General features: G+C 71.1%; 48 protein-coding genes and 1 tRNA gene (1 of these 49 cut by a window edge). 32 read left to right on the top strand and 17 right to left on the bottom strand.

Going from position 1 to position 57382, the window contains the following annotated elements; translation table 11 throughout:
* The 4 genes from ACZ5PB_RS31355 to ACZ5PB_RS31340 all read left to right on the top strand — a co-directional run.
* On the top strand, nt 1-602 hold the 3' portion of the coding sequence (locus ACZ5PB_RS31355; protein ID WP_468695799.1) for an anti-sigma factor family protein. 187 nt of this gene lie to the left of the window's left edge; the window shows 602 of its 789 coding nt (coding positions 188-789); its start codon lies beyond the left edge, outside the window; it ends in the stop codon at nt 600-602.
* Nucleotides 603-663: 61 nt separating this feature from the next.
* A complete protein-coding gene (locus ACZ5PB_RS31350; RefSeq protein WP_468695798.1) occupies nt 664-3051 on the top strand; it encodes a HelD family protein in 2388 nt (795 codons plus the stop codon).
* Between the two features lie 399 nt (nt 3052-3450).
* Nucleotides 3451-4878 carry an NAD-dependent malic enzyme gene (locus ACZ5PB_RS31345; protein WP_468695797.1) on the top strand — a complete coding sequence of 476 codons (1428 nt, stop codon included), beginning with the start codon at nt 3451-3453 and terminating at the stop codon, nt 4876-4878.
* Between the two features lie 560 nt (nt 4879-5438).
* On the top strand, nt 5439-5720 hold the full coding sequence (locus tag ACZ5PB_RS31340) for an HU family DNA-binding protein (protein WP_003954777.1): 282 nt from the start codon (nt 5439-5441) through the stop codon (nt 5718-5720).
* Nucleotides 5721-5839: 119 nt separating this feature from the next.
* On the opposite strand, the gene ACZ5PB_RS31335 is transcribed toward ACZ5PB_RS31340, so the two are convergent.
* Nucleotides 5840-6472 carry an HAD family hydrolase gene (locus ACZ5PB_RS31335; protein WP_468695796.1) on the bottom strand — a complete coding sequence of 211 codons (633 nt, stop codon included), beginning with the start codon at nt 6470-6472 and terminating at the stop codon, nt 5840-5842.
* A 432-nt stretch (nt 6473-6904) separates the two neighbouring features.
* Here ACZ5PB_RS31335 and ACZ5PB_RS31330 point away from each other — a divergent pair, with 432 nt between their 5' ends.
* A complete protein-coding gene (locus ACZ5PB_RS31330) occupies nt 6905-8566 on the top strand; it encodes a hypothetical protein (protein WP_468695795.1) in 1662 nt (553 codons plus the stop codon).
* A gap of 98 nt (nt 8567-8664) precedes the next feature.
* Here the strand turns inward: ACZ5PB_RS31330 and murA are convergent, their stop codons facing one another.
* Complete coding sequence (gene murA, locus ACZ5PB_RS31325; protein WP_468695794.1) at nt 8665-10005, bottom strand: UDP-N-acetylglucosamine 1-carboxyvinyltransferase; 1341 nt, start codon at nt 10003-10005, stop codon at nt 8665-8667.
* Nucleotides 10006-10270: 265 nt separating this feature from the next.
* Here murA and ACZ5PB_RS31320 point away from each other — a divergent pair, with 265 nt between their 5' ends.
* The 11 genes from ACZ5PB_RS31320 to ACZ5PB_RS31270 all read left to right on the top strand — a co-directional run bounded on the left by ACZ5PB_RS31320 (nt 10271) and on the right by ACZ5PB_RS31270 (nt 24337).
* Entirely contained in the window at nt 10271-10897 is a 627-nt protein-coding gene (locus tag ACZ5PB_RS31320) for a YqgE/AlgH family protein (RefSeq protein ID WP_468695792.1), read from the top strand.
* Nucleotides 10898-10937: 40 nt separating this feature from the next.
* Complete coding sequence (locus ACZ5PB_RS31315; RefSeq protein ID WP_185031735.1) at nt 10938-11237, top strand: DUF3039 domain-containing protein; 300 nt, start codon at nt 10938-10940, stop codon at nt 11235-11237.
* A 383-nt stretch (nt 11238-11620) separates the two neighbouring features.
* Nucleotides 11621-12931, top strand: a complete 1311-nt coding sequence (locus ACZ5PB_RS31310) for an extracellular solute-binding protein (RefSeq protein ID WP_468695789.1) — start codon at nt 11621-11623, stop codon at nt 12929-12931.
* Nucleotides 12928-13893, top strand: a complete 966-nt coding sequence (locus ACZ5PB_RS31305; RefSeq protein ID WP_468695788.1) for a carbohydrate ABC transporter permease — start codon at nt 12928-12930, stop codon at nt 13891-13893. Before ACZ5PB_RS31310 ends, ACZ5PB_RS31305 begins: the two co-directional genes overlap by 4 nt.
* Nucleotides 13894-13964: 71 nt before the next feature.
* A complete protein-coding gene (locus ACZ5PB_RS31300; RefSeq protein ID WP_468695885.1) occupies nt 13965-14750 on the top strand; it encodes a carbohydrate ABC transporter permease in 786 nt (261 codons plus the stop codon).
* 65 nt (nt 14751-14815) lie between these two features.
* A complete protein-coding gene (locus ACZ5PB_RS31295; RefSeq protein ID WP_468695787.1) occupies nt 14816-16474 on the top strand; it encodes a beta-N-acetylhexosaminidase in 1659 nt (552 codons plus the stop codon).
* A 385-nt stretch (nt 16475-16859) separates the two neighbouring features.
* Nucleotides 16860-17753, top strand: a complete 894-nt coding sequence (locus tag ACZ5PB_RS31290; protein WP_468695785.1) for an FAD binding domain-containing protein — start codon at nt 16860-16862, stop codon at nt 17751-17753.
* Nucleotides 17750-19774, top strand: a complete 2025-nt coding sequence (locus ACZ5PB_RS31285; RefSeq protein ID WP_468695783.1) for a (2Fe-2S)-binding protein — start codon at nt 17750-17752, stop codon at nt 19772-19774. The genes ACZ5PB_RS31290 and ACZ5PB_RS31285 overlap by 4 nt, the downstream gene beginning before the upstream one ends.
* Nucleotides 19771-22074: a xanthine dehydrogenase family protein molybdopterin-binding subunit gene (locus ACZ5PB_RS31280; RefSeq protein ID WP_468695781.1), complete on the top strand. Its 2304-nt coding sequence runs from the start codon at nt 19771-19773 to the stop codon at nt 22072-22074. The genes ACZ5PB_RS31285 and ACZ5PB_RS31280 overlap by 4 nt, the downstream gene beginning before the upstream one ends.
* A 152-nt stretch (nt 22075-22226) precedes the next feature.
* Nucleotides 22227-22781: an AAA family ATPase gene (locus ACZ5PB_RS31275; protein ID WP_468695780.1), complete on the top strand. Its 555-nt coding sequence runs from the start codon at nt 22227-22229 to the stop codon at nt 22779-22781.
* Nucleotides 22782-23146: 365 nt separating this feature from the next.
* The gene (locus tag ACZ5PB_RS31270; RefSeq protein WP_468695778.1) at nt 23147-24337 is read left to right on the top strand and encodes a lactonase family protein; all 1191 of its coding nucleotides are present in this window, start codon (nt 23147-23149) and stop codon (nt 24335-24337) included.
* A 140-nt stretch (nt 24338-24477) separates the two neighbouring features.
* Here ACZ5PB_RS31270 and ACZ5PB_RS31265 read toward each other — a convergent pair.
* Both ACZ5PB_RS31265 and ACZ5PB_RS31260 read right to left on the bottom strand, forming a co-directional pair.
* Nucleotides 24478-24549, bottom strand: a tRNA-Cys gene (locus tag ACZ5PB_RS31265).
* Nucleotides 24550-24747: 198 nt separating this feature from the next.
* The gene (locus tag ACZ5PB_RS31260) at nt 24748-25611 is read right to left on the bottom strand and encodes an alpha/beta fold hydrolase (RefSeq protein WP_468695776.1); all 864 of its coding nucleotides are present in this window, start codon (nt 25609-25611) and stop codon (nt 24748-24750) included.
* Nucleotides 25612-25762: 151 nt separating this feature from the next.
* On the opposite strand from ACZ5PB_RS31260, the gene ACZ5PB_RS31255 reads away from it, so the two are divergent.
* The 4 genes from ACZ5PB_RS31255 to ACZ5PB_RS31240 all read left to right on the top strand — a co-directional run bounded on the left by ACZ5PB_RS31255 (nt 25763) and on the right by ACZ5PB_RS31240 (nt 31572).
* Nucleotides 25763-27346, top strand: a complete 1584-nt coding sequence (locus ACZ5PB_RS31255) for an MFS transporter (RefSeq protein WP_468695774.1) — start codon at nt 25763-25765, stop codon at nt 27344-27346.
* Between the two features lie 335 nt (nt 27347-27681).
* Nucleotides 27682-29463 carry a DEAD/DEAH box helicase gene (locus ACZ5PB_RS31250; RefSeq protein WP_468695773.1) on the top strand — a complete coding sequence of 594 codons (1782 nt, stop codon included), beginning with the start codon at nt 27682-27684 and terminating at the stop codon, nt 29461-29463.
* A 600-nt stretch (nt 29464-30063) separates the two neighbouring features.
* A complete protein-coding gene (locus ACZ5PB_RS31245) occupies nt 30064-30705 on the top strand; it encodes an IclR family transcriptional regulator (RefSeq protein ID WP_468695771.1) in 642 nt (213 codons plus the stop codon).
* Between the two features lie 57 nt (nt 30706-30762).
* Nucleotides 30763-31572: a hypothetical protein gene (locus tag ACZ5PB_RS31240; protein WP_468695769.1), complete on the top strand. Its 810-nt coding sequence runs from the start codon at nt 30763-30765 to the stop codon at nt 31570-31572.
* Nucleotides 31573-31599: 27 nt separating this feature from the next.
* Here the strand turns inward: ACZ5PB_RS31240 and ACZ5PB_RS31235 are convergent, their stop codons facing one another.
* The 7 genes from ACZ5PB_RS31235 to ACZ5PB_RS31205 all read right to left on the bottom strand — a co-directional run bounded on the left by ACZ5PB_RS31235 (nt 31600) and on the right by ACZ5PB_RS31205 (nt 37134).
* Nucleotides 31600-31839: a hypothetical protein gene (locus ACZ5PB_RS31235; RefSeq protein WP_468695768.1), complete on the bottom strand. Its 240-nt coding sequence runs from the start codon at nt 31837-31839 to the stop codon at nt 31600-31602.
* Between the two features lie 165 nt (nt 31840-32004).
* A complete protein-coding gene (locus ACZ5PB_RS31230) occupies nt 32005-32619 on the bottom strand; it encodes a helix-turn-helix domain-containing protein (RefSeq protein WP_468695767.1) in 615 nt (204 codons plus the stop codon).
* 100 nt (nt 32620-32719) lie between these two features.
* The gene (locus ACZ5PB_RS31225) at nt 32720-33703 is read right to left on the bottom strand and encodes a glycine betaine ABC transporter substrate-binding protein (protein ID WP_468695766.1); all 984 of its coding nucleotides are present in this window, start codon (nt 33701-33703) and stop codon (nt 32720-32722) included.
* On the bottom strand, nt 33700-34641 hold the full coding sequence (locus tag ACZ5PB_RS31220; RefSeq protein ID WP_468695765.1) for an ABC transporter permease: 942 nt from the start codon (nt 34639-34641) through the stop codon (nt 33700-33702). The genes ACZ5PB_RS31225 and ACZ5PB_RS31220 overlap by 4 nt, the downstream gene beginning before the upstream one ends.
* Entirely contained in the window at nt 34638-35921 is a 1284-nt protein-coding gene (locus ACZ5PB_RS31215; protein ID WP_468695764.1) for a betaine/proline/choline family ABC transporter ATP-binding protein, read from the bottom strand. The genes ACZ5PB_RS31220 and ACZ5PB_RS31215 overlap by 4 nt, the downstream gene beginning before the upstream one ends.
* A complete protein-coding gene (locus ACZ5PB_RS31210) occupies nt 35914-36561 on the bottom strand; it encodes an ABC transporter permease (protein WP_468695763.1) in 648 nt (215 codons plus the stop codon). Before ACZ5PB_RS31210 ends, ACZ5PB_RS31215 begins: the two co-directional genes overlap by 8 nt.
* A gap of 102 nt (nt 36562-36663) precedes the next feature.
* Nucleotides 36664-37134, bottom strand: a complete 471-nt coding sequence (locus tag ACZ5PB_RS31205) for an Lrp/AsnC family transcriptional regulator (protein ID WP_468695762.1) — start codon at nt 37132-37134, stop codon at nt 36664-36666.
* A gap of 125 nt (nt 37135-37259) precedes the next feature.
* On the opposite strand from ACZ5PB_RS31205, the gene hppD reads away from it, so the two are divergent.
* Nucleotides 37260-38408, top strand: a complete 1149-nt coding sequence (gene hppD / locus ACZ5PB_RS31200) for a 4-hydroxyphenylpyruvate dioxygenase (protein ID WP_468695760.1) — start codon at nt 37260-37262, stop codon at nt 38406-38408.
* Between the two features lie 151 nt (nt 38409-38559).
* Here hppD and ACZ5PB_RS31195 read toward each other — a convergent pair whose 3' ends face one another.
* Nucleotides 38560-39099, bottom strand: a complete 540-nt coding sequence (locus ACZ5PB_RS31195) for a helix-turn-helix domain-containing protein (RefSeq protein WP_468695759.1) — start codon at nt 39097-39099, stop codon at nt 38560-38562.
* Nucleotides 39100-39201: 102 nt separating this feature from the next.
* Between ACZ5PB_RS31195 and ACZ5PB_RS31190 the strand changes: the two genes are divergently transcribed.
* Nucleotides 39202-40524: a benzoate/H(+) symporter BenE family transporter gene (locus tag ACZ5PB_RS31190; RefSeq protein WP_468695758.1), complete on the top strand. Its 1323-nt coding sequence runs from the start codon at nt 39202-39204 to the stop codon at nt 40522-40524.
* Here the strand turns inward: ACZ5PB_RS31190 and ACZ5PB_RS31185 are convergent.
* Nucleotides 40487-41923, bottom strand: a complete 1437-nt coding sequence (locus ACZ5PB_RS31185; protein ID WP_468695757.1) for a tetratricopeptide repeat protein — start codon at nt 41921-41923, stop codon at nt 40487-40489. The two genes, ACZ5PB_RS31190 and ACZ5PB_RS31185, sit on opposite strands and share 38 nt — an antisense overlap.
* A gap of 276 nt (nt 41924-42199) precedes the next feature.
* Between ACZ5PB_RS31185 and ACZ5PB_RS31180 the strand changes: the two genes are divergently transcribed.
* Both ACZ5PB_RS31180 and ACZ5PB_RS31175 read left to right on the top strand, forming a co-directional pair.
* Nucleotides 42200-43600, top strand: a complete 1401-nt coding sequence (locus tag ACZ5PB_RS31180; protein ID WP_468695756.1) for an FAD-binding oxidoreductase — start codon at nt 42200-42202, stop codon at nt 43598-43600.
* A 319-nt stretch (nt 43601-43919) separates the two neighbouring features.
* Nucleotides 43920-44327 carry a VOC family protein gene (locus ACZ5PB_RS31175; protein ID WP_468695754.1) on the top strand — a complete coding sequence of 136 codons (408 nt, stop codon included), beginning with the start codon at nt 43920-43922 and terminating at the stop codon, nt 44325-44327.
* Here the strand turns inward: ACZ5PB_RS31175 and ACZ5PB_RS31170 are convergent.
* Complete coding sequence (locus tag ACZ5PB_RS31170) at nt 44324-44755, bottom strand: SsgA family sporulation/cell division regulator (RefSeq protein ID WP_468695752.1); 432 nt, start codon at nt 44753-44755, stop codon at nt 44324-44326. The two genes, ACZ5PB_RS31175 and ACZ5PB_RS31170, sit on opposite strands and share 4 nt — an antisense overlap.
* A gap of 248 nt (nt 44756-45003) precedes the next feature.
* Here ACZ5PB_RS31170 and ACZ5PB_RS31165 point away from each other — a divergent pair, with 248 nt between their 5' ends.
* The gene (locus tag ACZ5PB_RS31165; RefSeq protein ID WP_468695750.1) at nt 45004-46617 is read left to right on the top strand and encodes an RDD family protein; all 1614 of its coding nucleotides are present in this window, start codon (nt 45004-45006) and stop codon (nt 46615-46617) included.
* A 115-nt stretch (nt 46618-46732) separates the two neighbouring features.
* Complete coding sequence (locus ACZ5PB_RS31160) at nt 46733-47440, top strand: RDD family protein (RefSeq protein ID WP_468695748.1); 708 nt, start codon at nt 46733-46735, stop codon at nt 47438-47440.
* A gap of 73 nt (nt 47441-47513) precedes the next feature.
* Here ACZ5PB_RS31160 and ACZ5PB_RS31155 read toward each other — a convergent pair whose 3' ends face one another.
* On the bottom strand, nt 47514-47840 hold the full coding sequence (locus tag ACZ5PB_RS31155) for a hypothetical protein (protein WP_468695747.1): 327 nt from the start codon (nt 47838-47840) through the stop codon (nt 47514-47516).
* A 546-nt stretch (nt 47841-48386) separates the two neighbouring features.
* On the opposite strand from ACZ5PB_RS31155, the gene ACZ5PB_RS31150 reads away from it, so the two are divergent.
* Both ACZ5PB_RS31150 and ACZ5PB_RS31145 read left to right on the top strand, forming a co-directional pair.
* The gene (locus tag ACZ5PB_RS31150; protein WP_468695884.1) at nt 48387-50678 is read left to right on the top strand and encodes an immune inhibitor A domain-containing protein; all 2292 of its coding nucleotides are present in this window, start codon (nt 48387-48389) and stop codon (nt 50676-50678) included.
* A 157-nt stretch (nt 50679-50835) separates the two neighbouring features.
* Nucleotides 50836-51156, top strand: coding sequence for a hypothetical protein (locus ACZ5PB_RS31145; protein ID WP_468695746.1), 321 nt, complete (start codon nt 50836-50838; stop codon nt 51154-51156).
* 539 nt (nt 51157-51695) lie between these two features.
* Here the strand turns inward: ACZ5PB_RS31145 and ACZ5PB_RS31140 are convergent.
* Nucleotides 51696-52280 carry an isochorismatase family protein gene (locus ACZ5PB_RS31140; RefSeq protein ID WP_468695744.1) on the bottom strand — a complete coding sequence of 195 codons (585 nt, stop codon included), beginning with the start codon at nt 52278-52280 and terminating at the stop codon, nt 51696-51698.
* Nucleotides 52281-52378: 98 nt separating this feature from the next.
* Nucleotides 52379-53707, bottom strand: a complete 1329-nt coding sequence (locus ACZ5PB_RS31135; RefSeq protein ID WP_468695743.1) for a nicotinate phosphoribosyltransferase — start codon at nt 53705-53707, stop codon at nt 52379-52381.
* A gap of 82 nt (nt 53708-53789) precedes the next feature.
* Here ACZ5PB_RS31135 and clpS point away from each other — a divergent pair, with 82 nt between their 5' ends.
* The 4 genes from clpS (at nt 53790) to ACZ5PB_RS31115 (ending at nt 57177) form a co-directional block, all read left to right on the top strand.
* A complete protein-coding gene (gene clpS / locus ACZ5PB_RS31130; RefSeq protein WP_468695742.1) occupies nt 53790-54104 on the top strand; it encodes an ATP-dependent Clp protease adapter ClpS in 315 nt (104 codons plus the stop codon).
* Entirely contained in the window at nt 54104-54721 is a 618-nt protein-coding gene (locus ACZ5PB_RS31125) for a DUF2017 domain-containing protein (RefSeq protein ID WP_468695741.1), read from the top strand. Before clpS ends, ACZ5PB_RS31125 begins: the two co-directional genes overlap by 1 nt.
* Before the next feature lie 398 nt (nt 54722-55119).
* A complete protein-coding gene (locus ACZ5PB_RS31120; RefSeq protein ID WP_468695740.1) occupies nt 55120-56676 on the top strand; it encodes an amino acid permease in 1557 nt (518 codons plus the stop codon).
* An 81-nt stretch (nt 56677-56757) separates the two neighbouring features.
* On the top strand, nt 56758-57177 hold the full coding sequence (locus tag ACZ5PB_RS31115; RefSeq protein WP_468695739.1) for a M67 family metallopeptidase: 420 nt from the start codon (nt 56758-56760) through the stop codon (nt 57175-57177).
* The last annotated feature ends 205 nt before the right edge of the window (nt 57178-57382 follow it).

Below are 57382 nucleotides of genomic sequence, written 5' to 3'. Positions count from 1 at the left end.
CCGCCCTGGCCGAACCCCCGGGCCCGCCAAGGGAGTTGACCCCGCCAAGCCCCGCCCTGCTCACCGGTCTGGTCGACGAGGTGTCGGCCCAGCGGGCCCGCCGCAGGAGGCGCGGACTGTATCTGGTCGCGGCGGCGGCAGCGGTGGTGATCGGGGGATCGGGTGCGGTCGTCCTCGCCGCCGCCGACAACAGCGAACCGGGCCCCGGCATCGCCCTGCCCGACCCCCACCCCACCAGCCCCGCCGAGGACGCCTTCTTCCACCACATGACGAAGAAGGTCGAGGCCACCGACCCCCTCACCAAGGTCAGCGCGGTCGTCGGCACCGAGTCCAAGGGCTGGGGCACCCACACCGTCATGGAGCTCAAGAACGTCAAGGGCCCGCTCAAGTGCAGCCTGGTCGCCGTCGGCAAGAACGGCGACGAGGAGGTCGTCTCCAGCTGGTCCGTCCCCAAGTGGGGGTACGGGATCCCCGCCAGCACCCACCCGAGCGCCAGGAACCCGCTCTACATCCACGGCGGCGCCGCCATGGCGGCCAAGGACATCGACCGGTTCGAGGTCCGGACATTCGACGGCAAAGCCCTGGTGAAAGTCGAGGCCTGACATAACGGTCCCCTTCGCGTACGGTTGACGGCTGCCCAATGCACGTCAGAAGGGGGCCTCGGTGGCCGCGCAGGATGCCGCTGTCGATTCGGTCCGCGACCGTGAAATCGGCGCGGAACAGGATCATCTGGATCGGGTGTACCGCCGTCTTGAGGAGAAGATCCACGAGGCCGAGTTCCTGATGAACGACGCCGCCAAGCGGGGTCAGGTCGGCACGCCCGGCGCGCTCGCCGAGCGCGACGCGCAGGTCTTCCGGGCGGGGGTGCACCTCAACCGTCTCAACAACGAGTTCGAGGACTTCCTCTTCGGACGGATCGACCTGCTCCACGGCAAGGACGGCAAGAAGGGCGAGGACGGCGCCTTCACGTCGGTCGAGCCGGCCGACGACGCCGTACGGGAGGACGCGGAGGGGGCCGTCACCGCCGACATCGGCGAGACCCTGCACATCGGGCGCATCGGAGTGCTGGACTCCGACTACGCCCCGCTGGTGATCGACTGGCGGGCGCCCGCCGCCGCGCCGTTCTACCGCTCCACGCCCAAGGACCCGGGCCGGGTGGTGCGCCGCCGGGTGATCCGCTCCAAGGGCCGCCGGGTGCTGGGCGTCGAGGACGACCTGATGCGGCCGGAGCTGACCGCGTTCCTGGCCGGCGAGAAGCTGGCCGTGCTCGGCGACGGCGCGCTGATGGCCGCGCTCGGCCAGGCCCGCAGCCACACCATGCGCGACATCGTCTCCTCCATCCAGGCCGAGCAGGACCTGGTCATCCGGGCCCCCGCCGCCTCCGTCACGGAGGTCGCGGGCGGCCCCGGCACCGGCAAGACGGCCGTCGCCCTGCACCGCGCCGCCTACCTCCTCTACCAGGACCGGCGCCGCTACGCGGGCGGCATCCTGATCGTCTCGCCGACCCCGCTGCTGGTCTCGTACACCGAGGGCGTGCTGCCCTCGCTGGGCGAGGAGGGGCAGGTGGCGATCCGGGCGCTGGGCTCGCTGGTCGACGGAGCCGAGGCGACCACGTACGACGAACCGAACATCGCCCGCATCAAGGGCTCCTCTCGCATGCTGAAGGTGCTGCGGAAGGCGGCCAGGGGGGCGCTGGAGACCCCTGGGACGCCCGTACCGCAGGACGAGGAGGACCAGGAGGGCCAGCTCTCGTTCGGGGACTTCGGGGACTTCGGAGAGGAGGCCGAGGATTCACGGCCCGCCGTGCGGACCGACCTCCTGCGGGTCGTCGCCTTCGGCGCGCGGCTGGAACTGGAGGCTTCCGACCTCCAGCGCATCCGCAACAACGTCCTCGGCGGCAGTGCCCCGGTCAACCTGCTGCGCCCGCGCGCCCGCAAGCTGCTCCTGGACGCCCTCTGGTCGAAGTCGGGCGGCCGGGGCCGGCACACCGACCCCGAGCTGGCCGCCGAACTGCGGTCCTCCTTCGACGACGACGTCTCCTCCGAGGACTCCTTCCTGGACTTCCTGAACGCCTGGTGGCCCGAGCTGACCCCGCGCGGGGTGCTCGCCGCGATGGCCGACGAGAAGCGGCTCGGCCGGTGGGCCCGGCGGATCCTCAATCCGCGCGAGGTACGGCAGCTGGCCCGCTCGCTGGGCCGCGAGGAGCTGTCCGTCCACGACGTGGCGCTCCTCGACGAGCTCCAGCTCCTGCTCGGCACCCCGGCCAAGCCCAAGCGCAAGCGCGAGTACGACCCGCTGGACGCGCTCACCGGCCTGGAGGAGCTGATGCCGCAGCGCGAGGAGACCCAGTGGGAGCGCGCCGAGCGCCTGGCCGCCGAGCGCACCGAGTACGCGCACGTCATCGTCGACGAGGCGCAGGACCTCACGCCCATGCAGTGGCGGATGGTCGGCAGACGCGGCCGCACCGCCACCTGGACGGTGGTCGGGGACGCCGCCCAGTCCTCCTGGACCGACCCGGCCGAGGCCGCCGAGGCCCGCGACGAGGCGCTGGGCGCGCGCCCGCGCCGCAAGTTCGAGCTGACCGTCAACTACCGCAACCCGGCCGAGATCGCGGAGCTCGCGGCGAAGGTGCTCGCCCTGGCCGCCCCGGACATGAAGTCCCCGAGGGCGGTGCGCTCCACCGGGGTGGTGCCGCGCTTCGCCGTCGTACAGGGCGATCTGGAGACTTCCGTACGGGAGGAGGCGCGGCGGCTGCTTGAGCAGGTGGACGGCACCGTCGGCGTGGTCGTCGCCATGAACCGGCGGGCGCAGGCGCGGCGTTGGCTCGCCGAGCTCGGGGAGCGGGTTGTCGCGCTGGGCAGCCTGGAGGCCAAGGGGCTGGAGTACGACGCGACGGTCGTGGTCTCCCCTGCGGAGATCGCGGACGAGTCCCCAGCCGGGCTGCGGGTGCTGTACGTGGCGCTGACGCGTGCGACGCAGCAGCTCACGGTGGTGTCGGGGAAGCGGGACGCCCCTGGTGCGGACGGGGTCCCGGAGCTGCTGCGGGACTGATTTCGAGTCAACTGGCCACACGGGAATGACTTCCGTGGAGGGTTTGTTAGTCTCGAATGTGACACCGGCTCGATCCAAGCCCCCGGGCCCAACCTTAGTCGCTCAGAGCGACCACTTGCCGCGAGGCGAGCATGGCGGGCCGGTGTCGCTCAACTTCACAGCGGGCTCGTGATGAGCCTGCGGCAGGCAGGCCCGGACCGTCGGAAGCGACGGTCCGGGCCTGTTTCTTTTGGGGCTTTCGCTGAGGCGAGTGTTTCTCGTATGGTGGAAAACAGTTTCCGAAAGTGGAGTACTCATTACCCGCTACTCGCGGGTAGGTGCGACGATCGGACTGCGCCGCCCGGCCTCCCTGCCGCGGTGACGCAGCAATGAAGCTAGGGAAAGCAGAGGAAGTCGGCCATGGCAACGGCGCCCAGCGTCTCGTACTCGATGACGGTCCGACTGGAGGTCCCCGCGAGCGGGACCTCGGTCAGCCAGCTCACCTCGGCCGTCGAAGCCTCCGGCGGCTCCGTGACCGGCCTCGACGTCACCGCATCCGGTCACGAGAAGCTGCGGATCGACGTCACGATCGCCGCGACCTCGACCTCGCACGCGGACGAGATCGTCGAAAAGCTCCGCGGCGTCGAGGGCGTCGTGCTCGGGAAGGTTTCCGACCGTACGTTCCTGATGCACCTCGGCGGCAAGATCGAGATGGCGTCCAAGCACCCCATCCGCAACCGTGACGACCTCTCGATGATCTACACGCCGGGCGTCGCCCGCGTCTGCATGGCCATCGCCGAGAACCCCGAGGACGCACGCCGCCTCACCATCAAGCGCAACACCGTCGCGGTCGTCACCGACGGCTCCGCGGTGCTGGGCCTGGGCAACATCGGCCCGATGGCCGCCATGCCGGTCATGGAGGGCAAGGCGGCCCTCTTCAAGCGCTTCGCCGACATCGACGCCTGGCCGATCTGCCTGGACACCCAGGACACCGACGCCATCGTCGAGATCGTCAAGGCGATCGCCCCCGGCTTCGCGGGCATCAACCTGGAGGACATCTCCGCGCCGCGCTGCTTCGAGATCGAGGCCCGGCTGCGCGAGGCCCTGGACATCCCCGTCTTCCACGACGACCAGCACGGCACCGCCATCGTCGTCCTCGCCTCGCTGACCAACGCCCTGCGCGTGGTCGGCAAGTCGATCGGTGACGTACGGGTCGTCATGTCGGGCGCGGGCGCCGCCGGTACGGCGATCCTCAAGCTGCTCATCGCGGCCGGCGTCAAGCACGCGGTCGTCGCCGACATCCACGGCGTGGTGCACGCGGCCCGCGAGGACCTGGTCGCCGCCGACCCCGAGTCGCCGCTGCGCTGGATCGCCGACAACACCAACCCCGAAGGGGAGACGGGCACCCTCAAGGAGGCCGTCGTCGGCGCCGACGTCTTCATCGGCGTCTCGGCCCCCAACGTGGTCAACGGCGACGACGTGGCCGCCATGGCCGAGGGCTCCATCGTGTTCGCGCTCGCGAACCCGGACCCCGAGGTCGAGCCCGCGGTCGCCCGCCGGACGGCGGCGGTCGTGGCCACCGGACGCTCCGACTTCCCGAACCAGATCAACAACGTGCTGGTCTTCCCGGGCGTCTTCCGCGGCCTGCTCGACGCGCAGTCCCGCACCGTCAACACGGAGATGATGCTGGCCGCCGCCACGGCGCTCGCCGACGTGGTCTCCGAGGACGAGCTGAACCCGAACTACATCATCCCGTCGGTCTTCAACGACAAGGTCGCGGGCGCCGTCGCGGGTGCCGTTCGTACTGCCGCCAAGGCATTGACGGCGGACCAGGCCGCACAGGGGTGACCTGGCGCACTCGCCACGGCTGAGCGGGGCATGGTGCGTGCAGCTGCAAGGCGGAGGATTGAGACATGGCGGAGCCATGGCGATTGACGACAACGCGGCAGCTGTGCGTGCCAGGTCACGCGACCGCGGCAGGGGCCGCCGTCAATGCCTCGGGGTGGCCGGGGCGACTGTGACGGGTCCCACGTCCGCCTGACGCGCGGCGCGTCGCGGGTCCCCGGGCCTCCGGCACCCCTCTAGGGTGGCGGGCAATGAGCCAGGCAGCGCACCGTTGGCGGTGCGCTGCGGCCCGTAGACAGTCCGCAGCAGCGGGGTCGACGGAGCGTTACGACAAGAGGCAGTGACGCTCCCTGAGTGGCCTTCGGGTGACTCTGCCGGGTGCCGGATTGGCTTTCCCGCCGCTGGTGGGGGCAGGATGCGTAATCGGGCGCGAGGGTCTGGAAGTCAGACCCGGGTCCGGGGACCGTCCTAGGGCCCTGGCAGCATCGGCTTCGCTGTGCCCCACACGCGGCCACGCCGCGTGGCACACGCCTCACAGGCAAGAAGAACACGGGAGTAACAACATGAACCGCAGTGAGCTGGTGGCCGCCCTGGCCGACCGCGCCGAGGTGACCCGCAAGGACGCCGACGCCGTGCTGGCCGCGCTCGCCGAGACCGTCGGCGAGATCGTCGCCAAGGGCGACGAGAAGGTCACCATCCCCGGCTTCCTGACCTTCGAGCGCACCCACCGTGCCGCTCGTACCGCTCGTAACCCGCAGACCGGCGACCCGATCCAGATCCCGGCCGGCTACAGCGTGAAGGTCTCCGCGGGCTCCAAGCTCAAGGAAGCCGCCAAGGGCAAGTAACACCCCGAGGCAACTCGCAGTACCAGGCTCGACCGAGAGGGGCGGCCGTCCGGAACACGCCGGGCGGGCGCCCCTCTCGGCATGTCCGGGGGCGTACGGGGCGGCCCGTGGGGCGGTTCTCACGGCTTTGCCAGGTGTACGTCCTCCAGTGACGTCACCACGACCGTCCTGGCCCCCGCCTCGATGCCCGGCACGGACGGGACCGCCAGGAGGCGGCAGCCCGCCGCCAGCGCCGCCGCCGCGCCGGTCGGGGTGTCCTCCACCGCCAGACAGTCGGCGGGGTCCACGCCCAGCGCCTGCGCGGCGGCCAGGTAGGGGTCCGGGTGGGGCTTGCCGCGCTCGGTCTCGCCCTGGGCGACGGAGGCGGCGAAACGTTCCGTGCCGAGGCCCTTCAGCACCAGGTCGGCGACCTTGCGCTCGGACGCCGTGACCAGCGCCACCGGTATGCCGAGCTCGCGGGCCAGGTCCAGCAGGCGCAGGGCGCCGGGCTGGACGGTGACCCCGGCGGCCACCAGTGCGGTGAACTCCCGGTCCAGCCGCGCGGCCGTGCCGGTGATGCCGTGCCGCTCCGCGAGAAGGTGCGCGGCGGTGTCGATGGCGGCCCCGGCGAAGGGGGCCAGCGCCTCCGGGCCCGCGTCTGCCCCGTGCTCCTGGAGCAGGCCGGCGACGACCTCCAGCCACTGGTGCTCGGTGTCGACGAGGGTGCCGTCCATGTCGCAGAGGAGGGCGGCGGGGGCGGGGAGCGTGGGCATGGGGGCCTTTCGGGTCGTGCGTACCTGTCCTGCGTACCTGTCGTACGTACTTGATCACTGGACGGGTGTACGGGCCAAGAGTGCGGCGCGAGGAAAGTGGTCGGTGGGGCGGGAGGGGCGCTCGGGGAGCGCGGGAACAGTGGTGTGACCGGCGGGAATAACGCTGTGGTGTACGGGCGTCACGGACGTTGACGCCCCTTGCGGGGTGCCGGATCGTGGGCGGGGCTGGGTAGCACCTGGGGGTGCTGGACGACGGGGGTCGGCATGGGGGCAGAGGACCGGCGTGACGGGGCGCGGGACCCGAGGGAGCCGCAGGACGTGCGCAGGCCACCGGATCCGCGGGAACCGCGGGATGCGCGGCCGGAGGCGGTGGTTTCGGCTCAGGCTCCGGCTCAGGAGCCGCCGCCTCCTGCTTCGGCTCCGGCTCCGACCGTGCCCTCGCAGGCCTCCGAGCTGCCCGGCGGGGAGCCGCACTCCCCGGGGCCGCCGCCCGCAGGGCCGTACGGGGGATTCCCGGGATACGGCCCGCCGCCTCCGCCCCCGCCTCCCGCGCGGCCGCCCACCGTCGGGCCGCCGCCCGAGGCCGATGCGGCGCGGGCGGTCGGGGCCGGGCTGCTCAATCTGTCCGGGCTGGGGCTCGGATACGTGCTGCTGCGGCAGTGGGCCGGGGCCGCCGTGTGCCTCGCCGCGACCGCCGCGCTGTTGGTCTACGCGCTGCCCGCCGACGTGGACGGGGTGTCGGGCTGGGCGGTGCTCGGATACGTCGCGGTGCTGGTGCTGGCGGCGCTGGACGGGGCGCGCCGTGGATTGCGTACGCGAAAGGCACTGCCGGTGCGGCCGTACGTGGCCGTCGCCCTGGGCGTCGTACTGCTGGCGGTTCCGGCCGGCGGGGCCGTCCTCTACCGGGGGGCGCAGGACGAGGCCGTCGAGAAGATGCTGCTCGCGCGGCTCGCGGAGACCGACAAGGTGGTGGCGCGGGCCAAGTCCGTCAACTTCAGCGCGGCGGAGCCCGATTACCGGGCCGCGCTCACCCAGTACGGCCGGCTGGTGCGTGAGCACGGGGACTCGCGGGCCGCGAAGCAGGTGCCGGCCCGGCTGGACGCGTACTACAAGGCGGTCGCCGCGCCCTACGCGCAGGGCCAGTACTGCGAGGCCGTCGGGCCGTTGACGTACCTGCGCACCGTGCCCGGCACGATCGGCGAGGAGACGGCGGGCAAGCTGGCGCCCTGGCCGGACGGGCGGCTCGCGACGTCGCTGTACGAGTGCGGGATGAAGGGACTCGGCGCCGCCAGTGGCGGGGGCAGTGAACTGGCCGAGCTGCTGCGGACGTTCCCCGGCACCGACCAGGCGGGCAAGGTCGAGCCCGGGGTGCGGGCCAGGATCGCCGAGCGCACGAAGGCCCTCGACGGCGGCGACCCCTGCCCGGTCACCGAGGAGCTGCGACGCATCGGAACAACCGCCTCCGGGCTGCCGGGCGCCGCCGCCACCACCTTGCGCGCGGACGCCGACGGGGCGGTGGAGAGCGGGGTCTGGTCCTGCGGCCTCGACCAGTACCGGGACAAGAAGTTCTCCGACGCCCGCGCGACCCTTGCCGGATTCGCGGACACGTACGCGAACAACCCCAACGCGGGCCGGGCGCGCACCATCGCCATCGCGGCGGAGATCGCCGTCAACCGGCCCGCGGCCGGAGCGGGGCTGCCGCCCGCCTCGGCGCCCGGCGGGGACCGGATGAGCTACGTGATCAGCAACGACTCCCCGAGCCCGACCGTCATCCTCTACACCGGGCCGATCACCGGGAGCTTCAGCATGCCGGGGTGCGCGGGCTGCCGGTCGTACGGGAGCGAGGCGTCGGCGCGGGGCACGGCCTGCAAGGACACCAGCAAGAGCTACCCCAAGCACCGGCTGTCGCTGCCTGCCGGGAAGTACTACTTCCTGTCGAAGCCGTCGGGCACCGGTGCGCGGCCGGGGCAGGGCAACATCGAGGGGACCGTCCGGCCCGGTTACACGTACACCCAGTGCACGTACAGCGTGAACCCGTTCGGGATCGACCTGCCGCAGCCGCCGGGGACGCGGGCGGGTTACTACGGACGGTAGGAACGCCTGCGCCGAGGGGCGGCCACCTCTGTGACGAGGTGGCCGCCCCTCGGCGGCGTACGGACGGGCTGTGCGACCCGGAGGGTCTGCAGGCCGGTCTAGACGAGTGCGCCGCCCGGCAGTTCGACCTTGGCGCCGAGCTTTTCGAGTTTCTCCATGAAGTTCTCGTAGCCGCGGTTGATCAGGTCGATGCCGTGCACGCGGCTGGTGCCCTGGGCGGCGAGGGCCGCGATCAGGTACGAGAAGCCGCCGCGCAGGTCGGGGATGACCAGGTCGGCGCCCTGCAGCTTGGTCGGTCCGGAGACGACCGCCGAGTGCAGGAAGTTGCGCTGGCCGAAGCGGCAGTGGGAGCCGCCCAGGCACTCGCGGTAGAGCTGGATCTGCGCGCCCATCTGGTTGAGCGCGGAGGTGAAGCCGAGCCGGGACTCGTAGACCGTCTCGTGGACGATCGACAGGCCGGTGGCCTGCGTGAGCGCCACGACCAGCGGCTGCTGCCAGTCGGTCTGGAAGCCGGGGTGGACGTCGGTCTCCAGCGCGATGGACTTCAGCGCACCGCCCGGGTGCCAGAAGCGGATGCCCTCGTCGTCGATCTCGAAGGCGCCGCCGACCTTGCGGTAGGTGTTGAGGAAGGTCATCATCGAGCGCTGCTGGGCGCCGCGCACGTAGATGTTGCCCTCGGTGGCCAGCGCCGCCGACGCCCAGGAGGCCGCCTCCAGGCGGTCCGGGAGCGCGCGGTGGGTGTAGCCGTCCAGCCGGTCCACGCCGGTGACGCGGATGGTGCGGTCGGTGTCCATCGAGATGATCGCGCCCATTTTCTGCAGTACGCAGATCAGGTCCTCGATCTCGGGCTCGACGGCCGCGTTCGACAGCTCGGTGACGCCCTCGGCGAGGACGGCGGTGAGCAGGACCTGCTCGGTCGAGCCGACGGACGGGTACGGCAGGCGGATCTTGCAGCCGCGGAGGCGCTGGGGGGCCTCCAGGTACTGGCCGTCCGCCCGCTTCTCGATGGTCGCGCCGAACTGGCGGAGCACCTCGAAGTGGAAGTCGATCGGCCGGCCGCCGATGTCGCAGCCGCCCAGGCCGGGGATGAACGCGTGGCCGAGGCGGTGCAGCAGCGGGCCGCAGAACAGGATCGGGATGCGGGAGGAGCCCGCGTGCGCGTCGATGTCGGCGACGTTCGCGGACTCGACGTGCGAGGGGTCCATGATCAGTTCGCCGGGCTCGTCGCCGGGGCGGACGGTCACGCCGTGCAGCTGCAGGAGCCCGCGTACGACGCGTACGTCGCGGATGTCGGGCACGTTGCGCAGTCTGCTCGGACCGCTGCCGAGGAGGGCCGCCACCATCGCCTTGGGGACGAGGTTCTTGGCGCCGCGGACGCGGATCTCGCCCTCCAGCGGGGTGCCGCCGTGGACAAGCAGTACATCGTCAGTGCCGGTCATGTATCTCGCGTTCCGGAATCGTCGGACAGGGGGCCAAGAGGAAAGGGTAATGGGCCGGTACCCCGGTTCCGTAAGGGTGAAGGGGGTGGACGTACGTCGTGATTTCGACACAACACGCTCTGTTTTGTGTCCATCAGCGGAGGGTTACGGTCCGTTTGTGGCTGTGGGCGCGCCCTCCCGTTGCTGCTGTGCGCCCTGAGCTGCGGACCATTTCCGGCTGTCACGGACTCCCCGCAGAGAGCGAAATTGCGGGATCATGTGGCCCATGACGGAGGTGTCCTCGCTCACAGGCCGACTGCTGGTGGCAACCCCGGCACTGGCGGACCCGAACTTCGACAGGGCGGTGGTGCTGGTCATCGACCACGACGGGGCGGGCACGCTCGGCGTGGTCCTGAACCGGCCGACCGCAGTGGGTGTCGACCAGATCCTGGCGCCCTGGGCGGAACTGGCGGGCGCGCCCGGGGTGGTCTTCCGGGGCGGTCCGGTGGGACAGGACTCGGCGCTCGGCGTGGCGGTGGTGCCGGGGGCGGACACGTTCTCCTCGGGCGTGCCGGGTGCGGGTGCGGGTGCGGGCGCGGGGTCGCGGCCGGGCGGGAGCTGCCCCGTGGGGTGGCGGCGGGTGCACGGGGCGATCGGCCTGGTGGACCTGGACACGCCGCCGGAACTGCTCGGTGCCGCCCTCGGGTCGCTGCGGATCTTCGCCGGGTACGCGGGGTGGGGGCCCGGCCAGCTGGAGGACGAGCTGACCGAGGGTGCCTGGTACGTCGTCGACTCCGAGCCGGGGGACGTGTCGTCGCCGCAGCCCGAGGGGCTGTGGCGGGCGGTGCTCAGGCGGCAGCGCAGCGGGCTCGCGATGATCGCGACGTATCCGGACGATCCGTCGCTCAACTAGGGCGAGTCATGAGGAGAGGGGCCTTGTACCCTTGGCCCGTATGAGCACTCTTGAGCCCGAGCCCGAGCGCGGGGCAGGTACGGGGACACTTGTAGAGCCGGTTCCTCAGACGTCGCGCGGCGACGGGGACCACGAGCGGTACGCCCACTACGTCCAGAAGGACAAGATCATGGCGAGTGCCCTGGAGGGCACTCCCGTCGTGGCGCTCTGCGGCAAGGTGTGGGTGCCGGGGCGTGATCCCAAGAAGTACCCGGTCTGCCCGATGTGCAAGGAGATCTTCGAGTCTCTCGGCGACAAGGGTGGCAAGGGCGGTAAGGACGGCAAGGGCGACAAGAAGTAGGCCCTCGCCGCCTGTTGGCGGCTTTTTACCGGTGGTGCCGGTGGATCCGGCGGTGCAGGTGATCCGGTGGTGCCGGTGATCCGGTGAAGCCGGTGGTTTTCAGTGGTGGGGACGGCCCCCGCGGTGCGCTTCGGCGCGCTGCGGGGGCCGTTTTCGTGTTTCCGGGGCCGGTTCCGGGGTGCTGCGGGGGCGTCGTGGGGGCGTGGCGCGGTCGTCGTGGGGCCGTGGCGGGGCGCGTGTCCGACCGGAACCGGGCTGGTTTCGATTGCCTGTCAACCCTTGTCCACGGCGAGGGCGCCCTTTAGTCTCCTGCCTGTTGTGTTGTGCAGAACGAAACGCCCGTTGCGTATGTTGCAACGCTCATCCGACAGGGGTTCCCTTCCATGAGGCTCAGCGTCCGAACATCCCTGCCCGTGGCGGCACTTGTCCTCGCCGGGCTCACCGCCACCGCCTGCGCCCCCCAGACCTCCGACGGCGCGGGTCCGAAGAAGGACGAGAAGAGCGGCACGCTGCGGGTGTGGCTGTTCCAGGAGGTCGGCAACAAGCCCAAGGAGCAGGTCGTCGACAAGGCGGTGGCCGCCTTCGAGAAGGCGCACGCCGGGACCAAGGTGCAGGTCGACTACATACCCGTCGACACCCGCGCCCAGAAGATCAAGGCGGCCTTCAACGACCCGAAGAGCGCCCCCGACCTCATCGAGTACGGCAACACCGACACCGCCGGATACGTCAAGGACGGCGGACTCGCCGACGTCACCGCCGAGTTCGGCGCCTGGGCGGACGCCAAGGACGCGGACGCCACCGCCAAGCAGTCCGTCACCGTCGACGGCAAGGTGTACGGCTCGCCGCTCTTCGTCGGCGTACGCGCCCTGTACTACCGCACCGACGTGCTGAAGGAAGCCGGCGTCGCGGTACCCACCAGCCAGGCCGAACTGATCGCCGCCGCCAAGAAGCTGCACAAGGCGAAGCCCGACATGTACGGGCTGGCGGTCGGCGGCGCGTACACCTACGGCGCGATGCCCTTCGTCTGGGCGAACGGCGGCGAACTCGCCACCGGCGGCGGGACCTCGTACAAGGCGGCCATCAACAGCCCGGCCGCGCGCAAGGGCATCACCGCGTACACCTCGCTCTTCGGCGATGACAACTGTCCGGCCGCCAAGTGCGCCGAGATGGGCGGCAACGCCACCATCACCGCCTTCGCCTCCGGCAAGGCCGCCATGGCCATCGGCGGCGACTTCAGCCACGCCGCCGTCGAGGCCGGCCAGGTCAAGGGCAAGTACGCGGTCGTGCCGCTGCCGGGCGTCGAAAAGGGCTCGGTGGCCCCGGCGTTCGCGGGCGGCAACAACATCGGCGTCCTCAAGAGCACCCCGCGCAAGACCCTCGCCGTGGAGCTGATGAAGTCCCTGACCGGCAAGCAGACCCAGGGCGAACTCTTCGACGCGATGGGCCTGATGCCGACCTACACCGACGTACGGGCCGAGGCCGCGAAGCGGGAGCCGTTCGTGGCGCCCTTCGTCAAGACCCTCGACTCCGGGCCGAAGTTCGTGCCCGCCTCGCCGGGCTGGGCGCAGATCGACGCCTCGCTGGTGCTGCCGACCATGTTCCAGGAGATCGTCAGCGGCCGTAAGGACGTCACCAAGGCGTCGGACGACGCGGCGAAGAAGATGGACGCGGCGTTCGGGACGTACAACAAGTGACCACCCTGATGACGGCGCGGGAGCCCAAGTCCGGGCAGCGCGGCCCGCGCCGGCCCTCCGCCACCCGGGGCGGCAGCCCGGCGACGCGCGGGCGCGGCTGGACGCCGTGGCTCTACCTGGCCCCGGCACTCGTCGTGCTGGCGGGGCTGCTGATCTACCCGATCTACCAGCTCGGCCTGATCTCCTTCCTCGAATACACGCAGGCCCAGGTCAGCGGCGGGGAACCGACCAGCTTCCAGGGCCTGGGCAACTACTCCACGCTCTTCTCCGACCCGCAGTTCTGGCAGGTGCTGCTGGCCACCGTCGGCTTCGCGGCGGCGTGCGTCGTCGCGACGCTCGGGGTGGGCTGCGCGCTCGCCGTGCTGCTCACCCGGGTGCGGGCGCTGCCCCGGCTGGTGCTGATGATGGCCTCGCTCGGCGCGTGGGCGACGCCCGCGATCACCGGGTCCACGGTCTGGGTGTTCCTCTTCGACGCGGACTACGGCCCGGTCAACCGGATCCTGGGGCTCGGCGACTTCTCCTGGACGTACGAGAAGTACAGCGCCTTCGCACTCGTGCTGCTCGAAGTGGTCTGGTGCTCCTTCCCGTTCGTGATGGTCACGGTGTACGCCGGGATCCGCGCGATCCCCGGGGAGGTGCTGGAGGCGGCGGCGCTGGACGGGGCGTCGCAGTGGAAGATCTGGCGCTCGGTCATGGCGCCGATGCTGCGGCCGATCCTGGTGGTCGTGACGATCCAGTCGATCATCTGGGACTTCAAGGTCTTCACCCAGATCTTCGTGATGACCAACGGCGGCGGCATCGCCGGCCAGAACCTCGTCCTCAATGTGTACGCGTACCAGAAGGCGTTCGCGTCCTCGCAGTACAGCCTCGGCTCCGCGATCGGGATCGTGATGCTGCTGATCCTGCTGGCGGTCACGCTCGTGTACCTGAGGCTGATGCGACGTCAGGGAGAAGAGCTGTGAGTGCACTGGGTTCCGTCGCCTCCGCGCTGCGGATCAAACGTCCGGGTCGGCTCGTCGCGGAGGCGTCCGCGATGGTCATCGCGGTGCTGGTGGCCTTCCCCCTCTACTGGATGGTCCTCTCGGCGCTGAAGCCGGCCGGGGAGATCCAGTCGACGGACGCCAAGCCCTGGACGCTGGCGCCCTCGCTGGACTCCTTCCGGCGGGTCTTCGAACAGCAGGACTTCGGGCGGTACTTCCTCAACAGCCTGCTGGTCGCGGGAACGGTGGTGCTCGCCTCCGCGCTGATCGCGTTCCTCGCGGCCACCGCGGTGACCCGCTTCCGGTTCAAGTTCCGCACCACGCTGCTGATCATGTTCCTGGTGGCGCAGATGGTGCCGGTCGAGGCGCTGACCATTCCGCTGTTCTTCCAGATGCGCGACTTCGGGCAGCTCAACACGCTGGGCTCGCTGATCCTGCCGCACATCGCCTTCTCGCTGCCGTTCGCGATCTGGATGCTGCGCGGCTTCGTGAAGGCGGTGCCGGAGGCGCTGGAGGAGGCGGCGTACATCGACGGGGCGAGCCGCACCCGCTTCCTGTGGCAGATCCTCTTCCCGCTGGTCTTCCCGGGCCTGGTCGCCACGAGCGTCTTCTCCTTCATCTCCACCTGGAACGACTTCCTGTTCGCGAAGACCTTCCTGATCAGCGACACCTCGCAGTCGACCCTGCCGATGGCGCTGCTGGTCTTCTTCAAGCCGGACGAGAACGACTGGGGAGGGATCATGGCCGCGTCGACGGTGATGACCATCCCGGTGCTGGTCTTCTTCGTCCTCGTACAGCGGCGCCTGGTCTCCGGACTGGGCGGCGCGGTGAAGGACTGACGAGACCGCGGACCCGGAGCACGCGCATGACCGTACGACCGAAGAATCGAAGGGAACCGAGGGACATGACCGATCTGATTCCGGCCCCGGCAGCAGTCGACGGCCCGCACAGCGGCGGAGCGGTGCGGCTGGACGCGCAGTCCACCCTGTACGCGGGCCCGGGTACGGAGACCACCGCGAACTGGCTGCGCGGCACCGTCGGTCCGGCTCTAGGGCTGCCGCTCGCGCCGGGCGGTGCGGACTCGGGCAGCGCGCTGCGGCTGGTGCTCGACGACACCCTGGCGGCGGAGGCGTACAGGCTGACCGTGAGCGAGGAGCGGGGCATCGAGCTGCGCGGCGGCAGTGGTGCGGGCGTCTTCTGGGCCGCCCAGACCCTGCGTCAGCTGCTCGGGGCCCAGGCGTTCCGCAGTGCCCCGGTGGGCGGGGACGGTGGCGGCGCCAGTGGGGGTGGCGGCGGCGCGCGGGGGTGGAGCGTTCCGGAGCAGGTGATCGAGGACGCGCCCCGGTTCGGCTGGCGGGGGCTGATGCTGGACGTGGCCCGGCACTTCATGCCCAAGAACGACGTCCTGCGCTACCTCGACCTGCTGGCCGCGCACAAGCTGAACGTCTTCCACTTCCACCTCACCGACGACCAGGGCTGGCGCGTCGAGATCAAGCGCTACCCCCGGCTCACCGAGGTCGGCTCCTGGCGGCCCCGCACCAAGTGGGGTCACCGGGCGTCGGAGTTGTGGAGCGAGACCCCGCACGGCGGCCACTACACCCAGGACGACATCCGGGAGATCGTCGCGTACGCCGCCGCCCGGCACATCACCGTCGTCCCCGAGATCGACATCCCCGGCCACTCCCAGGCCGCCATCGCCGCGTACCCGGAACTCGGCAACACCGACGTCGTGGACACCGCGTCGCTGGGCGTCTGGGACACCTGGGGCGTCAACCCGAACATCCTCGCCCCGACCGACGGCGTACTGCGCTTCTACGAAGGGGTCTTCGAGGAGATCCTCGAACTCTTCCCGTCCCGCTTCGTGCACATCGGCGGGGACGAGGCCCCCAAGGACCAGTGGAAGAAGTCCCCGACCGCCCAGGCCCGCATCGCCGAACTCGGCCTGTCCGGCGAGGACGAGCTCCAGTCCTGGTTCATCCGGCACTTCGACACCTGGCTCACCGAACGGGGCCGCCGCCTGATCGGCTGGGACGAGATCCTGGAGGGCGGACTCGCCCCCGGTGCCGCTGTCTCCTCCTGGCGCGGCTACGCGGGCGGCATCGCGGCCGCCAGGGCCGGCCACGACGTCGTCATGTGCCCCGAGCAGCAGGTGTACTTGGACCACCGCCAGCACGGCGGCCCCGACGAGCCGGTCCCCATCGGCTACGTCCGCACCCTGGAGGACGTCTACCGCTTCGAACCCGTTCCCCCGGAGCTGACCGAGGAACAGGCCCGGCACGTCCTGGGCACCCAGGCCAACGTCTGGACCGAGGTCATGGAGAACCGGAGCCGGGTCGACTACCAGGTCTTCCCCCGCCTCGCCGCGTTCGCGGAGGTCGCCTGGTCCACCCTGCCCGCCCCGGCCGAACGGGACTTCGCCGCCTTCGAGTCCCGGATGGGCGCCCACTACGACCGGCTTGACGCCCTCGGCGTGGACTACCGGCCGCCCGGCGGCCCGCTGCCGTGGCAGCGGCGACCCGGCGTGATCGGACGCCCGATCGAGGGGGCGCCCCCAAACGTGTGAGCCGCACGTGGAGATGCGTGTGCCGCCGCCCCGGCCCTGGGACCGTTCCCTGGGCCGGGGCGCACCCGTGTGCGGTCCGCCGTACGACGCCCTCGCACTCCGCCCCGCACAACGCTGCCGATTTCCGTGCAGAGTTGAACGAAGTGCGCAGACTCCCTGAACTCCCTGAACTCCCCGAACAGGCCAAAAGTGCCAAATGTGATCATTAAGGCCCCTATCGGGGGTGAGGGGTGAAAGCGGAACAGTGCCCCGACCCCGGGTGAGAAGTCCCATGGCGGACCCTCGCGTCGGGCGGATCCGAAGATGTGCCAGAGTTGCCACGTCCGGGCCGGGAGCACGTACCGTACGGCGCAACAAGGCGGGACACCGGGAAGGGGCAGCTGGGTTGACCACGCACGCACCGCAGGCGGCGCAGTCCGTGACGCTGCCTGCCTCGCTCGACGAAGCCGTGGCGGCACTGACCGCCATGCCCGCCGCCGTGCCCGTCGCGGGCGGCACCGACCTGATGGCCGCCGTGAACTCCGGGCACCTCAGGCCCTCGGGACTGGTCGGCCTCGGCCGGATCAGCGAGATCCGGGGCTGGCAGTACCAGGACGGCCACGCCCTCCTCGGCGCCGGCCTCACCCACGCCCGGATGGGCCGCCCCGACTTCGCGGCACTCATCCCCGCCCTGGCCGCCGCCGCCCGCGCCGCCGGCCCGCCGCAGATCCGCAACGCCGGAACCCTCGGCGGCAACATCGTCACCGCCGCCCCCACCGGGGACTCGCTGCCCGTCCTCGCGGCCCTGGAGGCGACCCTCGTCGTCGCGGGCCCGGCCGGCCGCCGCGACATCCCCGTCTCCCACCTGCTGGCCGGGCGCGCGATGCTGGAGCCCGGCGAGCTCATCGCCTTCGTGCGCGCACCGCTGCTGCACGCCCCCCAGGTCTTCCTCAAGGCCACCGGCCGCACCGGCCCCGGCCGCGCCACCGCCTCCGTCGCCCTCGTCCTGGACCCGGCCCGGCGCGGGGTGCGCTGCGCGGTGGGAGCCATCGCGCAGATGCCGCTGCGCCCGCTGGAGGCCGAGGCCTGGATCGCGTCGCTGATCGACTGGGACGGCGAGCGCCGCCTCGCCCCGGAAGCCTGCGAGGCCTTCGGCGAGTACGTCGCCGCCGCCTGCATCCCGGACCCGCCACAGCCCGCCGACGGGGGAGAGGCCCCACAGCTGTCCCCCGCCGTACTGCACCTGCGGCGCACGGTCGCCGCGCTGGCCCGACGAGCACTGGGGAGGGCGCTGTCATGACCGACCACAACCGCAGCACCGCCGCCGACAACCAGAACCCCGGATACCCGGGGAACGCCGACGACACCGGCCACCAGGACCCCTCCGCGCCCCCTGCCCAGCAGGGCGACGCGGGCAGCGCGAGCCCCGGTGACCCCGGGCACGCACCGGCACCGGTCTACGTCCCGGCACCCGGACTCGGCCCGAGCGGCTGGCAACCGACGCCGCAGGGCGGCGAGTACGACGCCGACGCCACGGCGTTCGTCCAGCTGCCGGAGGGCTTCGACTTCTCCGGCACCGGCGACCCGCTCGCCGCGCCAGGCCACGACTACGTGCCGCCGCACATCACGGCTCCGCTGGAGACCGGCACCTGGAACGTCCACCTCCACCAGGACCCCCAGGCCTACCCGCCGCAGCCCTACCAGCCCCACGACGCGCACCAGCCGCCGCAGCACCAGCCGGCGCCGTCCCACGACCCGCAGTCGCACCAGCCGTCCGCGGGCTGGCCCACGGCGGGCCACGACGCGGGCGCCACGAGCCAGTGGAACTTCTCCGAGGCCCTGGACGCGGCCCCGGCCCCCGCCGCCCCCGCGCCCGCGCCTGCTCAGGAACCCCCGTCGGGCCTGCCCACCGGGCAGTGGACGATCCCCGTCGTCGAGGACGAAGCCCCGGAGGACTCCGGAGAGTTCTCCGCCGCCCAGGCGGCACCCTGGCACTCCCCGGGCGCCCCGGCCACCCTGCCGGGCGGCGCCCCCGCCCCCTGGGCGGTGCACCACACGCGCCCCACCGACGCCCCGGAGGACGGAACCGGGACCCCGGCCGAGCCCGACGCGGCGGTAGGTACCGACGCGACGGCAGAGCCCGACCCGACCGCCGAGCCCGGTGCACTCGCTGGGGCCGACGCGGCTGTGGCGGCCGCAGCGGCCGACCCGGCAGCCGACGGTGATCAAGCCGCCCCCGCCGGTGATCAGGCATCCGCCGGTGACCAGGAGCCCGGGACGGAACCCGTTCCGGCCCAGGACCAGGTGCAGGACCCGGCACAGGACACCGACTCGGCTTCTCACCCGGACGAGACTGCGGACCCGGCCACGGCTTCGGCAGCCGCCGACGAGGCCTCCGACGACCCCGCGCTCACGCCCGATGGCACCCCGGAAGCAGCCGCGACCGAGACCGACGGCAACGATGGCGGCGACGGCGACGGCGACGGCGACGTCGACGGCGACAGCGACGGCAGCACCGAGCACGCGGGTGTCGACGGGAACGCCGGTCACGCCGAGGCAGCCCCGGACTCCGCCCTCGGTACCGCCGGTGCCCCGGACTCCGCCCCCGGCACGGCCGGAACCCCGGGCACCGACGCCGAGTACGCCCTCGGCGGCGCCTCCGGTGTCGAACCGTCCTACGCCCTCCCGCACGAGCCCGCCCCCTTCCGCAACGAGCCCAGCGAACACCCGCACGCCTCCTACGTGTTGCGGGTCAACGGCGCCGACCGCCCCGTCACCGACGCCTGGATCGGCGAGTCGCTCCTGTACGTACTGCGCGAGCGCCTCGGCCTCGCCGGTGCCAAGGACGGCTGCTCCCAGGGTGAGTGCGGAGCCTGTGCCGTCCAGGTCGACGGCCGGCTCGTCGCCTCCTGCCTGGTGCCCGCCGCGACCACCGCCGGCTCCGAGGTCCGTACCGTCGAGGGCCTGGCCACCGACGGCGAACCCTCCGACGTGCAGCGCGCCCTGTCCAACTGCGGGGCCGTGCAGTGCGGCTTCTGCATCCCCGGCATGGCGATGACCGTCCACGACCTGCTTGAGGGCAACCACGCGCCGACCGAGCTGGAGACCCGGCAGGCCCTCTGCGGCAACCTCTGCCGCTGCTCCGGATACCGCGGCGTACTCGAAGCCGTACGCGAGGTCGTCACCGAGCGCGAGGCGAGCGCGGAGGCCGCGGCCACCGGCCACACCACCGAAGAGGCCCGCATCCCGCACCAGGCACCCCCCGGCGCGGGCAGCGCCCAGCACACCCTTCACCACCCGCACGACGGAGGCATGGCGTGAGCAACGACGCGGCCACCGCGACCGCAGCGGTCGGCGGCACGCAGCAGGACCCGCCCGCCCACGGCCTCGGCGCCTCGCTCCCCGCGGCCGACGCCCGCGCCAAGACCGAGGGCACCTTCCCCTACGCGGCCGACCTGTGGGCCGAGGGCCTGCTGTGGGCCTCGATCCTGCGCTCCCCGCACGCGCACGCGCGCATCGTCTCCGTCGACACCTCCGCGGCGGCCGCGATGCCGGGCGTCCGCGCCGTCGTCACCCAGGCCGACGTGCCCGGCGACCCGAACTACGGGCGCAAGGTCGTCGACCGCCCGGTGTTCGCCTCCACGGTCGTACGCCACCACGGCGAGCCGATCGCCGCCGTAGCCGCCGACCACCCCGACACCGCCCGGCTGGCGGCTGCCGCGATCGCCGTCGAGTACGAGGTCCTCGAACCGGTCACCGACCCGGAGCAGGCGTTCGAGGCCGAACCCCTCCACCCCGACGGCAACCTGATCCGGCACATCCCGCTCAGTTTCGGCGACCCCGAGATCACCGGTGAGGTCGTCGTCGAGGGCCTGTACCGGATCGGCCGCCAGGACCCCGCACCCATCGGTGCCGAGGCCGGCCTCGCCGTGCCCCGCCCGGACGGCGGCGTCGAGATCTACACCGCCTCCACCGACCCGCACACCGACCGCGATCTGGCCGCCGCCAGCTTCGGCCTGGAACGCGAGCGAGTGAAGATCGTCGTCACCGGTGTGCCCGGAGCCACCGGCGACCGCGAGGACGCGGGCTTCCAACTCCCGCTCGGACTCCTGGCGTTGCGGACCGGCTGCCCGGTCAAACTCGCCGCCACCCGCGAGGAGTCCTTCCTCGGCCACGCCCACCGTCACCCGACCCTGCTGCGCTACCGCCACCATGCGGACGCCGAGGGCCGCCTGGTGAAGGTCGAGGCGCAGATCCTGCTCGACGCGGGCGCGTACGCCGACGCCTCCTCCGAGTCCCTCGCCGCCGCCGTCTCCTTCGCCTGCGGCCCGTACGTCGTGCCGCACGCCTTCATCGAGGGCTGGGCGGTCCGCACCAACAACCCTCCGTCCGGCCACGTCCGCGGCGAGGGCGCCCTCCAGGTGTGCGCGGCGTACGAGGGCCAGATGGACAAGCTGGCCGACAAACTCGGGCTGGAACCCGCCGAGTTGCGCATGCGCAACGTCCTGGCCACCGGCGATCTGCTGCCCACGGGCCAGACCGTCACCTGCCCCGCCCCCGTCGCCGAACTCCTGCGCGCCGTACGGGACTTCCCGCTGCCCACCCTCCCCAAGGACTCCCCGGAAGAGGGCTGGCTGCTGCCCGGCGGCCCGGAGGGAGCCGGTGAGCCCAGCGCCGTACGCCGCGGCGTCGGCTACGCACTGGGCATGGTGCACATGCTCGGCGCGGAAGGGACCGACGAGGTCTCCACCGCCACCGTCAAGGTGCACGACGGAGTCGCCACCGTCATCTGCGCGGCCGTCGAGACCGGCCAGGGCTTCTCGACGCTGGCCCGCCAGATCGTCCAGGAGACCCTGGGCATCGACGAGGTGCACGTCGCCTCCGTCGACACCGACCAGCCCCCGGCCGGCCCCGCCACCCACGGCCGCCACACCTGGGTGTCCGGCGGTGCCGTCGAACGCGCCGCGAAGATGGTCCGCACCCAGCTCCTCCAGCCGCTGGCGCACAAGTTCGGCATGTCCACCGAACTGCTCTCGATCGCCGACGGCAAGATCACCTCGTACGACGGCGTCCTGAGCACCACCGTCACCGAGGCCATGGACGGCAAGGAACTGTGGGCCACCGCCCAGTGCCGGCCGCACCCCACCGAGCCCCTGGACGAGACCGGGCAGGGCGATGCGTTCGTCGGACTCGCCTTCTGCGCGGTCAGGGCGATCGTGGACGTCGACATCGAGCTGGGTTCGATCCGCGTCGTGGAGATGGCGGTCGCCCAGGACGTCGGGCGGGTCCTCAACCCCGCCCAGCTGGCCGCCCGTATCGAGGCCGGAGTCACCCTGGGCGTCGGAGCGGCACTGACGGAGAACCTCCGCGCCCCGCGCGGCCTGGTCCGTCACCCCAACCTGACGCACTACGCCCTGCCGACGGCGCTGGACGCCCCGGACATCCGCATCGTCAAGCTGGTCGAGGAGCGCGACGTGGTCGCCCCCTTCGGCGCCAAGGCGGCGAGCGCGGTGCCCGTCGTCACCTCGCCCGCAGCGGTCGCCTCGGCGGTCAGGGCAGCCACCGGACGCCCGATCAACCGGCTGCCGATCCGGCCGCAGGCAGCGGTCAGCACCTCCTGACGCACGAGGCAGGACCTGGGGAGCGCCGGACGCCCTGACGGGCTCCCCAGGTGTGGCGTGCCCGGCTCCGCCGGTACCTGCCCCGTGCGGCCGCAGCCTTCGACGTCCGTAATCCACGAGCCGCGTACGGAAGTTCTGCCTACGCTCCTTCCATGGTCGACAACGAGGTCGCAGAACTGGATTCCGCCGTCGTGCTCGTGACCGGTGCGATGGCCGCCGGGAAGTCCACCGTGGCGCAGGCGCTCGCCGAACGGCTGCCCCGCGCGGCCCATGTGCGCGGCGACGTCTTCCGCAGGATGGTCGTGTCCGGGCGGGCGGAAATGGCGCAGGGCGCCGACGAGGGCGCACTGGCCCAGCTCCGGCTGCGATACCGGCTCTCCGCCGCCACGGCGGACGCGTACGCGGCTGAGGGCTTCACCGCCGTCGTGCAGGACATCGTCATCGGCAAGGAACTGGGCGACTACATCGCCTCGGTGCGCACCCGGCCGATGTACGTGGTGGTCCTCGCCCCTGACCCCGGGACCCTGGCTGCCCGCGACGCCGGACGGGTGAAGACCGGCTACAGCGAAGGGTGGACCCCGGAAGTCCTGGACCGGGCCATGCGGGAGGAGACGCCGAGGACCGGGCTGTGGCTGGACTCCTCGGGACAGACCCCGCAACAGACCGTCGAGGAAATCCTTGCGAGGCTGGCCGAGGCCCGGCAATGACCGGCAATAGACGGCAATGAGGGGACCCCGGCTCTCCTTCTCCGTGTAATCCCTATGCAGTTCACAAGGAACCTGTCGTCAATGCGACTTCACCCGCGAACACGAAATCCGCGAGTGGAAAAGAGTGTGACACCCGGGTCTGACAATCGGGATCTCCCGTTGCCGCCGGCTCTCGCTCGGCGCATGCCCCCTTGCCCCCGAGTGGTGGTCCAGGCCACCATGCGGGGCGCAACACGACTGACGGGCGTGACTCAAGAGGCGTGAGGGACTTTATGGGCGATACACCTGAGGTGTACGAGGCATACGAGGCCAACGGGATCCCAGGAGCCATTTCCGAAAGGCAGCTGAGCAGAAGGCGATTCGGCGTGCTGGCCGGTGCGGGAGCCGCAGCGCTGATCCTGCCCGGAAGCGCCGCCCGCGCAGCGTCCGGCCGAGCCGACGACCAAGCCGAGCGATCCGGTCAAGTCGACCGTGCCGTCCTGGCCGCCCCGACCGCCGGCTCCGCTCCGCGCCCCGCTTATCTCGGTACGTACACCACAAATCCCGGCGGCGGTAAGGGAATCGGCCTCGCCTCCTATCGGCCGGGCCACGGTGGACTGACTTCCTCCGGTGTGCTCGACGGGGTCGTGAATCCCTCGTACCTCACTCTGTCGCCGGACCGCAGGACCCTCTACGCGGTCAACGAACAGGCCGAAGGGGCCGTGACCGCAGTCCGGGTGGGCGGCGGCCGGCCCCCGCGGGTGCTGGGCGGCCGGTCCACCGGTGGCGACGATCCGTGCCATGTGTCGGTGCATCCCGGCGGAAGGTTCCTGCTGAGCGCCAACTACACGGGCGGCAGCCTCGCCGTGCACCCCATCGGGCGGGACGGGACGCTGGCCGAGGCCTCCGACGTCGTACGGCACACCGGTTCGGGGCCTGACCCGGAGCGGCAGGAGGGGCCGCACGCGCATATGGTGATCACCGATCCGGCCGGGCGGTACGTCCTGGCCGTCGATCTCGGCACCGACTCCGTGCACACGTACCGCCTCGACGAGCGGAAGGGGCGGCTCCGGGAGTGCGGGAGGGCGGCGACGCGCTCTGGGGCGGGGCCCCGGCACCTGGCTTTTCACCCGTCGGGGAGGTACGCGTACCTCGTCAACGAGCTCGACAACACCCTGGTGGTGTGCGGCTACGACCCACGGACCGGCACGCTGGAACCAGGGACTCCGCAGGCGACGCTGCCTCCCGGCACCGAGCTGGGCGAGCGCAACTACCCGGCGGGTGTGGTGGTTTCGGCCGACGGACGCTTCGTGTACGTGTCCAACCGGGGCCACAACAGCATCGCGGCCTTCGCCGTCGGACGCGGCGGCGCCGAGCTGCGGCTGCTGTCGGTGACGCCGTCGGGCGGTGCGTATCCGCGGCACATCGTGCTGGACCCAGCGGGGACGCTGCTGTTCGCCGCCAACCAGAAGTCGGGCACGGTCACGACGTTCCACGTGGACCGCCGGACAGGGCGGCTCACCTCGGCGGGCGAGGCCTTCGTGGCGCCGCTTCCGGTGTGCGTACTACCCCTCTGAGCAGGGGAATTGGCCTGCTCAAGGCTGATTGTCAGTGGCGGGGTCTAATCTCGTTTCCATGTCGGATCGGTGCGCGGAATCGGGCACCGATCCGTACGGGAAAGGAGGTGGGAGAGACGAGGCGGGACGGGACGGAAAAGAGGCCGTGATCGGAATCGAACCGACGTAACTCGCTTTGCAGGCGAGCCCCTGAGCCACTCGGGCACACGGCCGTGTGCTTGATTGTTCCTTGGCAACTCCAGAACGGTAGAACGGAATGGGGGATCCCTCCAAGGGGTTCGGCCGCGCCGCAATGCGACTGCCATGCCCCGTTCACAATGCGCGGCACAACGCGTCGTGCAACGCGTCGGACAAGGCGTCGGACAACGCGCCGTGAAGCGCGCCGCGCAATGCGCCGCACGGTGCGCCCCTCACATCGCGCCGAGGAACGAGGTCACCGCCGCCCGGAAGAGAGCGGGATCGTCCACCCACGGGTAATGGCCCACTCCGGCGAGCCGCCGCCATTCGCCCCGGGGGAAGGAATCCGCGACCGCTTCCCCCACGCGTACACCTGTGATCGTGTCCAGCTCGCCCGTCACCACCAGCGCCGGACAGGGCACCTCTCGCAGGTTCTTGAGGACGGCCAGCCGCGCCAGGTCGTCCACCCCCTGAGCGAAGCCGGCCCGGGGGACGGGGTTGTCCTGGGCGGGCTCGCCCGCCGCATGGGTGCGCTGCGGCGCGTCCCACCGGGCGTAGGCCATCGGGGCCGCCTGCGCCAGCAGAGTCCGGATCCGTGCCGGGTCGGAGGTCGTGGCGAGACCCTGGACGGCGGCCGACGCCTCCGCCCACCAGGACTCGCCGCTGCGGGACTCGAAGATCTCCCGTGCGTCGTCGGGGAGTTCACCCTGCGCTGCCTGGACACGGCCTTCCGGGCAGACGAGCACCAGGTGGCTCAGGCGCCCGGGGTACGAGGCGGCGTAGCACTGCGCGGTGGCGGCCGCGGCGCCGTGGGCGAGCAGGGCGAAGCGCTCCAGGCCGAGGCTCGCGCGCAGGGATTCGAGGTCCTGGGCGAGTGCGGGAAAGGCGTAGCGGTCGGGGTCGTCGGCAGCCGGGGAGCGGCCGGTGCCCCGGGGGTCCGGGACGAGGAGGCGGTACGTGCGGTCGAGGCCGCCCAGGCCCCCGAGATAGGCGGCGTCCCGGCCCGGGCCCCCGGCCAGGCATACGAGGGGTGCGCTGGAGGGGCCCATCACCCGGTAGGAGAGGGGCGTGTCGTCGTACGAGCGGTAGAAGGGCATGGCAGTACGCCTGCCCCGTCCTGGCCGGGGCACCGGTTTCACCATGCACGGGAATGACGGCCACCAGGCGTCGGTCGTACGACCAACGGCGGAGGACCGATGCGCCGATAGACAGGGGCCCACGCCGCTTTAGGCCCTTACTCTGGGGCCTATGACCGCCCTGGAGCCCCGCGACGCCGATGTCGCCCCGACCGACATATCCGAACCTTCGCCAACGCCTGCGGACTCCGGGCCCGCCAAGGAATCCTCGGAATCCGGGAGTACCCAGGAGGCCTCTGGCTCCGGCTCTGTTCCTGGGCCCGGTCCCGTATCCGGCTCCGGCTTCGGCTCCGGCTCCGGCGGGGAGGGTGTGCTCGGGAAGACCCACCGGGCGCTGAGCATCGGCATCGTCTCCGTGGTGCTGCTGATCGCCTTCGAGGCGACAGCCGTCGGTACGGCAATGCCCGTCGCCGCACGCGAACTGCACGGCATTCCCCTCTACGCCTTCGCGTTCTCGGCGTACTTCACCACCAGTCTCTTCGCGATGGTGCTGTCCGGTCAGTGGGCCGACCGGCGGGGCCCTCTCGGGCCGCTGACCACGGGGATCGTGGCCTTCGCGGCTGGTCTGGTGCTGTCGGGCACGGCGGGCACCATGCTGCTGTTCATCCTCGGCCGGGCCGTCCAGGGGCTCGGCGGCGGGCTGGTGATCGTCGCGCTATACGTCGTGATCAGCCGCGCCTACCCGGAGCGGCTGCGGCCGGCGATCCTGGCGGCGTTCGCCGCGAGCTGGGTGGTCCCCTCGGTGGTCGGGCCGCTCGCCTCGGGGGCGATCACCGAGAACCTCGGCTGGCGCTGGGTGTTCGTCGGCATCCCGGCCCTGGTGGTCTTCCCGCTGGCGCTCGCCCTGCCGGCGATCCGGCGGATGGCCGCGGGACCGGCCGACCCGGACGCGCCGGTGCCGCCCTTCGACCGGAAGCAGATCCGGCTCGCGCTCGGGATTTCGCTGGGTGCCGGACTCCTCCAGTACGCGGGGCAGGACCTGCGGTGGCTGTCGCTGCTGCCGGCGGCGCTGGGGGCGGCCCTGCTGGTGCCCGCTGTGCTCGGGCTGCTGCCCAAGGGGACCTACCGGGCGGCGCGGGGGCTGCCTTCGGTGGTGCTCCTGCGAGGTGTCGCGGCCGGGTCGTTCATCGCGGCGGAGTCGTTCGTGCCGCTGATGCTGGTCACCGAACGGGGGCTGTCGCCGACGATGGCGGGACTGTCGCTCGCCGTCGGGGGTGCGACCTGGGCGTTCGGCTCGTTCGTGCAGTCGCGGCCCCGGATGGAGCCGTACCGGGAGCGCCTCGTCTCGCTCGGCATGGTGCTCGTCGCGGCGGCCATCGCGACGGTTCCGACGGTGCTGATTCCCTCCGTGCCCGTGTGGATCGTCGCCGTCGCGTGGGCCTTCGGCTGCTTCGGCATGGGCATGGTCATCGCCTCGACCAGCGTCCTGCTGCTGAAGCTGTCGGCACCAGAGGAGGCGGGCACCAACTCGGCCGCACTCCAGATCTCCGACGGCCTGTCGAACGTCATGCTCCTGGCGATCGGCGGAGCGGTCTTCGCGGCCCTCGGTGGTGGCGCGGTCGCCACGCACTCGGCCGTGGCGAGCGGGGCCGGAGGCTCCCATCCGACGGCGTTCGCCGCGGTGTTCCTGCCGATGGCGGGAGTGGCGCTGGTGGGAGCGTGGGTGGCCACCCGGCTGCGGGAGCGCGAGGCGTAGCGGCGCGGCCGACTGCCCGGTGGCGCCTGCGCCGCCTCGGTGGCCCCGCGCCGCCGAAGGGCCGGCGCAGCCTGCGGTGGGCGCGGCCGGCGGTCGGCGGCCGGAGGTCGTGGTCGAACGGGTGGGCGACGTGGCGTTGGGCTACGCGTCGAAGAGTGTGGCGGCACCCCGCCCGACCTGCGCGAATCATCGATGTGAGAGGCGCCTCGTTGCTCCGGAGGGTCGTCGGACACGCGTTGCGGGTGGGGCGCCGGTAAGGTGGCCCGGTTGTCGTACGGGGCGTGATCGCGCTCCGTAGGCACGCCGCCACGTACCCGACGCTGCGACCGGAGACCGTGACTACCACCGCTTCGCACCACCTCTCACCCGCCTTTCCCGGCCGTGCCCCGTGGGGTACCGCCAACAAGCTGCGAGCCTGGCAGCAGGGGGCACTGGAGAAGTACATCCAGGACCAGCCCCGCGACTTCATGGCCGTCGCGACGCCCGGCGCGGGGAAGACCACCTTCGCGCTGACGCTCGCGTCGTGGCTGCTGCACCACCACGTGGTGCAGCAGATCACCGTGGTCGCACCGACCGAGCACCTGAAGAAGCAGTGGGCCGAGGCCGCCGCCCGGATAGGGATCAAGCTCGACCCCGAGTACAGCGCGGGACCGCTCAGCAAGGAGTACCAGGGCGTCGCGGTGACGTACGCCGGTGTGGGAGTGCGGCCGATGCTGCACCGCAACCGGTGCGAGCAGCGCAAGACCCTGGTCATCCTCGACGAGATCCACCACGCCGGTGACTCGAAGTCCTGGGGCGAGGCCTGCCAGGAGGCGTTCGACCCGGCGACCCGGCGGCTCGCGCTGACCGGTACGCCCTTCCGGTCCGACACCAACCCGATCCCCTTCGTCACGTACGAAGAGGGGAACGACGGGATCAGGCGCTCGTCCGCGGACTACACCTACGGCTACGGCAACGCGCTCGCCGACGGCGTCGTCCGACCCGTGATCTTCCTCAGCTACAGCGGCAACATGCGGTGGCGCACCAAGGCCGGTGACGAGATCGCGGCCCGGCTCGGCGAGCCGATGACCAAGGACGCCATCGGGCAGGCCTGGCGCACCGCGCTGTCGCCGACGGGGGAGTGGATCCCCAATGTGCTGGCCGCCGCCGACAAGCGGCTCACCGAGGTCAGGAAGGGCATCCCGGACGCCGGCGGACTGGTCATCGCGTCCGACCAGGAGTCCGCCCGCGAGTACGCCAAGATCCTCAAGAAGATCACCGGGCACAAGGCCACCGTGGTGCTCTCCGACGAGAAGGCCGCGTCGAAGAGGATCGACCAGTTCAGCGAGGATGGCTCCCGCTGGATGGTGGCGGTGCGCATGGTGTCCGAGGGGGTCGACGTGCCCCGCCTCGCGGTGGGTGTGTACGCGACGACGATCTCGACCCCGCTGTTCTTCGCGCAGGCGGTCGGGCGGTTCGTGCGGTCCCGCAGGCGGGGCGAGACGGCATCGGTGTTCGTGCCGACCATCCCGATGCTGCTCGACTTCGCGAACGAGATGGAGGTCGAGCGGGACCACGTCCTCGACAAGCCCAAGAAGGGGAGCGACGAGGAGAACCCCTTCTCCGAGGAGGACAAGCTCCTGGCCGACGCCGAGCGGCTGGAGGACGAGGAGACCGAGGACCAGCTGCCGTTCGAGGCGCTGGAGTCCGACGCGGTCTTCGACCGGGTGCTCTACGACGGGGCAGAGTTCGGGATGCAGGCGCACCCGGGCAGCGAAGAGGAGCAGGACTACCTGGGGATTCCCGGGCTGCTGGAGCCCGACCAGGTGCAGCTGCTCCTCCAGAAGCGGCAGACCCGGCAGATCGCGCACAGCCGCCAGAAGCCGGCCGCCGAGGCCGACCTGCTGGAGAAGGCCGCCGAGGCCCGGCCGGTCGTCACCCACAAGCAGCTGCTGGAGCTGCGCAAGTCGCTGAACACGATGGTCGGGGCCTACGTCCACCAGAGCGGCAAGCCGCACGGTGTGATCCACACCGAACTGCGCCGGGTCTGCGGTGGGCCGCCGAGCGCGGAGGCGACCGCCGGGCAGCTCAAGGAGCGGATCAAGAAGGTCCAGGAGTGGGCCACCCGGATGCGGTGAGCCGGCCAGCCGGTCAGCCGGTCAGCCGGTCAGCCGGTGGGCTGATGAGTCAGTGGGCCGGTGGCCTGGCGACCCCGTGGCCCCGTGGGCCGGTGAGACCGGTGGGTGGTCATGGGTGGGGCGGCTGAAGTCCCGTATGTTGGCGGGGAGTTGTTGCGGCAGGCGCGGCCCTGGAGTGGCCGGGGGCGGGATCCGGATCTGTGCGGTCCGGGTCCCGCCCGGCCGTCCGGTGAGGACGGGATCGCAGCCGAAGGACGGCCCCCACGGTCGGCCCTCGGCATGTCTGTCACCGTATTGCGCAGGTCAGCGCAGGCATATGCCCAAAAGTCCTGCCGCGTCGTGACTTTGGTCCCTGAAGGGGGCGGAGTCGCAGGTAGGGGGATCAACTCCCTTCCTGCGCCCGGATTCTGGACGAGGTCTTCCGCTGAGCGGAGTGGATCGCTACCTTTCCGGCAACGCATACGCCCCGTGGCAGCGTCGCCTCGGAGCGCAGCCGGTGTTAGGACATGCCGGCGGCCTCTGCGCGCGTCGCCGACGGGACCGGTGATGTGCACGATGCGCAGGAGGACCGTCCGCACTCACCACCAAGGAGTGGGCGTCGTGACCGCGGAGACTTCCCAGACGCTCGACAGAGGACTGCGCGTCCTCAAGCTGCTCGCCGATACCGACCACGGCCTCACCGTCACCGAGCTGTCCAACAAGCTCGGCGTCAACAGGACGGTGGTCTACCGGCTGCTCGCCACGCTGGAACAGCACGCACTCGTACGCCGTGATCTGGGCGGCCGCGCCCGGGTCGGGCTCGGGGTACTGCGGCTGGGACGGCAGGTCCACCCCCTGGTGCGGGAGGCGGCGCTGCCCGCGCTCAGGTCCCTCGCCGAGGACATAGGGGCGACGGCCCACCTCACCCTGGTCGACGGGGCCGAGGCCCTCGCCGTCGCGGTGGTCGAGCCGACCTGGACGGATTACCACGTCGCCTACCGGGCCGGGTTCCGTCACCCGCTCGACCGGGGGGCTGCGGGGCGGGCGATCCTGGCTGCGCGCCAGAGCGTACTGACCGAGCCCGGGTACACCCTCACCCACGGCGAGCTGGAGGCCGGGGCGAGCGGAGCCGCCGCACCGCTGATCGGGGTGACCGGTGTGGAGGGCAGCGTGGGGGTCGTCATGCTGTCCGACTCGGTTCCGGACCGGGTCGGGGCGCGGGTGGTCGACGCCGCCAAGGAGGTCGCCGACGCGCTCCGGTGAGACGGGGGCGCCGTGCGGTGAGACGGGGCGTACGGGGCGGGCCGTTAGATTGGGGGCGTGCTCCCTCTTTACTCTCGGCTCTCCCGCAACAGCCGTCTCGCTGTCCTGGCCCTGCCCGTCGCCGCACTGCTCGGGGTCGCGGCCTTCGCGCCGCTGCCCTATGCGGTGGCTCAGCCCGGGTCCGCGACCGATGTCCTGGGCAAGGACAAGGAGGGCAGGCCGGTCATCAGCGTGTCCGGTGTGCCGACCCGGCCGACGTCGGGGCAGCTGCGGATGACGACCATCGTCGCCACCGGCCCCTCCATCGACCACCGGGTCGGTGAGCTGGCCGACGCCTGGTTCAGGGAGGACCGGGCCGTCATGCCGCACGACGTGGTCTACCCGACGGGCGGCGACGACAAGGAGGTCTCCGAGTACAACCAGGGGGAGATGCTCAAGTCGCAGAACGCCGCTGTCGACGCCGCCCTCAATCACCTCGGCGACAAGGGCAAGGGCGCCAAGGTCGAACTCAACCTCGCCGACGTCGGCGGCCCCAGCGCCGGGCTGCTCTTCACCCTCGGCATCATCGACAAGATCGACGGCAACGGAGCGGGCGGCGATCTGACCGGCGGCCTCGACATCGCCGGTACGGGAACGATCGACGCGGACGGCACCGTGGGCCAGGTCGGTGGAGTACCGCTGAAGATCAAGGGCGCGAAGGCGGACGGAGCGACCGTGTTCCTGGTGCCGAAGAACGAGTGCTCCCAGGCGAAGACCGGACTGCCCGAGGGGATGCGGCTGGTGCCGGTCAGCACCCTGGCCGATGCGGTGTCCGCCCTGACGGAGCTGGGGAAGAAGGGCGGGGGAGGAGCGGTCCCGAGCTGCTGACGAGGGGCCGGAGCCGCGTGGGGTGGCTTATCGGGTAGTGGCCGTACGGAGGCGGTGGTCGGCGGTCGCGGAGCCCGCGGTGCGGACGAGGCGCAGGCCCAACTCGACGAGGGTCCAGCCCAGTTGGGTGCGGATGGCGTGGCCGGCGGAGTTGCGCGCGGTGGGGCCCAGGTGAGCCGCTGCGCGGGCCCGGCGGTCGGCGGCGGCCTCGCGGCGGAAGTCGGCGGAGCGGGCGGCGTGCAGGTGGCGGAAGGTCTCGGGGTGCATGGCGGTGCGTCCTCTCGGTCGGTCTTCGTTGTCGTACCGGAGTGGTGCCGTGGGCGTCGGGGGGCCGGGGGGAGTGGTGCCTGAGCTGGTGTGCGAGGGCATGCTCGGGAGAGGCGATGGCCGCGTCCGGGGCGGTCATGCCTCGCAGGGGAAGTGCGGGGGCGGTCAGTCCTTGGGCATGGGGAAGCCGTGCACGTGGACTCGGTACTTCGCGGAGCCTTCGGAGGCGGTGCCTTCGGGTTTGCGGTAGCTCTCGATCAACTCGGTGACACGTTCGCTGAGTTCGCTGGCCTCTTCCGGGGTCAGTTGCATCGTGTAGTTGCTGATCTCCGAGGTCTGTCGCCATGCTTCCGGCCACTCGCGCGAGGTGCCGAGCCAGGTGGAGAGTTCCTGGGTGTGCATGTTGGCGACCTCGTGCATGAAGAGGTCGGAGGCGGCGCGCAGTGCCGCGTTGGGGCTGTCGGCCAGTGAGCCGTCGTAGCGGGTGCCGTCGTGGGTGGCGCGCCACCAGCGTTCCCGGCCCTTGCCCAGTGCCGGATCGTCCTCGACGAAGCCGTACGCCGCCAACTGGCGCAGGTGGTAACTGGTGGCGCCGCTCGACTCGCTCAGCCGGTCGGCGAGTTGGGAGGAGGTCGCGGGCCCGAAGTCGCGCAGGGCCTGCAACAGGCTCATCCGCAGCGGGTGTGCGAGTCCGCGCAGGCTGCGGGCATCGAGTTCGTGGATCCTCCGCTCGGTGGTGGCCGGGGGAGCTGAGTCGTTCGAGGCGTCACGGTCGGGCATGCACCCACAGTAGAGTTGCAAAGGAATCGTTGCAAGGGTTCTTTTGCAACCACTTCTTTGTAAGTCCGGAAGTGCCAATTCCCCTTCCTTTGCCGTTACTTCAGTCCTCCCTGATGAACCCCTCCCGGGTCAGCCACTCCTTCGCCACCGCATGCGGGTCCTCGCCGTCGACGTCCACCTTGGCGTTCAGGTCCTGCGCCACCTCGTTGGTGAGCTTGGCCGTGATCGGGTCCAGCAGGCCGGCGATGGCCGGGTACTTCTTCAGGGTGTCGCTGTTGATCTCGGGGGCCGCGTTGTAGTTGGGGAAGAAGTGCTTGTCGTCCTCCATCACCACCAGGCCCATCGCCTTGATCCGGCCGTCCGTGGTGAAGACCTGGCCGTAGGTGCACGAGGAGCCCCCGGCCACCTGGGTGTAGATGATTCCGTCGTCCATCTTCGCCACGTTGCCCGCCGGGACCGTCATCCCGTACGCCTTCTGCATGCCCGGCAGCCCGTCCCCGCGCGAGGCGAACTCCGAGCCCACGCACAGCGTCACCGCCGACGGGTCCTTGCGCGACAGAGCGGCGACGTCGGAGAGGGTCCTGGTCCGGTACTTCCGCTGATTGGCCTTGTTCATCGCCAGGGCGTACGTGTTGTTGAGGGTGGCCGGGGGCAGCCAGCTGATGCCGTTCGCCGCGTCAGCGGCCCTGACCGCCTCCCACTGCTTCCTGGGGTCGGCGATCGGCTTGTCGTGGCCGAGATAGGTGATCCACGCGGTGCCGGTGTACTCGTACATGGCGTCCGCGTCGCCGCCCTTGACCGCCTCCCGGGCGCCGATCGAGCCCTGGATCCCGGTCCGGTCCAGGACCTTGGCCCCCGCCGCCTCGAAGGCGAGTCCGATGATCTGGCCGAGTACCAGCTGCTCCGTGAACTCCTTCGAGGTGACGGTCAGTTGGGCGTCCTTCAGGGGCAGCCCCGCACCCACGCTCCCCGGCCGTACGTCGTCCACCATCGGGCTGCCACTGGTCAGCCCGCACCCCGACAGGACGGCGGACAGCACCACACCCGCGGCCGCCAGCCTCCTCGTACCGCTGCGGCCCCTCATGCCCCGACCTCCAGTCCGCGCGGCCTCAGCAACAGCTCCACCAGCGACGCCAGCCAGTCCACGAACAGCGCCAGCGCCACCGTCAGCACCGACCCCAGCACCAGCACCGGCATCCGCTGCGTGGTGATCCCGGTGGTGATCAGGTCGCCCAGCCCGCCGCCGCCCCCGAACGCGGCCAGCGTCGCCGTGCCCACGTTGAGCACCAGCGCCGTCCGTACGCCCGCGAGGATCAGCGGTACGGCGAGGGGCAGTTCCACCCTGGTCAGTACGCCCACCTTGGACATGCCGATGCCGCGCGCCGCCTCAAGCAGGGTCGGGTCGTTCGCCCGAAGCCCCGCGATCGTGTTGGAGAGGACCGGCAGCACCGCGTAAATGATCATGCCGATGAGAGCGGCGCGCTCGCCGATGCCCAGCCAGATCACCAGCAGGGCGAGCAGTCCGATCGCCGGGGTGGCCTGCCCGATGTTGGCGAGCGTGGTGGCGAACGGAGCCGCCCGCCGCAGCCCTGGCCGGGTGAGCAGGATGCCCAGCGGGATCGCGATGACCAGCACGAAGAAGGTGGAGATCACGGTCAGGTCGACGTGCTGCTTGAAGCGCAGCCATACGTTGCCGTCGGCGAGCGCGTTCTGCGCGATCGTGTCCAGCTCGGCGTTCCTGAACCAGATCCAGGTGATCAGCAGGACCACCGCCAGCGCGGCGGGCAGCAACACCGCCCGCTGCCAGGTGATCCTGCGCGGCATCCGGCCGCCCCGTACACCGGGCCCGTTCGCGGCGGCCACCGGCGGAGCGTCCGCCTCCGGGGCCCGGTCGTCGTCCCGGAAGACGGCCCCCATCACCTCGTGCTCACCCTCGGGGCGCCGCTGACCGGGTTCCCGCTCGGGCCGCCGCCGCTCCGGCTGCCCCGGTGCGCCGGCCCCCGAGTCGCTGCTCGGGCTCATGCCGGCCCCTCCGAGGGAGCCGCCCGCCCGCCGGACGGAGCGGGGCCCGAGTCCGGCCCGGGGCCCGAGTCCTGCCCACCCGGTTCACCCAGCTCCGGGTACGCCGCCCGCCCCCGGTGCTCCGCCGCCTCCAGCCGGTCCGCCTCCAGCATTTCCTGCACGGAGTTCATCAGCGTCTCCATGTCGACGACCCCGGTGTACTCCCCGCGCCGCCCGGTCACCGCGACCCGTCCCGCGTTGTCGATCAGTACGGCCTCCAGCGCGTCCCGCAGCGTCGCGTCCCTGGTCACGGTGTCGTGCACCAGCGTCCCCGCCCGCGCCAGCGAGCCCTTCGCCCGCATCAGGTCGCCGCGCCGCAGCCACTTGTAGGGCCGCCGGTGCCGGTCGAGCAGCAGGAGTTCGTTGGTGTGCGCGTGCCGCAGCTTGTTGAAGATCTCCTGCAACGGATCGTCGACCGTCACGACGGGGAAGTCCGCGATCTCCACGTCCCGTACCCGAGTCAGGTTCAGCCGCTTAAGGGCCGCCCCCGCACCCACGAACCCCGACACGAAGTCGTCCGCCGGATTGGTCAGGATCGCCTCGGGGGTGTCGAACTGGGCGATGTGCGACCGGTCCCGCAGCACCGCGATCCGGTCGCCCAGCTTGATCGCCTCGTCGAAGTCGTGGGTGACGAACACGATCGTCTTGTGCAGCTCGTGCTGGAGCCGGATCAGCTCGTCCTGGAGGTGGTCCCGGGTGATCGGGTCGACGGCCCCGAACGGCTCGTCCATCAGCAGTACGGGCGGATCGGCCGCCAACGCCCGCGCCACGCCCACCCGTTGCTGCTGCCCGCCGGACAGCTGGCGCGGGTACCTGCCCCGGAACTCGGCCGCGTCGAGCCCCACCAGATCGAGCATCTCCTCGACCCGCGACCGCACCCGCGCCTTGCTCCAGCCGACCATCTTCGGTACGAGCGCGATGTTCTGCGCCACTGTCATGTGCGGGAAGAGCCCGGACGACTGGATCGCGTACCCCACCTGGCGGCGCAGCTTCACCGGGTCCATCTCGGTGACGTCCTCACCGTCGATCCGGATCCGCCCCGAGGTCGGCTCGATCAGCCGGTTGATCATCTTCAGCAGGGTCGTCTTGCCGCCGCCGGACGGGCCCACGAAGACGACCGTCTCCCCGGCCCGGATCTCCATGCTGACGTTGTCCACGGAGGGGTACGGGTTCCCCGCGTACTGCTTGGTCAGGTTCTCCAGCCGGATCGCGGCACCGGACGTAGCGACGGACTCAGGCACGGATCCCCCTAGGGATGGTCAGACGCCCCACCAGGACGTACACGGCGTCGAAGATCAGCGCGAGCACCACAATGCCGAGCGTGCCCGCCAGCACCTGGTTGAGTGCGTTCTTGCTGCCCAGCGACGAGATCCCGCGGAAGATCTCGTTGCCGAGGCCGGGTCCCGAGGCGTACGCGGCGATGGCGGCGATGCCCATCAGCATCTGGGTGGCCACCCGGATCCCGGTCAGGATCGGCGGCCAGGCCAGTGGCAGTTCGACCTTCAGGAGCCGGGACGTGCGCGACATTCCGATGCCGCGCGCCGCGTCCACCAGGGTGGGGTCGACGCCCCGGAGCCCGACGATGGAGTTGCGCACGATCGGCAGCAGCCCGTACAGCACCAGGGCGATCACGGTCGGCGCCACCCCGAGCCCGACCAACGGGATCAGCAGACCGATCATCGCCAGCGAGGGCACGGTCAGGATCCCGGAGGCGGCGGTGGTCGCGAGGTTCCCCGCCCATTCGCTCCGGTACGTCACGACGCCGATCAGCACCCCGATCAGCGTCGCCGCGACCATGCACTGGAAGACGGCGCTGGCGTGCTGGAAGGCGTCGGCCAGCAACTGCTGGTGCCGGCTGCCGAGGTACTCCCAGAAATTCACGGGCCACTCCTCGGCATCGGCGTACGAGCAGGTCAGAGCAGGTCACAGCGGATCACAGCGGATAACAGCAGGTCACAGCAGGTCACATCAGGTCACGGCCGGTCAGGTCAGCCCGGACGCCTGCTCCACCAGCGGGATGATCCGCAGCGGAACGGGGTTCTCCATGACGATCGCCGTGGAGGCCCGGACGATGCCATCAAAACCCACAACCCGGTCGATCACACGTTGGAGATCGGCGTTCGACCGCGCGACCAGCCGGCACAGCATGTCCCCGTGCCCGGTCGTCGTGTGCAGCTCCAGCACCTCGGGCACGCCGGTCAGATGCGCCCGTACGTCCGCGCCCTGACCCTGTTTGATCTCCAGTGTCGCGAACGCCGTCACCGGGTATCCGAGCGCCGCCGGGTCCACGTCAGGACCGAACCCCCGGATGACGCCATTCGACTGAAGCCGGTCCATCCGCGCCTGTACGGTCCCGCGCGCCACGCCGAGCCGCCGCGAGGCCTCCAGCACCCCGATGCGGGGCTCGCGGGCCAGCAGCACGATCAGCCGCCCGTCCAACTCGTCCACTGCCATGGGCACTCCCCGATCGCTGGTCATCCTGTACAGATAGCACCCTCATACTCGGTCTCCACTGCACACAATGACCAGCTTTTGTGCGAACTATTGCGCACCTTGCGATCCGGGGCGACGCTCCACACATGACTGAGACCACTGAGCACGTCACTCCCACCACCGCGCGCGAGGCCGATCCCTTCCCGGTCAAGGGAATGGACGCGGTCGTCTTCGCCGTCGGCAACGCCAAGCAGGCCGCCCACTACTACTCCACCGCCTTCGGCATGAAGCTGGTCGCCTACTCCGGACCGGAGAACGGCAGCCGGGAGACCGCCAGTTACGTCCTGGAGAGCGGCTCCGCCCGCTTCGTCCTCACCTCCGTCATCAAGGCCTCCACCGACTGGGGCCGCTTCCTCGAAGCCCATGTCGCGGAGCACGGCGACGGCGTCGTCGACCTCGCCATCGAGGTCCCGGACGCGCGCGCCGCGTACGCCTACGCCGTCGAGCACGGTGCCACCGGCATCGAGGAGCCGTACGAGACGAAGGACGAGCACGGCACCGTCGTGCGCGCCTCCATCGCCACGTACGGCCAGACCCGCCACACCCTCGTCGAGCGCAGCGGCTACAGCGGCCCCTACCTCCCGGGCTTCGTCCCCGCCAAGCCGATCGTGGCGCCCCCCGCCAAGCGGACCTTCCAGGCCATCGACCACTGCGTCGGCAACGTCGAACTCGGCAAGATGAACGAGTGGTGCGCCTTCTACAACAAGGTCATGGGCTTCACGAACATGAAGGAGTTCGTGGGCGACGACATCGCCACCGAGTACAGCGCGCTGATGTCGAAGGTCGTCGCGGACGGCACCAAGAAGGTCAAGTTCCCGATCAACGAGCCGGCGATCGCGAAGAAGAAGTCGCAGATCGACGAGTACCTGGAGTTCTACGGCGGCCCCGGCGTCCAGCACATGGCGCTCGCCACCAACGACATCGTGACCACGGTGCAGACCATGCGGGCCGCGGGCGTCGAGTTCCTCGACGTGCCCGACAGCTACTACGACACCCTCGGCGAGTGGGCGGGCGAGACCCGCGTACCGGTCGAGATCCTGCGCGAGCAGAAGATCCTGGTCGACCGTGACGAGGACGGCTACCTGCTGCAGATCTTCACCAAGCCGGTCCAGGACCGTCCGACCGTCTTCTTCGAGATGATCGAGCGGCACGGCTCGATGGGCTTCGGCAAGGGCAACTTCAAGGCCCTCTTCGAGGCGATCGAGCGCGAGCAGGAGAAGCGCGGCAACCTGTAACCCGCGAACCGTCCAGTCCGGCAACCCACCCGCTGCCCCTATCTGTTGGCGGCCTTCCTCCCCTGTAGCCGCCGACACCGCACGCACCGCGACCCCACGGAACCTGACCGGCCGTGGGGTCGCGGTGCGCCGTCGTGGAGAGGGCCGTACCTCAGTAGCGGATGAGCAGGGACGCCACCACGTCCGTCTCGCCCTCCGCCTCGTACACATGCGGTACGTCGGCCACCCAGCTCACGTGCTCCCCGGCCGCCACCCGGAACGGGGCGTCCTTCGGGCCCACCCTGGCCACGCCCTCGTACACCGTCAGGTACTCCGTCGTCCCCGCCGGATGGGCGGGCGAGGTCTGGACGCGGCCGGGGCGGATGCGCAGCCGGTAGAGCTCGGTGGTGGCCGAGGGGTCGGTGAACGCCTCCAGCAGCTCGCCGGTGACCGAGTCGCCGTGCATCGGCTCGCGCGGGCCGTCGGACAGCAGCGCGGCCAGCGGTACGCCGAGCCGTCCTGTCACCGCGTACAGCGTCTCCAGGGTGGGGTTCCGGGTGCCCGCCTCCAGGCCCGAGAGCGTGGCCTTGCCGATGCCCGCGCGCAGGGCCAGCTCGGAGAGCGTCAGCCCGCGCTCCGTGCGCAGGGCGCGGATGCGCCGGCCGATGCCGGTGGTGAAGGCCGTCGAGTGCCGGGCCGGGTGGTCGCTCATGGGTCCAGTATCCGAAATGCGGTTCCGTTTACGGAACGGGGACGCCTATGGTCGTTCCGTAAACGGAACAGCTGATGTTCGTACGTACCCCGGGGGCACTCCATGACCACCCGCTCGGCCACCCGCTCGCGCGGCACCCTGCAACCCGTCCTCGCCGGCATCGTCCTCGCGATCGTCGGCTTCTCCAGCTCCTTCGCCGTCGTCCTCGCCGGGCTGCGCGCGGTCGGCGCGAGCGAGGCGCAGGCCGCTTCGGGACTGTTCACGCTGTGCGTGGCGATGGGGGTCGTCGGCATCGGTCTCGGGCTGCGCCACCGGATACCCATGAGCGTCGCCTGGTCCACGCCGGGGGCCGCCCTGCTCGCCGCGGTGGGGGCCCAGCACCCGGACTACCGGGCCGCGTTGGGGGCCTTCCTCGCCGCCGGTGCGCTGATCTTCCTGACCGGTCTCTCGCCGCACCTCGTCCGTCTGCTGCGGGCGATTCCCGCGCCCCTGGCGAGCGCCATGCTCGCGGGCGTACTGCTGCCGCTGTGTCTCGCGCCCGTCCAGGCGGTGGCGAAGTTCCCGGCCGAGGCAGTGCCCGTGGTCGTCGTGTGGGCGGTGCTGTTCCGGTGGGCCAGACGGTGGGCCGTGCCGGGGGCGCTCGTGGTGACCGTGGCGGTCATCCTCGTCGCCCACCCGGGCGGCGGCTCCGCCGGTGCCCCGCTGCTGCCGACGCTGACCTTCGCCACCCCCACCTTCACCGCGGGCGCGCTCATCGGCATCGCGATCCCGCTCTACATCGTCACGATGGTCTCCCAGAACGTCGCGGGCATGAGCATGCTCGACACCTACGGATACCGCGCCCGGCTCCGCCCCGCCCTCACCTCCACCGGGCTCGCGACCATGGTGGGCGCCCCGTTCGGCGCGCACGCGGTGAACCTGGCCGCCATCACCACCGCGCTCGCCGCGAGCCCCGACGCGCACCCCGATCCGGGGCGCCGCTGGATCGCCTCCGTCACCGGCGGCGTCGGCTACATCGTGCTCGGCCTCACCACCGGGCTGACCCTCTCCCTCATCGCCGGGGCCCCGCCGCTCCTCATCGAAACCGTCGCCGGTCTCGCCCTGCTCTCCACCCTCGCCGCCGCGCTGCAGACGGCCGTCTCGGACACCACCGCCCGGGAGCCCGCCGTCCTCACGCTCGTCGTGACGGCCTCGGGCATCGCCCCGTTCGGCATCGGCGCGGCCCTGTGGGGGCTGCTCGCGGGCCTCGCCCTGCACCTGCTGCTGACCTGGGCCCCCGGTCTCGTACGGGCAAAGCCGACGGAGAGCGCAGCCGAAGCCCCCTCCGGCCCCACAGATCCCACGGACCCCAAGGGACCCTCCGACCCCACCGGCCCCGCCGCCCCGCTCACCGCCGCTTCCGAGCAGCGGACTCCGGCTTCTTGACCTTGCCCCCGGACTTGCTCGCCTTCGGCTTCGGCGGCCACACATTGCGCGGGCCGCCCTCCGGCGGCTCGCCGAGACGCTCCAGCGACTCCTCGGCACGCGGCGCCCACAGCGGCGAGAACACCGGGTTCACCCGCAGCGCCTCCGACAAGTGGCGCCGGGCCGCCCCGTAGTCGCCGATCCCGCGCTCGATCTCGCCCCGGTGGAAGAGGAACAGGGCGCTGCGCACCCCCTCCTTCACCGCCAGCCGCGCGTACTCCAGCGCCGCGTCGTCATCGCCCGTACGGTGGAGTGCCCAGCCCAGCGCGTCCGCCACCTCGGGGCCCGGCCGCCGCGCGAACTCCTCGCGCAGCAGGCCGACGGCCTCCGCCGGGTCGCCGTGGTCGGCCTCCAGGCGGGCCAGCACGAGGTCACCGCGCACGCCCTGCTCCTCGTTGTGCGCGACCTGCGCCCGTACCACCCCGAACTGCGCCACCCCGGCCCCCTCCCCGCTGGTCGCCTCCAGCAACTCGCCCAGTTCCAGGGAGTACTCGGGGCGCGGAGTCAGCGCCAGGGCCGCCCGGTACGCCTTCACCGCCTCCGCCGTACGGCCCATCCCCGCCAGCACCCGGGCCCGGCCGGCCACCGTGGCACCACGCTTGCGGTCCAGCGCGAGCGAGGAGTCGAAGTAACCCAGCGCCTCCACCAGATCGCCCCGCTCCCAGGCGAGTTCGGCGGCCCGCCTGAGCTGCTCCGCCTTCTCCTGGGGCGCCTCGGCGGCCACCGCCGCCTCGGCCAGCAGTACGGCGGCGTCCTCCCGCCACCCCTTGTCGCGGTAGGTCTGCGCCGTCCAGGCCAGCGCGATGGCCCCGCCCCGCTTCTCCGACAGCTCCTCCGCCGCACGGCCCGCGGCCTTGGCGTCACCGAGCCGCCCGTAGGAGTCGATCAGCAGCGGATACGTCGCCCACTCCTCCGGCGCCCGCATCCGTACGATCTCGCCCCAGCGCCGCGCCGCCGCGAAGTCCTCGCGGGCGTACGACAGCCGGGCCATGCCGATCATCGCGGCCAGGTTGCCCCGGTCCGCCGAACGCAGCGCCAGGGACCGCTTGAGCGCCGCCTGCGCCTTCGGGTAGTACGTGGCGTCCGCCGCGCGCACCCCCCGCTCGACCAGCGCCGTTCCGAGCGCCGTCCAGGCACCCTCGTCGCGCGGGTTCGCCCGCGTCCTGGCGGTCAGCGCGGCCAGCGAGGCCGCCGCCCCGGGGGCACCCGCCACCGGCTTCGCCCCGGCGGGCGCGCCATCCCCGTCTCCGGACTGCGCCAGCAGTACGAGCGCCCCGGCGGCCAGCGCCGCCACCGCCACGGAGACGACGGCCGCCCGGCGTACCAGCGGCGAGGGCTTCACGACGGGCAGCGCGGACACGGTGAACACGGATGGCGCAGCGGGCCCGCCATCCGGGGCACCAGAGGCACCAGCGGCAGACACATCGACCACATCAGGCACAGCAGGCGCATCGACCGGCTCGGCAGGCATTGCGGGCACGGCCCGTTCGGCCGGCTGACGGGCGGGACCTGGCTCCATGGCGTCCATGGCGCTCACTGTGCGTCAGGAGGCACCAGTACGACGAGCACACCCGCGTGCCGCGATCCGGAACGCAGACGGGTTCACACCGATGGCCCCGGGTGCCAGGCTGACAGCATGGATGATCTTGCGACTCTCCGTGCCTCCCAGCATGACCGCCTGCACGACCGGCTGCGCACCGGTCTGCCCGCCGAAGCACTGATCACGGACCCCGACGTCATGGCCTCCTACGCGCACGACATGGCCGGATTCTGCGCGGCCGGAGCGCCCGCCGCGGTCGTCCTGCCCCGCACCGTGGAACAGGTGCAGCACGTCATGCGCACCGCCACCGCCCTGCGCGTCCCGGTCGTCCCGCAGGGCGCCCGCACCGGGCTGTCCGGCGCCGCCAACGCCAGCGACGGCTGCATCGTCCTGTCGCTGGTGAAGATGGACCGGATCCTGGAGATCAACCCGGTCGACCGGATCGCCGTCGTCGAACCCGGCGTCGTCAACGCCGTCCTGTCCCGCGCCGTCGCCGACCGGGGCCTCTTCTACCCGCCCGACCCCTCCAGCTGGGAGACCTGCACCATCGGCGGCAACATCGGCACCGCGTCCGGCGGCCTGTGCTGCGTCAAGTACGGGGTCACCGCGGAGTACGTGCTCGGCCTGGACGTCGTACTCGCCGACGGGCGGCTGCTGACGACGGGACGGCGTACCGCCAAGGGCGTCGCCGGCTACGACCTCACCCGGCTCTTCGTCGGCTCCGAGGGCAGCCTCGGCATCGTGGTGCGCGCCGTGCTCGCCCTGAAGCCCGCACCGCCCGAACAGCTCTCGCTGGCCGCCGAGTTCCCGTCCGCCGCTGCCGCCTGCGAGGCGGTCTGCGCCATCATGGAGCGCGGCCACGCCCCCTCGCTGCTTGAACTCATGGACCGCACCACCCTGCGTGCCGTCAACTCCATGGCACAGATGGGCCTCCCCGAGTCCACCGAGGCACTCCTCCTTGCGGCCTTCGACACCCCGGACCCGGCCGCCGACCTCGCCGCCGTGGGGGAGCTGTGCACCGCCCACGGGGCGACCCAGGTCGTCCCCGCCGAGGACTTCGCCGAGTCCGAGATGCTGCTCCAGGCCCGGCGGCTGTCGCTCACCGCGTTGGAGACCGTCAAGTCCGCGACGATGATCGACGACGTCTGCGTGCCCCGCTCCAAGCTCGCCGCGATGATCGACGGCACCGCCGCCATCGCCCAGAAGTACGACCTGACCATCGGCGTCTGCGCGCACGCGGGCGACGGCAACACCCACCCCGTCGTCTGCTTCGACTCCGCCGACGAGGACGAGTCCCGGCGGGCCCGCGAGTCCTTCGACGAGATCATGGCGCTCGGCCTGGAACTCGGCGGCACCATCACCGGCGAACACGGCGTCGGCATCCTCAAGAAGGAGTGGCTGGCCCGCGAACTCGGCCCGGTGGGCCTGGAGATGCAGCGCTCCGTCAAGGCCGCCTTCGACCCACTGGGCCTCCTCAACCCCGGCAAGCTGTTCTGACCCGGAGGGTACGACCTAGGGCGTGTCTTTCGGATCAGGCCTGGGTCGCGGGGCCGGTCACGCACATCTGCGGCGTTGTCGTCAATCGCCATGGCTCCGCCATGTCTCAATCCTCCGCCTTGCAGCTGCACGCACCCAGCCCCGCTCGGCCATCCCGAAAGGGCAAGGCACCCCTGGTCGACCTGATCCGAAGGACACGCCCTAGGTCCAGCGGTGGCGGGCGAGCGGGCCCCGCGGCCGATGTGGTGCGCGGGGCGGGCTCCATAGCCTTCGTACGCGGGTCAGTCGATCCGTAGGCATCGCCCGACGAGGAGGAATCGTGCCCGCACGACTCGATCACACCATCGTCCACAGCCGCGACCGCTGGGCCTCCGCCCGCTTCCTGACCGAACTGATGGGCGCCCCCGAACCCAAGCCGTTCGGCCCGTTCGCCACCGTCCCCCTGGCCAACGGGGTGTCCCTCGACTACGCGGACGCCTCCGGAGAGCACTACGGCGAGGAGGGCGACGCCCCCATCGTCCCGCAGCACCTCGCGTTCCTGGTCGACGACGAGGAGTTCGACACCATCCTCGGCCGTATCCAGGCACGCGAAATCCCCTACTGGGCGGACCCGTTCAGCAGCAAGCCCCAGCAGATCAACCACGACCACCAGGGCCGCGGCTTCTACTTCCGCGACCCGGACAACCACTTCCTCGAATTCCTCACCCACACCTACGTGATCGACTAACCCTCTCCGTCCTGCGACGTCGCGAGCAGCTCGGCCAGGGCGTCGTCCAGGCCGAGCATGTCGCTCTCGGTGCCCGGCGGAACCATCGTCAGCGTCCGCTCCAGCCACGCCGAGACGACCGGCGACGACGCCTCCAGGAGCGCGTCCCCCTCCGGCGAGGTCAGTGCCACACACACCACCGAACGCCCCTCAAGCTTCGTCGGCCAGATCCGGACATCTCCGTGCCCACACGGACGGAACACCCCGTCGATCAGCAGTTCCCGCGCGAACGTCCAGCTGACCGGGTAGTCCGACCCGATGTGGAAGGTGATGTGTACGGCGTACGGGTCGTTCGTCCGGTAGACCAGCCGCGCCGGCACGGGGATGGCGCGCTCGGGGGACAGGACGAGGTTGAGCTCCAACTCACGCTCTACGACGGTGTGCTGCATGACGCACTTCCTTTCCGGTACGGGGCCCGTCGGCGGGGCCGTACCCGGAGAGAGCGCGGTGCCTGTCATTCATTACGCGACTTCCGAGAAGTTTTTTTCGGGAGCACGGCATTGACCGGAAAGTGGTGCATCCGGGCGGACGGGCCCAGTGGTGGGCGGGTGTCTGGTAGATGTGGACCCCGGAATTTCAGACAGCCGCACCAGACTTACGACAGACACACGGCCCCCAACAGATACGGGACACGGTGATGAGCGCCCCCACACCGGCCAACGGCGACGGCAGCCCCACCCACGGCTTCTATCCCGATCCGTCCATTCCCGGATATGTCCGGTACTGGAACGGCAGTGCCTGGGTGCCCGGCACCAGCCGTCCCGCCCCCGCGCCCGGCGAGCCAATGCCGACCCCGCCCCCCGGCTCCGTACCGGCGGCCGCGTACGCCCCCAACTCGGGCCTGCCGAACCTGGCTTCCGTACCGGCGCCCGCACCGACCTCGCATCAGGCCCCCGCCCAGGTGGAGGAGACGGGTCCGTTCTTCTTCGACGAAGAGGAGCAGGAGCAGGCGCAGGCGCAGCAGGGGTACGGGGAGCAGCGCACCGGGGAGCGTTCCGGCGGTGAGCTGGAAGTACGGCGCGCTGCCGAGCCCGCCCCCGCCTGGCAGGCAGACACCGCCCGGCAGAACGGCTTCGGCGGCGAGCGCGACCGCAGGGTCTCCTGGGGGTCCCCGGCCGCCGGTGCCGGTGCCGCTCCCGGTGCCGGTCCCGCCGAGGCCGGTGCGCCGCCCGGACTCACCCCGGCCCCCGCCCAGGGCCGGACCCCGGAGCGGGACCCCCGTACCGCCCGGCCCTCCGGCGACTCCGCCGCGCTGCCCGCACGTGCCGAGCGGCCCGCGCTGGAAGCCCCGCAGAACCAGGCCGCGCAGAACCAGGCCCCGCAGAACCAGACCCCGCCGCGCGCCGACCGCACGGTCTCCATCCGCACCCAGGGCCCCGCCAAGTCCGCCTCCACCGGCGAGGGCACCATGGCCATCCGCACGGTCAAGGCCCCGCCCCAGCAGCCCAAGCCGACCCGGACCAGGCCCCCGCAGCAGCAGAACCAGCAGCTGAACCAGCAACAGCGCCAGCAGCAGGCCCGCCCCCAGGCGACCGCCCCGGCCCCCACGCCCGCCCCGCAGCGCCAACTGCCGCCCCAGGGACGGCAGCCCGCGCCCGCCCCCGCCCCCGCCGCCTCCGCCTCCTGGGCCCAGCAGGTCCACCAGCTCGCCACCCCTCCCGGCCAGGGCCCCGGCCAGCCCCCCGCGACCGACGAGGCCCAGCCCGTCGTCCCCTGGAAGCCGCCTGTCGAGGACCACTTCACCAAGGCGGCGCGCGAGCAGGCTGCCGCCCGTCCCGCCGGGCTCGGACGGCGGCTGGCCGCCCGGCTGATCGACACGGTCGTCCTGGGGGCGGCGGTCGCGGCCGTCGCCGTACCGCTGGTGTTCCAGGCCGTCGACCACATCGACGAAAAGATCCGCGCGGCCCGCCTGTCGGGCACCACGGTGACGGTCTATCTGCTCGACAGCACCACGGTCGGCATGCTCGCGGCCGTCCTCGGCGCGTTTCTGGTTCTCGGCGTCCTCTACGAGGCGGTGCCGACCGCCAAGTGGGGGCGCACGCTGGGCAAGAAGGTGTGCGGGCTCCAGGTCCGCGACATCGAGGAGCACGAGCCGCCCCGGTTCGGCGGGGCACTGCGCCGCTGGCTGGTGTACGGAGTGCTCGGGGTGCTCGGCATCGGGGTGCTCAACGTGCTGTGGTGCCTGGTCGACCGGCCCTGGCGGCAGTGCTGGCACGACAAGGCGGCCCGTACCTTCGTGACCAGGAGCTGATCCCCGGGCGCCTCCTGGGCCACCGTCACCCGTTCGGCCCCGACTGTCGCGGAGCCTTCCCCCGAACGGCGTGCGAGGCCTTGCGGGCCCGGTCCGTGCGCGGTCGACTCCGGATATGAGCACCGACCAGCCGCCGCCCGGCGTGCCGCCTGAGAACGACCCGTTCCAGAAGTACCCGCCGCCCCCTCCTCCGCAGGGCGGTGCCGGTAGCCCCTACGACAGTCCGCCGCCGGGGGGTGCCGGGGGCTCGCTGCCCCCGTACGGCGGAGGGCCGTACGACGGCGGCGCCGGAGGCGGAGGCGGGTACGGAAGCGGCTACGGCGGCGGGCTCGGAGGCAGCGACCCGCTGGCAGGGATGCCGCCGCTGGCCTCGGTCGGCAAGCGGTTCCTGGCCCGGCTCATCGACCTGATCATCGTGATGATCCCGCTCGCGATCCTCGGCATCCCGTTCGGCACGTACGAGAAGATCACGACGACCACCGACGACCTCGGCGACACCATCACCCAGGTCAGCAGCGGCAGCGGTCTGGTCTTCCAGCTGATCTCGCTCGTCGTCTACGTCGCCTACGACGCCCTGATGACCAAGAAGAACGGGCAGACCGTCGGCAAGCGCCTGATGGGCATGAGGGTGGCGATGCTCAACGACGGCAGCGTCCCCGCCTCCAGCGCGGCCTGGACGCGCGCGGCGGTGCTGATGCTGCCGGCGCTGCTCTGCTGCCCCTGCCTGTGGTGGCTGATCAACATGGTGATGATCGGCGTCGACAAGCCGTACAAGCAGGGCATCCACGACAAGGCGGCGAAGACCGTGGTGGTCACGGCCTGAGGACCGGCCGAGGCTCGCCTGCCGACCGCCTGAGGACCGCCTGAGGACCGCCTGAGGCTCGGCAGGGCGGGCGCTAGCCGTGCAGTGAGTGCTCGCCCACCGAGGAGCGTGAGCGCGGTCCGGGTACCCGGACCATGTCGTACGGCTCACCGGCGGAGGGCACGGGGACGGTCGCGGGATCCGGCACCACGGCGGTGCGGGAACCGGCGGCCGTCCTCGCCGTTTTCGGCATCGGGACGGTCATCGCCACCAGCAGGCCCAGCCCCAGCGCCGCCACGGCGATCACCGCGATCCAGGCACCCGAGGTGGTCTGGGACAGCAGGAGCATGGCGAGGGTGGAGAAGATGACGGTGAGGCCGCCGTACGCGCACTGGGCGAGGGAGGGGGTCGGGAACGGCACGGGGGTCCTGTGTGTCCCTGAGTTCTGGCGTGTCCGCAGCATGGGGTCCGTCCTCGGAGCACGGGAAGGGGGTCGCGGGGTCCTGGCTGACCCTATGACCCTTGGTGCCCGCGCGCAGCAGCCGGTAAGCGTGACCTAACCCACGGTGCCGATGCATGGGGGGCGCACAGTGTCATGGCGCGTTCCACCCACTGAGACGCAAGCGCCCGTACAGGGGGTACGCGACGGGCGTCCGGAATACGGAAGAAATCAACTTCCTAGCGTGCGTGACGAGTTCAAGTCAAGGTCTGTCTTTTCTCAAGTAACTCCGGTCGAATGTGGTCACTTGTGACGCGCGGTGCGCCCGGATCCCTCACCCTTCGGGACGGCGCCCGCCGGGGAGGACACCACCAAGTGACCAGAAACAGACGGGCCTTCAGAGGGGCCGCCGTACTCGTGGCGCTCGCGGCGACCGCCGCCACCGCCTCGACCTTCGCCACCGCACAGGCGGCACCGGCCGATGCCCCGGCGGTACCCGCCGCGGCCGGCCACCAGGACCCCTCGGGCGTGGGCCCCGCGGAGCCCCACGGCAAGGGCGACAAGGGCCACGTCATCGACGGCCCGTACAGCCAGCAGCAGGCACAGCAGCGCAAGGCCGCCCTGGAGGAGGTCCTCAAGGGGACCAAGAAGGCGGAGAAGCGCGGCAGTTCGAGCGTCGTGAAGCTCGGGGACAAGAAGTACGTGGAGCTCGGCCGCGAGCGCACCGACCAGATCTTCACCATCCTGGTCGAGTTCGGCGACAAGGTCGACAACACCACCATGTACGACCCGGACGGCGCGGGACCCAAGCCGCCGATCAAGAAGTACGGCGGCACGCCGGGCCCGCTGCACAACCAGATAGCCGAGCCCGACCGCTCCAAGGACAACTCCACCGCCTGGAAGAAGGACTACAACCAGGCGCACTTCCAGGAGCTGTACTTCGGCACCGGCAAGGGACCCGACGGCAAGCCCGTCGACTCCCTCAAGACGTACTACGAGAAGACCTCCTCGGGCCGCTACTCGGTCGAGGGCAAGGTCACCGACTGGGTCAAGGTCGAGGCGAACGAGGCCCGTTACGGGTCCGACTACTGCGGCAGCAACAACTGCCCCAACGTCGAGGACCTGGTCCGCGACGGCGTCAACGCCTGGGTCGCCAAGGAGAAGGCGGCCGGCAAGACCGACGCCCAGATCAAGACCGACCTCGCCAAGTACGACTCGTGGGACCGCACCGACCACGACAACGACGGCAACTTCAACGAGCCCGACGGCTACATCGACCACTTCCAGGTCGTGCACGCCGGTGAGGACGGCTCGGCGGGCGGTGGCGCCCAGGGCACCGACGCCGTGTGGGCGCACCGGGGTTACGCGTACGGCCGCGACGACGGCGAGACGGGCCCGGCTGGCTTCAAGGCCGGCGGCACCCCGATCGGCGACACCGGCATCTGGGTCGGCGACTACACCGCGCAGCCCGAGAACGGCGGCCTCGGTGTCTTCGCCCACGAGTACGCCCACGACCTGGGCCTGCCCGACCTCTACGACACCACCAACTCCGCCGAGAACTCGGTCGGTTTCTGGTCGCTGATGTCGGCCGGATCCTGGCTGGGCACCGGCAAGAACGAGATCGGCGACCTCCCCGGCGACATGACCGCCTGGGACAAGCTGCAGCTCGGCTGGCTGAACTACGAGAAGGCCAAGGCGGGCAAGACCTCCCTCCACAAGCTGGGCGTCGCGGAGTACAACACCAAGAACCCGCAGGCGGTCGTGGTCGAGCTGCCCAAGAAGAACGTCACGACCAAGGTCGTCAAGCCCTTCGAGGGCACCAGGCAGTGGTGGTCGGACTACGGCGACGACCTCTCCAACACGCTGTCCCGCGACGTCGACCTGACCGGCAAGTCCAAGGCCTCCCTGGAGCTCCAGGGCTGGTGGGACATCGAGGCCGACTACGACTACCTGTACACCCAGGTGTCCACGGACGGCGGCGCCAGCTGGAAGTCCATCGACGGCACCGCCGACGGCGAGACGATCACCCGTGACGGCGGCGACAAGCCCGCCCTGACCGGTGTCTCCGGCAAGTACAAGAAGCTCGTCTACTCGCTCGACGCCTACGCGGGCAAGAAGATCGGCGTCCGCTTCCGCTACAAGACCGACGGAGGCGCGGGCGGCAAGGGCTTCGCCGCCGACGGCATCACCGTCCAGGCCGACGGCACCGCGCTCTTCACCGACACCGCCGAGGGCGACGACAACGGCTGGACCGTCCGTGGCTTCAGCCGGGTCGGCGAGTCGATCAACGGCGACTTCGAGCAGTACTACATCGCCGAGAACCGCCAGTACGTCTCGTACGACAAGACCCTCCAGTACGGCCCGTACAACTTCGGCTTCCAGAAGACCGCCCGCCCCGACTGGGTCGAGCACTACGCGTACCGTCCCGGCCTGATGATCTGGCAGTGGGACACCTCGCAGCGCAACAACAACGTCAGCGAGCACCCCGGCGAGGGCATGCTCCTGCCGGTCGACGCGCACTCCAAGCCGCTGAAGTGGCAGAACACCGGCAAGCTGATCTCCAACAAGATCCAGCCGTACGACGCCGCCTTCAGCTGGTACCCGAACCCGGGCTTCACCCTCCACAAGGAGGGCGTCGCGACCAAGATCCCGGCGCAGCTCGGCGTCCCGTACTTCGACGACCGCAAGCACTCCTACTGGTCGGCGGAGAACCCCACGGGCAGTGTCAAGACAACTGACACCAACACCCGCATCTCCATCGTCAGCCAGCCCCTGAACGGCCAGACGATGTCGATCCTGGTCAGCAAGGCCGGCCGCTAGCACTCCATTTTCAGCCATTTACGCAGGTCAGAGCATGATCGGCCGTCGCCCCTCTAGCGGGCGGCGGCCGATCGCGTTTAGATGCCTCTTACGTACTCACTATTGACGCGACGTCTTACGGGGCTGTCCCCGGGCGTCGCACGGGGGAGTGATAGGCATGTCCGCAGGAGGTTTCAACAGACTTCCGAACGGGAGCGTGGTGGTGGCACTGACCCTGCCGCGCCCCGGCCCCGGCGGCCTGGGCGCAGGCCCCAAGGTCCGCGTCCTGGTCCACGCCGCGAACCGCGCCCGAGCCCTGACCAGGCTCCGGAACCTCGGCCTCCGCGCGGTCTACCTGCGCGGTAACACCGAGCCCCCCACCCTCGACGAGATCACCGCGGTCCTCCACCACCCCGACGGCCTCCTGTGGCGAGCCGCCCCCCAGTCCCGCGAAGAACTCTGGCACCCGATACGCGCCCTTCTGAGGCCTGCCTCCTGACCCCTTCCTGCCCCCCTCGCGGCGCCGCGGGCATGCTCAGCTGCCCACCCGCCCCCGGCTGCGGGCCGCACAGGTGCGCGGCCCGCAGCCGGGGGCGGCGTCGAGTTGTGGCGGGAGGACCTCCCGTGAGACCTACCGGCTGATCACCTCTCCGGGCGTCGGCCCCACCCCGAGAGTCGCAGTGCATGAGGGGCAGCCCGTAGAGCATGGTTCCGATGGCGCCGGAGCGCTGGAGCCATCGGATCGGCACAGGGGCGGTGGTGGCGCACCCGCAGCCGATTCAGGTGGCTGGTTCCGTCGGCCCGCTGGGCCGCCTGGATGTGGTGTGCCCCGGCCGCGCGGCAGGGAGCACGGCGCGCAGTCGGGGGCGGGTGGGCAGCGGAGTCTGGCCCCGGATCACGAGGGGGGTAGAGGGGTGGCGTGCGCGGGCACGCGACGGGTGCCTCGGCGGGGGCGGGTGGGCAGCGGAGTCTGAGCCCGGCTCCGCGAGAGCGTGTCCCGGGGGCTGCCCTGGTGGGGCAGGTCCAGTCGCCGGTTGCTCAGACCACCGGTTTGCCGGTGAGTTCTACGCCTGCCAGGCGGAGTTCCTCCAGGGCGGATTCCGTCGTCGGGGCCGCGACGCCTGCGGTCAGGTCCAGCAGGACCTTGGTGGCGAAGCCCTCGCGGGCCGCGTCCAGGGCGGTGGCGCGGACGCAGTGGTCGGTGGCGATGCCGACCACGTCGACCTCCGTGACGCTCCGGGCGCGGAGCCAGTCCGCCAGTGGGACGCCGTTCTCGTCCGTGCCCTCGAAGCCGCTGTAGGCCGCCGAGTGGGCGCCCTTGTCGAACACCGCGGCGATGGCGCCCGAGGCGACCACGGGGGCGAAGTTCGGGTGGAAGCCGACGCCCTCCGTGCCCGCCACGCAGTGGACCGGCCAGGAGTCGACGTAGTCCGGCTCGTCGGAGAAGTGGTCGCCGGGGTCGATGTGGTGGTCCCGGGTGGCGACGACATGGCGGTAGCAGGCCTGCGACTCACCGATCAGATCGGTGATCGCGGCGGCCACATCGGCACCGCCCGCGACCGCGAGGCTGCCGCCCTCACAGAAGTCGTTCTGCACGTCGACGACGATCAAGGCGCGGTGCATGGCACATTCCTAACTGGCGGAGGCGGACGCCGGTCCTTCGAGAGTAGAGACTTCCGGGCCCGGGAGGGAGTGGGCGTCCGCCGAGGAGCGGCGAGGGGTCATACGTATTCGGTCGGGATGACCGGTTCGCCCCGCGAGAGCTGCACCGCCGACATCGGCAGGCCGCCCCGGGCCCCGATGTGCCGGGCCCGTGCCGCGTCCAGGGGCTCGCGGGCGACGACCTCGCCGCCCTTGACCAGCTCCACCTGGAGCTGCCGGTCGGCCAGCTCGGCCGGGACCGGACCCGTGCCGATGACCTCGGCCTCCGCGACCCCGTACTCGTCGGGCCTGCGCGCCGCCCACTTGCGGCCGCCCCGCGAGGACTTGGCGCCCATGGACTTCTTCGCCACCGGGATCAGCGGCGCCTTCGGATCGGCGGACTGCGCGCGGGCGACCAGCTTGTAGACCATCGAGCAGGTCGGGTGGCCGCTGCCGGTCACCAGCTGGGTGCCGACGCCGTACGCGTCCACCGGGGCCGCCGCCAGCGAGGCGATGGCGTACTCGTCCAGGTCGGAGGTGACGACGATCTTCGTCTTGGTGGCGCCCAGCTCGTCCAGCTGCTGGCGCACCCGGTGCGCGACGAGCAGCAGGTCGCCGGAGTCGATGCGTACGGCGCCCAGCTCGGGCCCCGCCACCTCGACGGCGGTACGTACCGCCTCGGTGACGTCGTACGTGTCCACCAGCAGCGTCGTCCCGCTGCCCAGCGAGTTCACCTGGGCCTGGAACGCGTCGCGCTCACTGTCGTGGAGCAGGGTGAAGGCGTGCGCCGAGGTGCCGACGGTGGGGATGCCGTAGCGGAAGCCCGCCGCCAGGTCGGAGGTGGTGGCGAAGCCGCCGACGTACGCGGCACGCGCCGAGGCCACCGCCGACAGCTCGTGGGTGCGCCGGGCGCCCATCTCGATCAGGGGGCGGCTCCCCGCCGAGGCCGCCATCCGGGAGGCCGCGGCGGCGATGGCCGAGTCGTGGTTGAGGATCGAGAGGATGACCGTTTCCAGGAGCACGCACTCGGCGAAGCTGCCCTCGACGCGCAGCACCGGCGAGCCGGGGAAGTAGACCTCGCCCTCCGGGTAGCCCCAGATGTCCCCGTTGAAGCGGTAGGAGGCCAGCCATTCGAGGGTCGGCTCGTCGACGATGTTCTGGGCGCGCAGGAAGGCGAGCACTCCCGCGTCGAAGCGGAAGTTCTCGACGGCGTCCAGCACCCGGCCCGTACCGGCGACGACGCCGTAGCGCCGCCCGGAGGGGAGCCTGCGGGTGAAGACCTCGAAGACGGAGCGGCGGTCGGCGGTACCGCCGCGCAGTGCCGCCTGGAGCATCGTCAGCTCGTACTGGTCGGTGAAGAGCGCGGTCGACGGAACATCCACCGGCAGCCCGAGATCCGCTGTGTTCATAGGACCGGATGCTACCCCCTATCTCGTCAGAGTGACGAAATCTAAGAGGCCGTTTGTGCGACAGGCCCCTCGCGGTGGCAGCATGGGAAGGGTGAGTGTCGCGCCCGTAGAGATCGAACGCCCCGAGTCGGCCGAGGAGACGTTTGCCGTCCCCGAGCCGGACACCCCCTGGGTGACCCTGGTCCACAACGACCCGGTCAACCTCATGAGTTACGTGTCGTACGTCTTCCAGACGTACTTCGGGTACTCCAAGGAAAAGGCAAAGAAGCTGATGCTCGACGTCCACCACAAGGGCCGGGCGGTCGTTTCCGCGGGCAGCCGCGAGGAAATGGAGCGGGACGTGCAGGCGATGCACGGGTACGGGCTGTGGGCGACCCTCTCGCAGGACCGCAACTGATGCCGGGCTACTTCGAGACGGTCCCCGGCGGCGGCGCCGCCCTCGCCATCGACGCCGTCGAGACGTCGATCCTGCGCTCGCTGGCCGTCCAGCTGCTGGAGCTGATCGGCCCCGGCGACGAGCCGGCCGTGGGCGAGGACCCGCTGGCCGCGCTGTTCGCGGAGGGCCCGAGCGAGGCACCCACCGACCCGGCGCTCGCCCGGCTGTTCCCGGAGGCGTACCTCGACCCGAAGGCGGGGCCGCCCGCCTCGCCGGACCGGGAGGAGGAACTGCGCGCCGCCTCCGCCGAGTTCCGCCGCTTCACCGAGAACGACCTGCGCACCCGCAAGCGCGAGGACGCCCTGTCCGTCGTACGGAACCTGGACGCGCTCGCTGCCTCCGGCCAGGACGCCGAACCCGGCTTCGTGCTCAAGCTGACGCCCGACGAGTCGCGCCGCTGGCTCGGCACGCTCAACGACCTGCGCCTCACGATCGCCTCACGGCTGGAGATCACCGAGGACGACGAGAGCGAGATGCTGTACGCGCTCCCGGACGAGGACCCGCGCAAGCCGATGGTGATGGCATACCTGTGGCTCGGCGGGCTGCAGGAGACCTTGGTCGAGACGCTGATGGCGTAGCTCGCGCGCGGTTCTCCCGTACGTCTCCTGCGCCTCTTCCGAATCCGACAGATCCCGCAATATCAAGTAGTGAAACGTAAGCGTTCGCTCAGCGGACGCTCAAATCCGAATAACGATCAGGTCACCACCCCTGCGTGCTTTGATGCCGCAGGGGTGTTTTGTCTGCTTTTTCCTGTGCAATAGGGCACAAAGGCCCTTGCCGATCATGTCTTTCGGCGTGATAGATCTGCACGACCGCCACGGACGCCACCCCTGTCCGTGGGGGCGCTGACACCGGCCGAACGCCGGTACGCACTCCACATCCGGGGGCAGTGAAGCCCCTCAAAGGATCGTCACAGTCGATCCGAGCCGCGAGCAGGACTGCCCGGCCGGGTCGGCATGGAGAAAGGCGCACCACCATGACCTCAGCGCAGGTCGATCAGCGGCACGACGACAGCAGCGGGGCGAATGGGGCCGAAGGCACACCGTCCGGCGAAAGCGGTCAGAGCGAGGGCTACCAGCGTGGCCTCGGAGCCCGCCAGATCCAGATGATCGCCATCGGCGGCGCCATCGGCACGGGCCTCTTCCTCGGCGCGGGCAAGGGCATCTCCAAGGCCGGACCCAGCCTGATCCTGGCGTACGCCATCGCGGGCCTGGTGATCTTCTTCATCATGCGGGCGCTCGGCGAGCTGCTGATGTACCGCCCGGTCTCCGGGTCCTTCTCGGAGTACGCCCGTGAGTTCATCGGCCCGTTCATGGGGTTCGTGACCGGCTGGACGTACTGGCTCTTCTGGGTCGTCACCGGCATCACCGAGGTCACGGCGGCCTCGGAGTACATGCAGTACTGGACGAAGGACGCGACGAGCTGGATCAATCAGCCGCAGTGGGTCTTCGCGCTGATCTTCACGGTCGTGCTCTTCTGCGCCAACCTGATCTCGGTCAAGCTCTTCGGTGAGCTGGAGTTCTGGTTCTCGATGGTCAAGGTCACCGCCATCATCGGCATGATCCTGATCTGCGCCGGCATCCTCACCATCGGCTTCTCCGACGCGGGCGACACCGCCTCGGTCTCCCTGCTGTGGTCCGAGGGCGGCTTCTTCCCCAAGGGCATCGGCTCCACCCTCATGACCCTCCAGATGGTCATGTTCGCCTTCCTCGCGGTCGAGCTGGTCGGCGTCACCGCCGGCGAGTCCAAGGACCCGAAGACGGTCCTGCCCAAGGCCATCAACACCGTCCCGTGGCGCATCGCCGTCTTCTACGTCGGCGCGCTGATCATGATCCTGTCGGTCGTCCCGTGGACGCACTTCCAGCCCGGGATCTCGCCGTTCGTCGCCGCCTTCGAGAAGATGGGCCTGGGCATCGGCGCCGCGATCGTCAACTTCGTGGTCCTGACCGCGGCCCTCTCCTCCTGCAACTCGGGCATGTACTCCACCGGCCGCATGCTGCGCGACCTCGCGCTGAACGGGCAGGCCCCGAAGTTCTTCACCAAGCTGACGGCACGCGGGCTGCCGCTGGCGGGCACGTCCTTCTCCGCCGCGCTGATGCTGGTCGGCGTGTGGATCAACTACCAGTGGCCGGGCGAGGCGTTCAACTACGTCGTCTCCTTCGCGACCATCTCCGGCATGTGGGCCTGGATCATGATCCTGATCTCGCAGATCCGCTACCGGAAGCTCTCCGACCGGGGCGTCCTGCCGAAGTCGACCTTCCGCGCCCCGGGCGCCCCGTGGACCAGCTGGTTCGCGCTGTTCTTCATCTTCATGGTCATCGTCCTGATGGGCATCGACGAGGACGCCAGGATCTCGCTGTACTGCGCGCCGGTCTGGGCGCTGCTGCTGGGCGTCTCGTACCTGGTCATGAAGAACAAGCCCGGCCAGGGCGGACCGGCGCACGAGGCGGCCGGGCAGGGGGGCGGCGGTCGCCACGAGACGCCGCACGACCACCGGCCGGCGTCGGACAACCCTGGCGGCAGCATCGGCTGACAGCCGCTCCACGTCTCACCATTCGGTCCCGCCCGTACCACTCCTCGGTACGGGCGGGACCGTTTGCATATCCTGGGACGCATGCTGACCCTTTCCCAGACCGTGTACGACCAGATCGTCGCCCATGCGCGTGCGGACCATCCCGACGAGGCGTGCGGGATGGTGGCGGGGCCGGAGGGGAGCGGGCGGGCCGAACGCTTCATTCCGATGCTGAACGCGGCCCGGTCTCCCACCTTCTACGAGTTCGACTCGGGCGATCTGCTGAAGCTGTACCGGGAGTTGGACGACCGGGACGAGGAGCCGGTGATCGTCTACCACTCGCACACGGCGACGGAGGCGTATCCGTCGCGGACGGACGTGACGTATGCGAACGAGCCCGGCGCGCACTACGTCCTGGTGTCCACGGCGGACACCGACGGCCTGGGGGAGTTCCAGTTCCGGTCGTACCGGATCGTGGACGGCGTCATCACGGAGGAAGAGGTCGAGGTGGTCGCGGGCTGAGGTCCGCTGCGCGGGGCCTTTCCCCTCCCCGCCCCTTCCCGAACTGGGGCTCCGCCCCAGACCCCGAGTGGCGGGCCCGGCCACGGCCGGTGGTATGTGCGGGTGTGTGCGTGGCTGGCCGCGGAGGTTCCCCCCCCCCCCCCCCCCCCCCGCCCCAGGGGCGGGGAGACCCGCAAAAAAACACCCCCCCAACCCCCAGGGGAAA

This window comes from Streptomyces sp. NPDC032721 (assembly GCF_055579625.1).
The sequence above is the reverse complement of the archived record's forward strand: the minus strand, read 5'-3'. Positions and strand labels throughout refer to the sequence as shown.

Excerpts from the sequence above, each read along its gene's own strand:
- ACZ5PB_RS31345 (WP_468695797.1), top strand. The coding sequence starts at position 3,451 with ATGGCAACGGCGCCCAGCGTCTCGTACTCGATGACGGTCCGACTGGAG.
- ACZ5PB_RS31340 (WP_003954777.1), top strand. The coding sequence starts at position 5,439 with ATGAACCGCAGTGAGCTGGTGGCCGCCCTGGCCGACCGCGCCGAGGTG.
- ACZ5PB_RS31335 (WP_468695796.1), bottom strand. The coding sequence starts at position 6,472 with ATGCCCACGCTCCCCGCCCCCGCCGCCCTCCTCTGCGACATGGACGGC.
- murA (WP_468695794.1), bottom strand. The coding sequence starts at position 10,005 with ATGACCGGCACTGACGATGTACTGCTTGTCCACGGCGGCACCCCGCTG.
- ACZ5PB_RS31320 (WP_468695792.1), top strand. The coding sequence starts at position 10,271 with ATGACGGAGGTGTCCTCGCTCACAGGCCGACTGCTGGTGGCAACCCCG.
- ACZ5PB_RS31315 (WP_185031735.1), top strand. The coding sequence starts at position 10,938 with ATGAGCACTCTTGAGCCCGAGCCCGAGCGCGGGGCAGGTACGGGGACA.
- ACZ5PB_RS31310 (WP_468695789.1), top strand. The coding sequence starts at position 11,621 with ATGAGGCTCAGCGTCCGAACATCCCTGCCCGTGGCGGCACTTGTCCTC.
- ACZ5PB_RS31300 (WP_468695885.1), top strand. The coding sequence starts at position 13,965 with ATGGTCATCGCGGTGCTGGTGGCCTTCCCCCTCTACTGGATGGTCCTC.
- ACZ5PB_RS31295 (WP_468695787.1), top strand. The coding sequence starts at position 14,816 with ATGACCGATCTGATTCCGGCCCCGGCAGCAGTCGACGGCCCGCACAGC.
- ACZ5PB_RS31285 (WP_468695783.1), top strand. The coding sequence starts at position 17,750 with ATGACCGACCACAACCGCAGCACCGCCGCCGACAACCAGAACCCCGGA.
- ACZ5PB_RS31275 (WP_468695780.1), top strand. The coding sequence starts at position 22,227 with ATGGTCGACAACGAGGTCGCAGAACTGGATTCCGCCGTCGTGCTCGTG.
- ACZ5PB_RS31260 (WP_468695776.1), bottom strand. The coding sequence starts at position 25,611 with ATGCCCTTCTACCGCTCGTACGACGACACGCCCCTCTCCTACCGGGTG.
- ACZ5PB_RS31255 (WP_468695774.1), top strand. The coding sequence starts at position 25,763 with ATGACCGCCCTGGAGCCCCGCGACGCCGATGTCGCCCCGACCGACATA.
- ACZ5PB_RS31235 (WP_468695768.1), bottom strand. The coding sequence starts at position 31,839 with ATGCACCCCGAGACCTTCCGCCACCTGCACGCCGCCCGCTCCGCCGAC.
- ACZ5PB_RS31230 (WP_468695767.1), bottom strand. The coding sequence starts at position 32,619 with ATGCCCGACCGTGACGCCTCGAACGACTCAGCTCCCCCGGCCACCACC.
- ACZ5PB_RS31225 (WP_468695766.1), bottom strand. The coding sequence starts at position 33,703 with ATGAGGGGCCGCAGCGGTACGAGGAGGCTGGCGGCCGCGGGTGTGGTG.
- ACZ5PB_RS31220 (WP_468695765.1), bottom strand. The coding sequence starts at position 34,641 with ATGAGCCCGAGCAGCGACTCGGGGGCCGGCGCACCGGGGCAGCCGGAG.
- ACZ5PB_RS31205 (WP_468695762.1), bottom strand. The coding sequence starts at position 37,134 with ATGGCAGTGGACGAGTTGGACGGGCGGCTGATCGTGCTGCTGGCCCGC.
- hppD (WP_468695760.1), top strand. The coding sequence starts at position 37,260 with ATGACTGAGACCACTGAGCACGTCACTCCCACCACCGCGCGCGAGGCC.
- ACZ5PB_RS31195 (WP_468695759.1), bottom strand. The coding sequence starts at position 39,099 with ATGAGCGACCACCCGGCCCGGCACTCGACGGCCTTCACCACCGGCATC.
- ACZ5PB_RS31190 (WP_468695758.1), top strand. The coding sequence starts at position 39,202 with ATGACCACCCGCTCGGCCACCCGCTCGCGCGGCACCCTGCAACCCGTC.
- ACZ5PB_RS31180 (WP_468695756.1), top strand. The coding sequence starts at position 42,200 with ATGGATGATCTTGCGACTCTCCGTGCCTCCCAGCATGACCGCCTGCAC.
- ACZ5PB_RS31170 (WP_468695752.1), bottom strand. The coding sequence starts at position 44,755 with ATGCAGCACACCGTCGTAGAGCGTGAGTTGGAGCTCAACCTCGTCCTG.
- ACZ5PB_RS31165 (WP_468695750.1), top strand. The coding sequence starts at position 45,004 with ATGAGCGCCCCCACACCGGCCAACGGCGACGGCAGCCCCACCCACGGC.
- ACZ5PB_RS31160 (WP_468695748.1), top strand. The coding sequence starts at position 46,733 with ATGAGCACCGACCAGCCGCCGCCCGGCGTGCCGCCTGAGAACGACCCG.
- ACZ5PB_RS31145 (WP_468695746.1), top strand. The coding sequence starts at position 50,836 with ATGTCCGCAGGAGGTTTCAACAGACTTCCGAACGGGAGCGTGGTGGTG.
- ACZ5PB_RS31140 (WP_468695744.1), bottom strand. The coding sequence starts at position 52,280 with ATGCACCGCGCCTTGATCGTCGTCGACGTGCAGAACGACTTCTGTGAG.
- ACZ5PB_RS31135 (WP_468695743.1), bottom strand. The coding sequence starts at position 53,707 with ATGAACACAGCGGATCTCGGGCTGCCGGTGGATGTTCCGTCGACCGCG.
- clpS (WP_468695742.1), top strand. The coding sequence starts at position 53,790 with ATGGGAAGGGTGAGTGTCGCGCCCGTAGAGATCGAACGCCCCGAGTCG.
- ACZ5PB_RS31125 (WP_468695741.1), top strand. The coding sequence starts at position 54,104 with ATGCCGGGCTACTTCGAGACGGTCCCCGGCGGCGGCGCCGCCCTCGCC.
- ACZ5PB_RS31120 (WP_468695740.1), top strand. The coding sequence starts at position 55,120 with ATGACCTCAGCGCAGGTCGATCAGCGGCACGACGACAGCAGCGGGGCG.
- ACZ5PB_RS31115 (WP_468695739.1), top strand. The coding sequence starts at position 56,758 with ATGCTGACCCTTTCCCAGACCGTGTACGACCAGATCGTCGCCCATGCG.